This is a genomic window from Kitasatospora sp. NPDC056181, assembly GCF_042266225.1.
In the GTDB taxonomy this organism is placed as follows: Bacteria; Actinomycetota; Actinomycetes; order Streptomycetales; family Streptomycetaceae; genus Kitasatospora.
This window is the reverse complement of the sequence record NZ_JBHJUK010000062.1, coordinates 1-48,067: the sequence shown is the minus strand read 5'-3', so window position 1 is coordinate 48,067 and position 48,067 is coordinate 1. Positions and strand designations below refer to the sequence as shown.

Annotated in this window: 51 protein-coding genes and 1 tRNA gene; 17 read left to right on the top strand and 35 right to left on the bottom strand. The window is 71.7% G+C overall.

The window, feature by feature from the left end; all coding sequences use genetic code 11:
* Nucleotides 1-93 precede the first annotated feature (93 nt).
* Nucleotides 94-795 (bottom strand): DUF461 domain-containing protein, encoded by a 702-nt coding sequence (locus ACFC1F_RS23290; RefSeq protein WP_376160909.1) that lies wholly within the window; start codon nt 793-795, stop codon nt 94-96.
* Nucleotides 796-1,208: 413 nt separating this feature from the next.
* Between ACFC1F_RS23290 and ACFC1F_RS23285 the strand changes: the two genes are divergently transcribed.
* From ACFC1F_RS23285 to ACFC1F_RS23255, 7 genes are all read left to right on the top strand, one after another.
* A complete protein-coding gene (locus ACFC1F_RS23285; RefSeq protein WP_030244332.1) occupies nt 1,209-1,691 on the top strand; it encodes a CarD family transcriptional regulator in 483 nt (160 codons plus the stop codon).
* A gap of 304 nt (nt 1,692-1,995) precedes the next feature.
* Nucleotides 1,996-2,745, top strand: a complete 750-nt coding sequence (gene ispD / locus ACFC1F_RS23280) for a 2-C-methyl-D-erythritol 4-phosphate cytidylyltransferase (protein ID WP_376160915.1) — start codon at nt 1,996-1,998, stop codon at nt 2,743-2,745.
* Nucleotides 2,735-3,235, top strand: coding sequence for a 2-C-methyl-D-erythritol 2,4-cyclodiphosphate synthase (gene ispF / locus ACFC1F_RS23275; RefSeq protein WP_209413689.1), 501 nt, complete (start codon nt 2,735-2,737; stop codon nt 3,233-3,235). The genes ispD and ispF overlap by 11 nt, the downstream gene beginning before the upstream one ends.
* A gap of 212 nt (nt 3,236-3,447) precedes the next feature.
* Complete coding sequence (locus ACFC1F_RS23270) at nt 3,448-3,843, top strand: PPOX class F420-dependent oxidoreductase (RefSeq protein ID WP_376160907.1); 396 nt, start codon at nt 3,448-3,450, stop codon at nt 3,841-3,843.
* A gap of 128 nt (nt 3,844-3,971) precedes the next feature.
* A complete protein-coding gene (cysS, locus tag ACFC1F_RS23265) occupies nt 3,972-5,366 on the top strand; it encodes a cysteine--tRNA ligase (RefSeq protein WP_376160905.1) in 1,395 nt (464 codons plus the stop codon).
* A 135-nt stretch (nt 5,367-5,501) separates the two neighbouring features.
* Nucleotides 5,502-6,497 (top strand): 23S rRNA (guanosine(2251)-2'-O)-methyltransferase RlmB, encoded by a 996-nt coding sequence (gene rlmB, locus ACFC1F_RS23260; protein WP_209413686.1) that lies wholly within the window; start codon nt 5,502-5,504, stop codon nt 6,495-6,497.
* A 279-nt stretch (nt 6,498-6,776) separates the two neighbouring features.
* Nucleotides 6,777-8,396, top strand: coding sequence for a DoxX family membrane protein (locus tag ACFC1F_RS23255; RefSeq protein WP_376160903.1), 1,620 nt, complete (start codon nt 6,777-6,779; stop codon nt 8,394-8,396).
* Nucleotides 8,397-8,712: 316 nt separating this feature from the next.
* Here the strand turns inward: ACFC1F_RS23255 and ACFC1F_RS23250 are convergent, their stop codons facing one another.
* From ACFC1F_RS23250 to ACFC1F_RS23240, 3 genes are all read right to left on the bottom strand, one after another.
* Nucleotides 8,713-9,489 (bottom strand): nucleotidyltransferase family protein, encoded by a 777-nt coding sequence (locus ACFC1F_RS23250; RefSeq protein WP_209413684.1) that lies wholly within the window; start codon nt 9,487-9,489, stop codon nt 8,713-8,715.
* Between the two features lie 48 nt (nt 9,490-9,537).
* Nucleotides 9,538-9,978: a hypothetical protein gene (locus ACFC1F_RS23245; RefSeq protein ID WP_376160901.1), complete on the bottom strand. Its 441-nt coding sequence runs from the start codon at nt 9,976-9,978 to the stop codon at nt 9,538-9,540.
* A 219-nt stretch (nt 9,979-10,197) separates the two neighbouring features.
* The gene (locus ACFC1F_RS23240) at nt 10,198-11,289 is read right to left on the bottom strand and encodes an ABC transporter ATP-binding protein (RefSeq protein ID WP_209413682.1); all 1,092 of its coding nucleotides are present in this window, start codon (nt 11,287-11,289) and stop codon (nt 10,198-10,200) included.
* Nucleotides 11,290-11,581: 292 nt separating this feature from the next.
* On the opposite strand from ACFC1F_RS23240, the gene ACFC1F_RS23235 reads away from it, so the two are divergent.
* A tRNA-Thr gene (locus tag ACFC1F_RS23235) sits at nt 11,582-11,655 on the top strand.
* Between the two features lie 421 nt (nt 11,656-12,076).
* Here the strand turns inward: ACFC1F_RS23235 and ACFC1F_RS23230 are convergent.
* The 16 genes from ACFC1F_RS23230 to ACFC1F_RS23155 form a co-directional block, all read right to left on the bottom strand.
* Nucleotides 12,077-12,547, bottom strand: coding sequence for a hypothetical protein (locus ACFC1F_RS23230; RefSeq protein ID WP_376160899.1), 471 nt, complete (start codon nt 12,545-12,547; stop codon nt 12,077-12,079).
* Nucleotides 12,548-13,337: 790 nt separating this feature from the next.
* Nucleotides 13,338-14,489 (bottom strand): tyrosine recombinase XerC, encoded by a 1,152-nt coding sequence (xerC, locus tag ACFC1F_RS23225; protein WP_376160897.1) that lies wholly within the window; start codon nt 14,487-14,489, stop codon nt 13,338-13,340.
* Complete coding sequence (locus tag ACFC1F_RS23220; protein WP_376160895.1) at nt 14,489-14,677, bottom strand: helix-turn-helix domain-containing protein; 189 nt, start codon at nt 14,675-14,677, stop codon at nt 14,489-14,491. The genes xerC and ACFC1F_RS23220 overlap by 1 nt, the downstream gene beginning before the upstream one ends.
* A gap of 333 nt (nt 14,678-15,010) precedes the next feature.
* Complete coding sequence (locus tag ACFC1F_RS23215; RefSeq protein WP_376160893.1) at nt 15,011-16,972, bottom strand: DUF3987 domain-containing protein; 1,962 nt, start codon at nt 16,970-16,972, stop codon at nt 15,011-15,013.
* Between the two features lie 96 nt (nt 16,973-17,068).
* Entirely contained in the window at nt 17,069-17,428 is a 360-nt protein-coding gene (locus ACFC1F_RS23210) for a hypothetical protein (RefSeq protein WP_376160891.1), read from the bottom strand.
* Nucleotides 17,425-18,120 (bottom strand): DNA methylase, encoded by a 696-nt coding sequence (locus ACFC1F_RS23205; RefSeq protein WP_376160889.1) that lies wholly within the window; start codon nt 18,118-18,120, stop codon nt 17,425-17,427. The genes ACFC1F_RS23210 and ACFC1F_RS23205 overlap by 4 nt, the downstream gene beginning before the upstream one ends.
* A gap of 93 nt (nt 18,121-18,213) precedes the next feature.
* Nucleotides 18,214-18,420: a hypothetical protein gene (locus tag ACFC1F_RS23200; RefSeq protein ID WP_376160887.1), complete on the bottom strand. Its 207-nt coding sequence runs from the start codon at nt 18,418-18,420 to the stop codon at nt 18,214-18,216.
* A 15-nt stretch (nt 18,421-18,435) separates the two neighbouring features.
* Nucleotides 18,436-18,714, bottom strand: coding sequence for a hypothetical protein (locus tag ACFC1F_RS23195; RefSeq protein WP_376160885.1), 279 nt, complete (start codon nt 18,712-18,714; stop codon nt 18,436-18,438).
* Nucleotides 18,711-18,926 (bottom strand): hypothetical protein, encoded by a 216-nt coding sequence (locus ACFC1F_RS23190; RefSeq protein ID WP_376160884.1) that lies wholly within the window; start codon nt 18,924-18,926, stop codon nt 18,711-18,713. Before ACFC1F_RS23190 ends, ACFC1F_RS23195 begins: the two co-directional genes overlap by 4 nt.
* Nucleotides 18,927-19,155: 229 nt before the next feature.
* Nucleotides 19,156-21,312 (bottom strand): FtsK/SpoIIIE domain-containing protein, encoded by a 2,157-nt coding sequence (locus ACFC1F_RS23185; RefSeq protein WP_376160913.1) that lies wholly within the window; start codon nt 21,310-21,312, stop codon nt 19,156-19,158.
* Nucleotides 21,313-21,470: 158 nt separating this feature from the next.
* Complete coding sequence (locus ACFC1F_RS23180; protein WP_376160882.1) at nt 21,471-21,668, bottom strand: hypothetical protein; 198 nt, start codon at nt 21,666-21,668, stop codon at nt 21,471-21,473.
* Nucleotides 21,669-21,712: 44 nt separating this feature from the next.
* Nucleotides 21,713-21,898 carry a hypothetical protein gene (locus tag ACFC1F_RS23175; RefSeq protein ID WP_376160880.1) on the bottom strand — a complete coding sequence of 62 codons (186 nt, stop codon included), beginning with the start codon at nt 21,896-21,898 and terminating at the stop codon, nt 21,713-21,715.
* Nucleotides 21,899-21,922: 24 nt separating this feature from the next.
* Nucleotides 21,923-22,390 carry a hypothetical protein gene (locus ACFC1F_RS23170; protein WP_376160878.1) on the bottom strand — a complete coding sequence of 156 codons (468 nt, stop codon included), beginning with the start codon at nt 22,388-22,390 and terminating at the stop codon, nt 21,923-21,925.
* A 55-nt stretch (nt 22,391-22,445) separates the two neighbouring features.
* On the bottom strand, nt 22,446-22,754 hold the full coding sequence (locus tag ACFC1F_RS23165; protein ID WP_376160876.1) for a hypothetical protein: 309 nt from the start codon (nt 22,752-22,754) through the stop codon (nt 22,446-22,448).
* Nucleotides 22,751-23,707, bottom strand: coding sequence for a DUF2637 domain-containing protein (locus ACFC1F_RS23160; protein ID WP_376160875.1), 957 nt, complete (start codon nt 23,705-23,707; stop codon nt 22,751-22,753). The genes ACFC1F_RS23165 and ACFC1F_RS23160 overlap by 4 nt, the downstream gene beginning before the upstream one ends.
* Entirely contained in the window at nt 23,704-23,988 is a 285-nt protein-coding gene (locus ACFC1F_RS23155) for a hypothetical protein (RefSeq protein ID WP_376160873.1), read from the bottom strand. Before ACFC1F_RS23155 ends, ACFC1F_RS23160 begins: the two co-directional genes overlap by 4 nt.
* Before the next feature lie 450 nt (nt 23,989-24,438).
* Between ACFC1F_RS23155 and ACFC1F_RS23150 the strand changes: the two genes are divergently transcribed.
* A complete protein-coding gene (locus ACFC1F_RS23150; RefSeq protein WP_376160871.1) occupies nt 24,439-25,194 on the top strand; it encodes a GntR family transcriptional regulator in 756 nt (251 codons plus the stop codon).
* A complete protein-coding gene (locus tag ACFC1F_RS23145; RefSeq protein WP_376160869.1) occupies nt 25,187-25,735 on the top strand; it encodes a GNAT family N-acetyltransferase in 549 nt (182 codons plus the stop codon). Before ACFC1F_RS23150 ends, ACFC1F_RS23145 begins: the two co-directional genes overlap by 8 nt.
* A gap of 441 nt (nt 25,736-26,176) precedes the next feature.
* On the opposite strand, the gene ACFC1F_RS23140 is transcribed toward ACFC1F_RS23145, so the two are convergent.
* From ACFC1F_RS23140 to ACFC1F_RS23080, 13 genes are all read right to left on the bottom strand, one after another.
* Nucleotides 26,177-27,337: a tyrosine-type recombinase/integrase gene (locus tag ACFC1F_RS23140; protein WP_376160867.1), complete on the bottom strand. Its 1,161-nt coding sequence runs from the start codon at nt 27,335-27,337 to the stop codon at nt 26,177-26,179.
* Entirely contained in the window at nt 27,337-27,546 is a 210-nt protein-coding gene (locus ACFC1F_RS23135) for an excisionase family DNA-binding protein (RefSeq protein WP_376160911.1), read from the bottom strand. The genes ACFC1F_RS23140 and ACFC1F_RS23135 overlap by 1 nt, the downstream gene beginning before the upstream one ends.
* 582 nt (nt 27,547-28,128) lie before the next feature.
* On the bottom strand, nt 28,129-29,604 hold the full coding sequence (locus tag ACFC1F_RS23130; RefSeq protein WP_376160865.1) for an ATP-binding protein: 1,476 nt from the start codon (nt 29,602-29,604) through the stop codon (nt 28,129-28,131).
* A 2-nt stretch (nt 29,605-29,606) separates the two neighbouring features.
* Nucleotides 29,607-30,461 carry a bifunctional DNA primase/polymerase gene (locus tag ACFC1F_RS23125; protein ID WP_376160863.1) on the bottom strand — a complete coding sequence of 285 codons (855 nt, stop codon included), beginning with the start codon at nt 30,459-30,461 and terminating at the stop codon, nt 29,607-29,609.
* 233 nt (nt 30,462-30,694) lie between these two features.
* Entirely contained in the window at nt 30,695-31,459 is a 765-nt protein-coding gene (locus ACFC1F_RS23120; protein WP_376160861.1) for a DNA methylase, read from the bottom strand.
* Nucleotides 31,460-31,473: 14 nt separating this feature from the next.
* Nucleotides 31,474-31,908 (bottom strand): hypothetical protein, encoded by a 435-nt coding sequence (locus ACFC1F_RS23115; protein WP_376160859.1) that lies wholly within the window; start codon nt 31,906-31,908, stop codon nt 31,474-31,476.
* A gap of 125 nt (nt 31,909-32,033) precedes the next feature.
* On the bottom strand, nt 32,034-34,079 hold the full coding sequence (gene traB / locus ACFC1F_RS23110; RefSeq protein WP_376160857.1) for a plasmid transfer protein TraB: 2,046 nt from the start codon (nt 34,077-34,079) through the stop codon (nt 32,034-32,036).
* A 13-nt stretch (nt 34,080-34,092) separates the two neighbouring features.
* Entirely contained in the window at nt 34,093-34,656 is a 564-nt protein-coding gene (gene traA, locus ACFC1F_RS23105) for a plasmid transfer protein TraA (protein ID WP_376160855.1), read from the bottom strand.
* 14 nt (nt 34,657-34,670) lie between these two features.
* The gene (locus ACFC1F_RS23100; RefSeq protein WP_376160853.1) at nt 34,671-35,051 is read right to left on the bottom strand and encodes an RRQRL motif-containing zinc-binding protein; all 381 of its coding nucleotides are present in this window, start codon (nt 35,049-35,051) and stop codon (nt 34,671-34,673) included.
* A 2-nt stretch (nt 35,052-35,053) separates the two neighbouring features.
* Complete coding sequence (locus tag ACFC1F_RS23095; protein ID WP_376160851.1) at nt 35,054-35,368, bottom strand: hypothetical protein; 315 nt, start codon at nt 35,366-35,368, stop codon at nt 35,054-35,056.
* A 17-nt stretch (nt 35,369-35,385) separates the two neighbouring features.
* On the bottom strand, nt 35,386-36,885 hold the full coding sequence (locus ACFC1F_RS23090) for a DUF2637 domain-containing protein (protein WP_376160849.1): 1,500 nt from the start codon (nt 36,883-36,885) through the stop codon (nt 35,386-35,388).
* A gap of 80 nt (nt 36,886-36,965) precedes the next feature.
* Nucleotides 36,966-37,337: a WhiB family transcriptional regulator gene (locus ACFC1F_RS23085; protein ID WP_376160847.1), complete on the bottom strand. Its 372-nt coding sequence runs from the start codon at nt 37,335-37,337 to the stop codon at nt 36,966-36,968.
* Nucleotides 37,334-37,582 (bottom strand): hypothetical protein, encoded by a 249-nt coding sequence (locus ACFC1F_RS23080; RefSeq protein ID WP_376160845.1) that lies wholly within the window; start codon nt 37,580-37,582, stop codon nt 37,334-37,336. The genes ACFC1F_RS23085 and ACFC1F_RS23080 overlap by 4 nt, the downstream gene beginning before the upstream one ends.
* Nucleotides 37,583-38,473: 891 nt before the next feature.
* On the opposite strand from ACFC1F_RS23080, the gene ACFC1F_RS23075 reads away from it, so the two are divergent.
* The 3 genes from ACFC1F_RS23075 to ACFC1F_RS23065 all read left to right on the top strand — a co-directional run bounded on the left by ACFC1F_RS23075 (nt 38,474) and on the right by ACFC1F_RS23065 (nt 40,998).
* Nucleotides 38,474-39,322, top strand: a complete 849-nt coding sequence (locus ACFC1F_RS23075; protein WP_376160843.1) for a GntR family transcriptional regulator — start codon at nt 38,474-38,476, stop codon at nt 39,320-39,322.
* 38 nt (nt 39,323-39,360) lie between these two features.
* Nucleotides 39,361-40,005, top strand: a complete 645-nt coding sequence (locus tag ACFC1F_RS23070; protein WP_376160841.1) for an HAD family hydrolase — start codon at nt 39,361-39,363, stop codon at nt 40,003-40,005.
* A 267-nt stretch (nt 40,006-40,272) separates the two neighbouring features.
* Entirely contained in the window at nt 40,273-40,998 is a 726-nt protein-coding gene (locus tag ACFC1F_RS23065) for a hypothetical protein (RefSeq protein ID WP_376160839.1), read from the top strand.
* Between the two features lie 497 nt (nt 40,999-41,495).
* Here ACFC1F_RS23065 and ACFC1F_RS23060 read toward each other — a convergent pair whose 3' ends face one another.
* A complete protein-coding gene (locus ACFC1F_RS23060) occupies nt 41,496-42,329 on the bottom strand; it encodes a hypothetical protein (RefSeq protein ID WP_376160837.1) in 834 nt (277 codons plus the stop codon).
* Nucleotides 42,330-42,537: 208 nt separating this feature from the next.
* Between ACFC1F_RS23060 and ACFC1F_RS23055 the strand changes: the two genes are divergently transcribed.
* The 3 genes from ACFC1F_RS23055 to ACFC1F_RS23045 all read left to right on the top strand — a co-directional run bounded on the left by ACFC1F_RS23055 (nt 42,538) and on the right by ACFC1F_RS23045 (nt 44,974).
* Nucleotides 42,538-43,845, top strand: coding sequence for an MFS transporter (locus ACFC1F_RS23055; RefSeq protein ID WP_376160835.1), 1,308 nt, complete (start codon nt 42,538-42,540; stop codon nt 43,843-43,845).
* Between the two features lie 128 nt (nt 43,846-43,973).
* The gene (locus ACFC1F_RS23050; RefSeq protein ID WP_209413668.1) at nt 43,974-44,207 is read left to right on the top strand and encodes a hypothetical protein; all 234 of its coding nucleotides are present in this window, start codon (nt 43,974-43,976) and stop codon (nt 44,205-44,207) included.
* A 236-nt stretch (nt 44,208-44,443) separates the two neighbouring features.
* On the top strand, nt 44,444-44,974 hold the full coding sequence (locus ACFC1F_RS23045) for a methylated-DNA--[protein]-cysteine S-methyltransferase (RefSeq protein ID WP_376160833.1): 531 nt from the start codon (nt 44,444-44,446) through the stop codon (nt 44,972-44,974).
* 73 nt (nt 44,975-45,047) lie between these two features.
* Here the strand turns inward: ACFC1F_RS23045 and ACFC1F_RS23040 are convergent, their stop codons facing one another.
* Nucleotides 45,048-46,127: an ATP-grasp domain-containing protein gene (locus ACFC1F_RS23040; protein ID WP_376160831.1), complete on the bottom strand. Its 1,080-nt coding sequence runs from the start codon at nt 46,125-46,127 to the stop codon at nt 45,048-45,050.
* Nucleotides 46,128-46,554: 427 nt separating this feature from the next.
* Here ACFC1F_RS23040 and ACFC1F_RS23035 point away from each other — a divergent pair, with 427 nt between their 5' ends.
* Nucleotides 46,555-47,979, top strand: a complete 1,425-nt coding sequence (locus tag ACFC1F_RS23035; RefSeq protein WP_376160829.1) for a family 2B encapsulin nanocompartment shell protein — start codon at nt 46,555-46,557, stop codon at nt 47,977-47,979.
* Nucleotides 47,980-48,067 lie beyond the last annotated feature (88 nt).

The window sequence follows — 48,067 nt, the reverse complement described above, 5'->3', positions numbered from 1 at the left end:
TTCAGATGTGTATATGACACTGGGTCGGCGTTCCGCGTTGCCGGCCCCGGACCGACGCGGGCAACGGAGGCCGGTCGGTCCTGGGGCCGCGGGTCAGTGGGTCGCGGCGGCCGTGGTGGCGGCGCCGGTCGGCACGGCACCCGGGACGGCCGCACCGGTGGCGGGAGCGGTGGCGGGTGCGGTCGCGGGAGCCGTGGCCCCGGCGGGAGCGGTGGCGGGGGCGGTGGCCCCAGCGGGGGCGGACGGCGCGACGGCGGGCTTGGACGGGACGGCCGCCGGGCTGGCGGTCGGGCCCCACCCCTTGTACAGGCCCTTGTCCGGGCTCACGGCAGCCTCGGTCTCGACCTTCTCGCCGCTCTTGAAGCCGAACGTGGTGGGCGCGTAGCCGCCGACGACCACGGAGACGGAGGCGACCTTGGCGACCGGGTTGCCCTCGCCGCCGAGCAGCACGGCGCCGCCGGCCGGGATGACGATGGAGCCCACCGGGGCGCCCTTGTCGTCGGCGAAGGTGGCGGCGCTGGTACCCACGGAGACGGACTGCAGCTCGACCGGGGTGGTCCCGGAGTTGCTGACGTTCACCGACACGTTGGCGGGGCCGGTGTACTCGCCCGAGGCCTCGCCCTGGGTGACGACGACGATGTTGTTCAGCCGGATGTTGGTGCCCAGCGTCGCCTGGGCGTTGTCGGGCTTGATCTCCAGGGTGTCCGGTGTGTTGCCGGCCGCGCAGGACGACAGCGAGGCGATGGCGAGGGCGGCGATGGCGGCGATGCTGCCGACTCGAAGGCTGCGGCTCACGGCGGCGGCTTCTCCTAGGTCACGTGGCGGTTGGTCGGTCTCAGATTATCGACCTTGCTTATGCGCTTCTCACGGGGTGGTCCCCGTGTCGCCCCCGAAGCTGTCCCGGGCGCCCGGACGGCGGCACGTCGCCGTGTGCAGGTCAAAGCTTGACCAAGATCGGATCACGATCCGGAAACGGCCCGATAAACGGTGAAAACCCAAGATCCAATCACGGTTTCAGGAGTGTTGCCGCAGGTTTCGGCGGGCGCCGGAACCGCCTCCGACCTGCGGGAAGCCTTCGTCGAACACCGGTCGCAGCACGTCATGGGGGTGGTTGTCAAGCCCCGAGACCGGCCCTGACCTGCGAAAACGCCCTTCGGGTGCGCCGAAAAGCGTGTTATTCTGGAAAGCCACGGAAGGGGTCCTGTCACATGACGTTCAAGGTTGGCGACACGGTGGTCTACCCCCATCACGGGGCCGCGCTGATCGAGGCCATCGAAATTCGCCAGATCAAAGGTGTGGACAAGACCTACCTGGTGCTCAAGGTGCAGCAGGGAGACCTGACGCTCCGCGTGCCCGCCGAGAACGCGGAGTTCGTCGGCGTGCGCGATGTAGTCGGCCAGGAGGGTCTGGACCGGGTCTTCGAGGTGCTCCGCGCACCGTACACCGAAGAGCCGACCAACTGGTCCCGTCGCTACAAGGCGAACCTGGAGAAGCTCGCCTCGGGTGACGTTATCAAGGTCGCCGAGGTTGTGCGCGATCTCTGGCGTCGCGAGCGCGAGCGCGGTCTGTCGGCCGGCGAGAAGCGGATGCTCGCCAAGGCTCGCCAGATTCTCGTCAGCGAACTCGCGCTGGCCGAAAACACCAACGAGGACAAGGCGGAGACGCTGCTCGACGAGGTGCTCGCCTCGTAGTGCAGTCGGGCTTCCGCCCACCGCTCACAGCGCCCGGTGCCGGCGCGCCGCTCCCAGGACGACCCGTCCTGGAGTGGTGCAGTGGCACTTCGGGCGCTGAGGCGTGTCCGGACGACGCCCCTTCGCCCGAGCCGGCTGGTCCCGGGATGCCTGACCGTTTCTGCGTGTACTGCCTCTGCGCGTTCCGCGGTACGTGGTCGGCGGGCGGGGACCATGGTGCTTTCGGAAGGGGCCCCGGACGCCCGTCGTGCACGGGGTCGTCGTGCACGCCATGGCCATACCCACTTCGCCGAAGGAGTGAAACCTGAACGCCACAGCAGCAGTCGCAGCAGCAGTGGTGCCCGCCGCAGGACGCGGTGAGCGGCTGGGGCCCGGAGCCCCCAAGGCCCTGCGGGAACTGGGCGGGGTGCCGCTCCTGGTGCACGCCGTCCGGGCGCTCGCCCGCAGCCGGGCGGTCGGCCTGGTCGTGGTCGCCGCGCCGGCCGACGGCGTGGCCGAGGTGGTCGGCCTGCTCGACAGCCACGGCCTGGACGGCAAGGACGTCCGGGTGGTGGCGGGCGGGGCGACCCGCCAGGAGTCCGTCCGGCTCGGCCTCGCCGCCATCCCCTCCGACGTGGAGATCGTCCTGGTGCACGACGCGGCCCGGCCGCTCGTCCCGGTCGAGGTGGTGGACGCGGTCGCGGCCGCCGTCCGGGCCGGGGCCGAGGCCGTGGTGCCCGCCGTGCCGCTGGCCGACACCGTCAAGCGGGTCGAGCCGAACCCCGGCCTGCCCGAGCCCGTGCTCGACACGCCCGACCGGGCCACCCTGCGGGCGGTCCAGACGCCGCAGGGCTTCCGCCGGGAGACGCTGGCCGAGGTGCACGCCAGGGCGCTGGCCGAGGAGGCCCGGGGCGGTCTGCCGCCGGTCACCGACGACGCCGGCCTGGTGGAGCGCTTCGGCGGCCGGGTGGTGGTGGTGCCCGGCCACGAGGAGGCGTTCAAGGTGACCCGTCCGCTGGACCTCGTGCTCGCCGAGGCCGTACTCGCCCGCCGGAGGGCCTCCGATGGCTACTGATCCGTCCGCACCGCTGCTGCCCCGGGTGGGCGTCGGCACCGACGTGCACGCCTTCGAGGCCGGCCGCCCGCTCTGGGTGGCCGGGCTGGAGTGGCCGGGCGCCGAGTACGGCCTGGCCGGGCACTCGGACGCCGACGTGGCCGCGCACGCCTCCTGCGACGCGCTGTTCTCGGCCGCCGGGATCGGCGACCTGGGTGCGCACTTCGGCACCGACCGGCCCGAGTGGTCGGGCGCGTCCGGGGTGACGCTGCTCAAGGAGGCGGCCCGCCTGGTGCGCGAGGCCGGCTACGAGATCGGCAACGTCTCGGTCCAGGTGATCGGGGTCCGGCCGAAGATCGGCAAGCGCCGGGACGAGGCCCAGGCCGCGCTCTCGGCGGCGGTCGGCGCGCCGGTCTCGGTCTCCGGGACCACCACCGACGGACTCGGCCTCACCGGCCGCGCCGAGGGCCTGGCGGCGATCGCCACGGCGCTGGTGTACGAGCGGCGCTGAACAGCCGGGGCGCACGCGGTGAGCGGCCCCGGCCGGAGCGTCCGGCCGGGGGCCGCCGTCGGTCGGCGTTGCTGCACCGGGGTGGGGCCGTCCGGGAATACCCGGGGACTGACGAGTGTTCAGGACCGTTCGCCGGGGCCGGAGTCGCTACCGTTCGGTGCGGGCCTCCTCGGCAGGCCCCCCGTACGCCGCTTGACGAGAAGAGGTCCCCGATGGCCGCACACCTCTCCGACCGGGCCAAGGCCCTGATCGACGGCAAGAGCTTCGCCGTAGTGTCCACCCTCCAGCCCGACGGCAGCCCCCAGTCCTCCGTGGTCTGGGTCAAGCGCGACGGCGAGGACATCCTGTTCTCCACCGTCGAGGGCCGCCGCAAGCACCTCAACCTGGTGAAGGACCCGCGGATCTCCCTGGTGGTCAACCCGCCGGAGAGTCCTTACACCTACGTGGAGGTGCGCGGGGAGGTCACGCTCACCCGCGAGGGCGGCCGGGAGCTGATCGACGAGCTGGCGGACAAGTACCGCGGCGAGAAGGTCTACAACTACGACGGCCCGGACGACGTGCGGGTGGTCGTCCGGATCACCCCGCGCAAGGTGGTCGGCAACCTCTGACCGAACGGCCGGCGGCCCGGTGAGGAGTGGGTGTCTCCGCCGGGCCGCGGAGAAGAAACGGTGCATCCGCGGTATTGACATTCGAGAATGTCGCGGGGCACCCCCTCGTGCCCACTACGCTTGACGCTGTGAGCATTCGACTGTACGACACCAGCACCCGCCAGGTACGCGACTTCGTCCCGCTTGTACCGGGTTGTGTCTCGATCTACCTGTGCGGCGCTACCGTCCAGTCGGCGCCTCATATCGGGCACATCCGGTCCGGCCTCAACTTCGACATCATGCAGCGGTGGTTCGCCTACCGCGGCTACCAGGTGACCTTCGCCCGGAACGTCACCGACATCGACGACAAGGTCATCGCCAAGGAGCGCGAGTTCGGCACGCCCTGGTGGCAGATCGCCTACGCCAACGAGCGCGCCTTCAACGACGGCTACGCGGCGCTCGGCTGCCTGCCGCCGACCGTCGAGCCGCGGGCGACGGGGCACATCCCCGAGATGATCGAGATGATGCAGACGCTCATCGCCCGGGGCCACGCCTACGCGGTGGACGGGAACGTCTACTTCGACGTGAAGTCCTACCCCGGCTACCTGGAGCTCTCCAACCAGAAGCTGGAGAACCTCCGCCAGCCCGAGGGCGACGGCGAGACCGGCAAGCGCGACCAGCGCGACTTCGCCATGTGGAAGGCGGTCAAGCCGGGCGAGCCGAGCTGGGACACCCCGTGGGGCCCCGGCCGTCCGGGCTGGCACCTGGAGTGCTCCGCGATGGCGCACAAGTACCTCGGCCGGGCCTTCGACGTCCACGGCGGCGGGATCGACCTGATCTTCCCGCACCACGAGAACGAGATCGCCCAGTCCAAGGCGTACGGCGACGACTTCGCCAGCTTCTGGGTGCACAACGCCTGGGTCACCATGAGCGGCGAGAAGATGAGCAAGTCGCTCGGCAACTCGGTGCTGGTCTCGGAGATGGTCGAGCGGTGGCGTCCGATCGTGCTCCGCTACTACCTGGGCGCCCCGCACTACCGCTCGACCATCGAGTACAGCGAGGAGTCGCTGCGCGAGGCCGAGGCCGGCTTCGGCCGGATCGAGGGCTTCGTCCAGCGCGTGGTCGAGCGCTTCGGCAAGGTCGACGCGGCACCCGAGGTCCCCCCGGCCTTCGCCGAGGCGATGGACGACGACCTGGGCGTCCCGCAGGCGCTGGCCATCGTGCACACCGCCGTCCGCCAGGGCAACAGCGCCCTCACCGCGGACGACAAGGAGAGCGCGGTGGCGAGTCTGGCCGAGGTCCGTGCGATGCTCGGAGTGTTGGGTCTCGACCCGCTCGACCCGCACTGGGCCGGGGCGGAGCGCGGCGAGGACCTCCACGGCGTGGTCGACTCGCTGGTCCGGATGGTGCTGGAGCAGCGGCAGGCGGCCCGGGCCCGCAAGGACTTCGCCACCGCGGACGCCATCCGCGACCAGCTCGGCGTGGCCGGGCTGGCCATCGAGGACACCCCGTCCGGCCCGCGCTGGACGATCAACAGCCAGTAACCCCATCTGACGATCGGGGTGAGGGTGGGCCGCACCGGACCGGTGCGGCCCTCCCGCATGACGTAGCGCATGTCGTCGGCCGGCTCCGGTTCCCACCGGGCGGCCGGGCATGCCGGACAGACAGGAAGTACAGCCATGGCCGGCAACAGTGCACGCAGGAACCGCCGCAACCCCGGATCGAAGAAGGGTGCGAGTGTCGGTACCGGCGGTCACAGCCGGAAGGCGCTCCAGGGCAAGGGCCCGACCCCGCCCGGCGAGGAGCGCAAGGGCCACCCGAAGCAGCGCCAGGCCAACGCCGCGCTCAAGCGCGAGCGGGACGCCAAGGCCCGGGCCGGCATGCGCCGGGCCGGTGCCGGCGGCCGCGGCGGCCGGGGCGGTGCCGGTTCCGCCGAGCTGGTCTTCGGCCGTAACTCGGTGGTCGAGGCCCTGCAGGGCGGTGTCCCGGCCAACGCGCTGTACGTCATGCAGTTCATCGACACCGACGACCGGGTGCGCGACGCCTTCCAGGCCGCCAACGACCGCGGCATCCCGCTGATGGAGGCCCCGCGGCCGCAGCTGGACCAGATGACCGGCAACATGAACCACCAGGGCCTGGTGCTCCAGGTCCCGCCGTACGAGTACGCGCACCCGGAGGACCTGCTGGGCTTCGCCGCGGACGCCGGCGAGGACGCGCTCATCATGGCGCTGGACGGCGTCACCGACTCGCGCAACCTGGGTGCCGTGGTCCGCTCCGCCGCCGCCTTCGGCGCGCACGGCGTGGTCATCCCCGAGCGCCGGGCGGCCGGCATGACCGCCGGTGCCTGGAAGACCTCCTCGGGTGCGGCGGCGCGGCTGCCCGTGGCCCGTGCCACCAACATGACCCGGGCGCTGGAGGCCTACCAGAAGGCCGGCGTGATGGTCGTCGGCCTGGCCGCCGACGGCGAGGCCGAGATCGGCGACCTGGAGGCGCTGACCGGCCCCGTGGTGATCGTCGCGGGCAGCGAGGGCAAGGGCCTGTCCCGGCTCGTCTCGGAGACCTGTGACATCCGGGTGCGGATCCCGATGCCGGGTGCCACCGAGTCGCTGAACGCCGGCGTCGCCGCGGGCATCGTCCTGTACGAGGCCGCGCGCCTGCGCAGCAAGGTCGGCTGAGCGGGGCCCTCCGCACAGCACGGACGAGGCGCGCGGCGCAGGCGGTCTTCCGAATTGGCCGTAGCGCGTCCGCAATCCTGGTGAAAGCGATCGGGCCCGACCGGGCCCGATCGCTTTTTTCATGATCACTTCAAGTAGGCGCCGGACATCCACCCGGGAGAGTGTCCTAACCGGGCGTCACCCGGTTAGACGGGTGTGGACACCAGAACACCTCGGCGCCCCCTCCTGGGCGGCGGCAGCACCGGGATAGACGCGGGCCCCGGCCTCAACACCGTCAAGGTGCCTTCCGACCCCGCGCGCCTCAGCAGCACCCAGGCGAGCTTCCGGCTCCGGCTCGGCACCCCGGTGGCGCCGCTGATCGACCCCCCGGCCGGACTGCTGTCCACCGGGGCGGCGTTCGGCGACCCCTACGCCAGCCAGGGCCTGATCCGCCGTCCGCTGGTCACCCCGCAGGTCGTGGTTCCCGCCTCCGCCGTACCGGCGTTCGCCGGGGCCGGCGGCGTCGGCGCGCCGCGCCGCAAGGGCAGGGTCACCGCCGTCACCTGGACCGGGCAGGCGCCCCCCGGGGACCTCGCGGCCACCCGGCTACTGGAGGCCGTCCGGCTCACCGGCGTGCCCGCGCCGGCCGGGGTCGGCGGGCGCGGCACGGCCGACGACGACACCCAGGTGATCCCGCCGTACGCGGGCGCCCGGACGGTGCCGCGCCAGCCGCGCGCGGGCGGCGGGAGCGCGACCGGGGCCGGCGTCGGCCCGGTCGGCGCGCCGCAGGGCTGGACGCCCAGCGGCGAGCTGCCCGAGGTCTCCGCGGCGTCCGCCGAGGGCCGGCAGCCCTGGTACCCCGGCCGCCGGGTCGACCTCGGCCTGGTGCTCCTGCCGCTGCGCGCCGTGCTGGGCTCGCTGTCGGTCTACGCCGGGTTCAGCAAGCTCTGCGACCCGGTGTACTTCGACGGCGGCGATCGCGGCTCCATGATGCGCTGGCTCTCCTCGCTGCACCCGTGGAGGGTCGCCGATCCGCTGCTCTCCTTCGCCATGGCCCACCCGGTGGGCTCGGGCCTGGTGGTCTCGTTCACCGAGATCGTGGTGGGCGTGCTGACCCTCCTCGGCCTCTGGCAGCGGCTCGCGGCCGGAGCGGCGATGCTGCTCTCCGCGGCCCTGCTCTTCACCGTCAGCTGGCGGGCCGTGCCGGTCTACGACACGCCGGACCTGATCTTCCTGGCGGCCTGGAGCCCGCTGCTGATCGCCGGAGCGCCGTACGCCTCGCTGGACGGACGGCTCAACCTGGAAGCCTGGCGCCGGTACGGTTCCGGTGCGCCGGCGGCCCTGCGCCGCCGGGTGCTGCGACGGGGTTCCGTGGTCACCGCGGTGGTGGTCGGCCTGACCCTGCTGCTCGGGTCGATGCTGGGCGCGGCGGTCCGTACCGGCGGCCGTCCGCACCCCGCGCCGTCCCGGCCGGCCACCGACTACGGCACGCCGGTCTGGCCGAGCGGAGGGCCGTCCGTGGCCCCCGGCGGGCAGGGCTCGTCCACCTCGCCCTCGCCCGCCCCCTCCCGGCCCGCCTCGCCGACGCCGAGTGCGTCCGCGCCGTCCTCCTCGGCCCCGGCACCGTCCTCGTCGAAGGCCGGGACGGCCACCCCGAGCGGCAAGGCGCGGTCGACCAAGCCGGAGACCGGCGGCACGGGCTCGGCCTCGTCGGCGGCCCCGTCGGCCTCGTCCCCGGCCGGATCGTCCCCCGCCCAGCGCAGCACCCCGGCGCCGGGCGGCTCGGGGGCGGCGCCCAAGCCGAGCCAGAGCACCGGCTCCGGCTCGGGGCTGCTGGGCGGGGTGCTGGGCAGCGGGCCGCTGGCCGAGCTGTCCGGCGGCGGCCGGAGCACGCGGCCGGGGTCGCCGACGTCCACCTGACGGGCGGTCGGGGTCGGCGGCGCGGCGGGTCCGACGGGCTGTCGGGTTGTCGGGCTCGCAGGGCTCGCCGGGCGCGTGTGGTTCGTCGGGCGTGTGCGGTTCGTGCGGCTCGTACGGCTCGCCGGAAACTGATCGGCCGGGTGCTCCGTGGGGGAGCACCCGGCCGATTGCCGTGTCGTGGCCGACCGTTGCGGGCCGTTCCGTTCCCGGGCCGCTGCGGGGCCCGGCGGGCGCCGTGGGCGGTGCAGGGCGGCGCTCAGGGCGGTGTCGGGCGCCGTGGGGTGTCGCTCAGGGCGCGGGGCGCCGTGGGGACCGGCTACCGGGGCGTGCGGCCGGCTCCGGAGGCGAGCTCCTTGGCGGCCTCGGTGAGGTCCTTCGCGGTGTCGATGGCGCGCCAGTAGACGCCCTGCGGCAGCTGGTAGCCGGCCAGCCGCTTGCCGCGGGCCAGCTGCGGGAACGTCGTCCGCTCGTGGTCGCCGACGTCCGGCAGCAGTTCGGTGAACTCCGGGGCGAACACGTACAGGCCCGCGTTGATGAGGAAGGGGGAGGGCGGGGCCTCGATGAAGTCCAGCACGTTGCCGAACTGGTCGGTCTCCACGGCGCCCCACGGAATCCGCGGCCGGGCCAGCGCCAGTGTCGCGACGGCACCCCGCTCGTGGTGGAAGGCGGCCATGTCGCGCAGGCTGAACCTGGTCCAGATGTCGCCGTTGGTGGCGTACCAGGGCTCGTCCGGCCGGGGGAGCGCCTTCGCCGCGTACTTGAGCCCGCCGCCGCGCCCGAGCGGTTCGGCCTCGACGACGGTGCGGACCCGCAGCGGCAGGTCGGCCTTGTCGAGCCACTCCTCCAGCACGTCGGCGAGGTGCCCGCAGGAGATCACCACGTCGGTGACGCCCTCGGAGGCGAGCCAGGCCAACTGATGGCCCAGGATCGGCGTACCCGTCCCCGGGATCTCGACGAGCGGCTTCGGGCGGTCGTCCGTGTAGGGCCGCAGCCGCGAGCCCTGGCCGCCGGCCAGGATGACGGCCTGGGTGACGACGGCCTGCTGGGGATTGGGGGGCTGCGGAGCCTGCGGGGGCGTGGTGTCAGCGGTCATGCCTGCACAATAGGCGTGCGCCGCCGGTCACCCGCAGTGGTGGTGACGTCAGCCGGTGATTCCCGAGGCGAACGAGCCGTCACAGACCGGGCGGGCGAAGGAACGGGCGCGCTGGACGTCCCCCTGGTACTTGCGCACCGCCGCCTTGCCCAGCTCGGTGGCGAGCGTGCTGCAGTACGGCGTCAGCGCCGGCTGCTCGCGCATCGAGCGCTCCAGCAGGTCCAGTGCGGTACCCGGGTTGTGCGCGCGCAGGTCGTCCAGCAGGGCGACGCGCAGTGCGTCCTGCGGTGCGAGCCCCTCCGGCGCCTTGCCGGTGGAGGCCCGCCCGATGCCGACGCCGTCCCCGCTGGACGCCGCCACGACCTGCTGGTCCAGGCCCGTCGGCGGAGCCCACGGCACCCTGGTCACGGCGAGGGTGCCGGTGGTCACCAGGACCACGGGCAGGGTGAGGGCGATGGTCTGGCCGATGCGGCGAACTAGCTGCTTCACGCTCAGGAGAGTAGCGCCGGGTACGCGCCGGATCGCCCTCCGTTACACCATCGAGTGACACCGTGTCCCGGTTCGTCCCTTCACCGTGTTGACGAAGGCGCGTCGGGCCCGTGGACCGGCGGCGGAACCGCGACGGAGCCCCGCCGGACCGTGTGGTCCGACGGGGCTCCGTCCTGCGCCCTTCCCCGCCGGCGGATCGTCTGCCCGGCGGGTGGTGACTCAGTTGCTCAGGCGGGCACCGGTGCTGGTGGAGAACACGTGGGTCTCGTTGGCGATCGGCACGACGTGGATGGTCTCGCCGCGCGCCGGGATCTGGCGGCCGTGGACGCGGACGACCAGGTCCTTGTCCTCGCCGCCGATCTTGGTGGTGCCGTACACGAAGCCGTCCGAGCCGAGCTCCTCGACCACGTTCACGGTGACCGCGACGCCCTCGATGCCGCCGCCCGGGACGATCTCGAAGTGCTCCGGGCGGATGCCGACGGTCACGGTCTTGTCGGTGCCGGCGCCGGACAGGTCCTCGCGGGAGATGTTGACGACCGAGCCGCCGAACTTCACGCCGCCGTCGACCAGCGGCACCTCGACCAGGTTCATCGCGGGCGAGCCGATGAAGCCGGCCACGAAGAGGTTGGCGGGCTTGTCGTACATGTTGCGCGGGGTGTCGACCTGCTGGAGCAGGCCGTCCTTCAGCACCGCGACCCGGTCGCCCATGGTGAGCGCCTCGGTCTGGTCGTGGGTGACGTACACGGTGGTGATGCCCAGGCGGCGCTGGAGGCCGGCGATCTGGGTACGGGTCGAGACGCGGAGCTTGGCGTCCAGGTTCGACAGCGGCTCGTCCATCAGGAAGACCTGCGGCTCGCGGACGATCGCGCGGCCCATCGCGACACGCTGGCGCTGACCGCCGGAGAGCGCCTTCGGCTTGCGGTCCAGCAGCGCGGTGAGGTCGAGGATCTTCCCGGCCTCCTCGACCTTGGCGCGGATCTCCGCCTTGTTGACGCCGGCGATCTTGAGCGCGAAGCCCATGTTCTCCGCGACGGTCATGTGCGGGTACAGCGCGTAGTTCTGGAACACCATCGCGATGTCCCGGTCCTTCGGCGGCAGGTGCGTCACGTCGCGGTCGCCGATGCGGATCGCGCCGCTGTTGACGTCCTCCAGGCCGGCCAGCATGCGAAGGCTGGTCGACTTGCCGCAGCCCGAGGGGCCGACCAGGACGAGGAACTCCCCGTCCGCGATGTCCAGGTCCAGCGCGTCCACGGAGGGCTTGTCGGCCCCGGGGTAGACACGGGTCGCCTTGTCGTACGTCACAGAAGCCATGGCTGTGCTCTCCTTCACCGGCAGGAACGTGCCGGACGATCCGAGTAAAGGGTGGATGTCGTGCCGCCGCCCCGCCCACTGGTCTGAACCACCGAGCGCACCGGCTCCCGGTGACGCTACCTGGGCCCCCGCTGCTTGTCAGCCCCCGGCCATCCCGTTTTCGGCATCGGTTCCATCACACCCGCCCACCCCACCCGGCCCCGGCCGTCCCCCGGATATGCCAGCACCGCCCCACCCCCGCCCGGTAGACTTCCCCCGGTGCCGCCGTGACCACGTCGCGGACGGTCACCATGCCTCCTTAGCTCAGCTGGCCAGAGCACCGCTCTTGTAAAGCGGGGGTCGTCGGTTCGAACCCGACAGGGGGCTCGCCTAAACGAGCAGGTCAACGGCCTGCCGAATGCGAAAGGCTCCGGACCGGGGACGGTCCGGAGCCTTTCGACATCTCAAAATGACATCAGCGGGCAGGGCGTCGGCGCTTCAACAGCCGCGACCGCCGCTCCCTCGTCTCTCGCAGACGCGCTTCGACCGATTAAGCACGTTCCCGCCTTTGACTGCCCGGTCTGCTCGCTCTTCGCCAGGCTCTCCGTCCCGGAAGTCGCGTGGCGACTTCGCGAGGGTCTGCGTCATCTAGTGGGCAGGTCCCGACCGGGCCGAGGATGAGAGCGATCCTCTGGCCCTGCTCCGGCTGGTCTCCCATGCCCGCCCCGACCTCGTGGAGGGCATGGGTACCGCGCTGGCCGCTGCTGGCGCAGTGATGATCGTAGATCCGAACTGGATTTTGCTACTCCTAGCAGACCAGCACCAATGCGGCTTGCCAGCCATCATCGATCGGCCACCTCTCGCCACCAAAGCGCGTCATCAAGTGCTCCGCCCTTAGATTGACGATCCTCGGAATGTTCTTGATCACGTCGATGATAAGCTGTGCCGATGCTTGCGAGTCTACTTCCATCCATGCAGGACTGACCGCATAGTTGTAAGTAATGAGCGACATCGGCGAATCGGGGGCAGTGTGGAGGGTTAGCGCCCCAAACGCTGTGCCCCTATTGATTTCACCCACCTCTGCAACCAATTGTTGGCTATACGGAAGATTGGTGGCCACTCCGGAGGTGAACTTAAGTTGGTCATCTGTCAAGATGGCTAAAAGTCCAACGTCGGAAATTACCGCCGAGCACGCAAATCCGGGAGTCCAGTTTTGCCACTGGCCTGGATATGCATATTCGAATCCCTGGTGAACGAATTCCTCTAGTGCCGCATTCATGGAAGCAAGCCCCCTGGTGTTGCGTTCATATAGTGCCGCGGTCGCGGGCTTTGGCCACCTGCCGTGCTCTCATTTCTTTCATTGCAGGATGATCTTTCCGCAGCGCTCGCACGGGTCGTTGTAGCCCTTGCGCACCCATGACTGTCGGTGACAGTGGGGGCACGTTACCTTGATGTTCTCGGGCATTGGTGCCTCCTGGCCTCGGCTAATGGCGGAGTATTTTAAGGGTAATGCCTCTGGTCGCTGCAAGAGGCTTTCTTGCGTCATCGTCCAGCCTCTTTCCCTGTAGGGCTGGCAGGCTGAGTGAAGGTAGGCTCCTTTTGCGTGAATGAATTCCCGTGGGGTGTAGAGATGGGTTCGAGGGTCGGCCCTTCTGGCACCTTCAGTCTCCGCCTGAATGCTCGGCACGTCCACCCCTGCTCGAATCACTCTGACTCGCCCTCACGTGGAGCTAGGAATTCATTCATTCACGTGGAGTAGCCGGGTCGGTCGACTGTGGCGACTGTGAGAGCTTTCCGCATATCGGACGTAACCTTCTGCCAGCAGTGGAGGCCTGCGGGCTGCTCGCAGGATGAAGTGCGTCAGGATCGCCAAGTGGAATTTGACGACCTGGGTACCCCCTAAGACCTCACCTGAGCAGGGGAAGCTGTGCTGACCCCGATCTGGAGAGAAGGGTCGTCAGTTCGAACCCGACAGGGGGCTCCGTTTCCGCCCCAGGTCAGACGGTCGGAGAACGCAGGATGCCCCGGGCCATGGTCGGCCCGGGGCGTCCTGACATCGCCAGGTGAAATCAGTCGCTCTTGCGGCGGCGCTTCAGTAGCCGGTCCATGTGGCTCATCGCCTCCCGCTGCTTCTCCTGCACCACGTGCGTGTAGATCTCCATCGTGACCGCGATCTGGCTGTGTCCGAGGATGGCCATCAGGTCCCGGGGCGCCACGCCGGCGGCGGACAGGAGCGTCGCGCATCCGTGCCGGGTGTCGTGCAGCCGGATCGCGGGCAGGGCCTCGGCCGCCGTCACCCGGGCGAACGACCGGGTGAGGTTGCGGGGCTCGATCGGCTGGCCGGTCCCCGTGGTGAAGACGTAGCCGGACTCGTGCCAGTCCTGCCCGGCCTCCACACGTCGCCGGCGCTGCTCGGCCTGCCGCAGCCGCTGCCAGCGGAGCGGGGCGACGCACATCATCGGCAGCGGGATGACCCGCATGCGGCGCGACTTCGGGCTGTCCTGGTACAGCACGCCGTCCACGCGCTGGAGTTGGTGCCGCACGGTCAGGGCGCGGTTCTCCAGGTCGACGTCGGACCAGTGCAGCCCGAGGATCTCCCCGCGCCGCAGCCCGAGCGCCACGGCCAGGACGAATGCGGCGTACATCGGGTCGCGCCGGGCCCCCTCCAGGAAGAGCAGCGTGTCGTCGAGGTTCCAGGGCTTGGTCACGCGGTACTCCACTCGGGGGGCCTGTACGAGCTTGGCGACGTTGCGGGTGATCAGTTCGTCCCGCACGGCGGCGGAGAGGGCTGTGCGGAGCACCAGGTGGGACTCCTTGGCGGTGGCCGCCGACACCTTCTTGGTTACGGTGCTGATGAGCCGTCGGACGTCGGCCGTGCCGAGCTTCTCCAGGCTTTTGGAGCCGAGCGCCGGCACCAGGTGGAGCCGGACGTGCATCTCGTACTTGTCGTAGGTCGTCCGCTTGCGCTGGGGCTTGATGAAGTGCTCCAGCCAGTACGGCAGCCACTCGGCGAGCTTGGCCGACCGGGTGGGCGTCGGGACGCCCTGCCGGTCGCGCAGGACGAGTTCCTGGCGTTTCTCGTCGCACTCCGTCCAGGTCTTGCCATAGACGTACTTGCGGGCGCGGGTGCCGTCGGGCTGGGGGACGTAGACGGCCGCCTGGTATCGGCCGTCCTTGCGCTTGGTCACCGTGCCGGCGCCGTTCGGGTTGCGCTTCGCCATCAGGCGGCCTCCTCCATCTTGGTGCGGACGTAGTCGTGCAGGGCGGTGACGGGGATGCGGCGGGAGCTGCCTTCCTTGAAGCTGGCGAGCTTCTTGGTGCGGATCAGGTCGTAGACCTTGCTGCGGCTCATGCGCAGGGCCTCCATGACCTCCGGGACTTCCAGTACGACGGGCGGGATCGTGGCCATGCGTGCTCCCTGGGCGGTGGCGGGGGCGGGGTGCCGCCGCAGAAACCGCAGAATCCGCAGAATTCGGGGCTCATGGCCGCTGAGCTGCGGTGATGGCGGTTTCGGGCAGCGGTTGGTGATCTCCGCAGAATTCCGCAGAAACTCCGCAGAATTCAGGCTGGGCGGACCCGCCCCAGAGCCGGTGGCGGACCCTGGGGCGGGCGCGGGCGGGTGCCCGTGATTTGTGCGTACTTTCTGCGGTTTTCTGCGGTAGTGGATCTTGCGGGCGTTGCCGCAGGTCAGGGCCGATGTCGGGCTTTTCTGCGGTTTCTGCGGTTTCTGCGGCGGGGTTGGCTACTCGTCGCCGGACAGGGCCGGGTGGATCTCGTAGCGGGGGGAGGGCTTGCGGCCCCGGCCGCGTGGGCGGGGCGGGGCCGCTTCGAGGCGGATGAAGCCGTGTTCCTCCAGCAGCACGAGCGCGGGGTCCAGGTCGGCGGCGGTGGGGAAGTCGCCCCGGGAGAGCTTGGTGAACAGGTCCCGGCGGCTGACGGTGCGCCAGCGGTTGTCCCGGCAGACGTCCAGGACGCTGGCGGCGCGGGTGACGGTGGAATCGGCGCCCATGGCCTCGAACACCGACAGGGCGTGGGCGGTGAAGTAGTCGCCCAGCTCGACGGCGGCGGCCATGGTGGCCTCGGTGACGGGCTTGATGTGGCCGTCGGTGAGGTGGGCGGCCAGGTGCAGCAGTCCGGCGATGCGGGCGACGGTGCCGGCGAGCTTGCCCGCCCACTTGGCGACGTGGCCGAGAGTCCCGCCCCGGGCTGCGAGCTGCGGCTCCAGACGTTCCTGGAAGGCGATCAGGAGGGCGTCGGCGCCGGGGGTGAGCTGGAGGACGGCCGGGTCGGTCCAGTCCGCCAGCGCGAGCGTGAGGGAGGTGATGTTGCGCTCGTACGCCTCGGACACGGCCGGTGGGACGGGGTCGGTGATGATGCGCCGGGTGCCGACCATGGAGACCGGGAGGCAGTACAGGAAGCGGGCGAGCAGGCCGCGCCCGTCGAAGCCACGAACCTTGGCGATGTCCTCCAGCACGCTGGGCTGCACGGCCAAGCCCATGGTCAGAGCGGGAGCCTCGATGAACTCCTGTCGGCTGCGGCGGTCCACCCGCAGCCGGTCCCCGGCGTGGCCCTTGAGGAAGACCTCCAGGTTGGGGGTGCCGGAGTAGCGGCCGGCGATGATGTCGAAGATGCCGCCCTCGGCCGACATCACGGACAGGCGGCCGCCCTGCTCGGCGAGCAGGGTGGTGATGGCCTCCGGGGTGGCGTCGTCGACCAGCAGGCGCGGGTGCGGCGGCACGGTGATGTTCTCGGCGGTCTGGGCCAGGCCGATCGCTTCGGCGACGAGCTGGTCCTTCTCCGGGCCGTCGGCCTTGGCGGCCTTCATGGCGGCCGTCTCGGCCACTTCGCGGGCGAGTCGGGCGGTCAGCTCGGCTTCCACGATGCGTCCCGATGCGGCGGCCTCCAGGGCCTTTTCCGCGTCGTAGAGGGGGCCGGTCATTGCGGAGAAGACGGCGGACTTGCGGTTGGCCGGGGGCAGGGCGACGACGGTGAACAGGTTCACCGGCTCGCGCCAGCGTCCCCGGATCTGGACCACGGCCCGGCCGCCGGCGGCGGTGGCGAGTACGGCCAGGGCCAGGGTGCCCGCCATGTCGGGCGGGGTCTGGGACTCCTCGGCGACTCCGGCAACGAAGTCCCGCAGCCACCCGGGCAGGGCGTGCAGGGGGAAGTCGGGCAGGTGCCGCACGGCGGTGAGCGGCACCGGGTCGGGCCAGGCCATCGGCTCCGGCTCGGCCGGGACGGCGAGGGCCGCGCGCAGTACGTCTGCGTCGGTGCCGGGCTCGTTGGCGGCCTGGACCAGGCGGGTACCGGCCTCGATCAGCCGGCGGCGCTTGGCCATCTCCCGGACGATGGCCCCGTAGTACTCGGCGTTCGCGGCGGTCGGAACCGCGTTCACCAGGGTGTGGATGTAACCGGGCCCGCCGACCCGGGTGAGGTCGCCGGAGCGGCGCAGGGCGTCGGTGAGGGTGATCGGGTCCGCGTTCTCGCCGAGATCCTGGATGGCGCGGTGGATCGTCTCGTGGGCGGGCCGGTAGTAGTCGGCCACGTCCATGACGGCGGTGACGTCGCCGAGGGCGGCGGGGTTGAGCAGCAGGGCGCCCAGGACGGCCTGCTCGGCCGCCATGTCGTGGGGCGGGGCGCTTGGGGCGGTGCCGTGCAGGGGCCGGACGTTGTCGTAGGACTCGAACTCGGGGTCCATGGTCATGCGGTGCGGTTCTCCCTTGTGTGTGGCGAGCAGGGGAAACCGGAGCGGCCGGGCTGTCCTTGGCCGGGAGTGCCGGCCGCTCCGGGCGGTGCTGGTTCAGGAGCCGAACAGGGCGTCCGGCTCGGCGGCCGGGGCGGTGGCCTGCTGGGTCCTGCGGGCCGCGTTGCGGGTGGCGTCGTGGCAGCGCTCGCACCACGCGGCCAGGGCACGCTTGGGCAGGGCGGCGATTCGGTGTGGGGGCAGCAGCAGATCGGCCGGTTCGGCGGGTGCGGCGAGCAGGCGGACGCGGCCCCCGCCGTGGTGCTGCTGGTAGCCGTCGTGGACGCGGTCGCATCGGCCGCCGTCCTTGGCGTGGGACTTGCCGCAGGTGCCCCGGCACTGGCAGCGGCCGGCGGCGGCCGCCATGACGGCCTGCCACAGATCGGCGCCCGCCAGGGGCGGCACGCGCCCACTCACGCGGGCACCTTCTCGTCCGCGAGCAACGCGGCCGCGTGGCGGCCGATCAGCTCCGTGTACGCGGGCGGGATGGCCTCGGCCAACTCCCGGCGGTCCGTGGTCCAGTGGATGCCCATGGCGTCCTGCCACTCGGCGACGGTGCCCTTGCCGCCGCCGTTGCCGTACACCTGGAAGTAGTGGCCCTCGAACTTCCGGCCGTGGCGGTAGCCGGCGGTGCGGCCCCGGTGGGGGACGTGCGGCGGCTGGAGCATGAACCAGCCGCCCAACTCGAAGTTGCGGTGTCGGATCACCCGCAGCCCGAACTGTTCGCCGCACAGCGTCAGATCGACGCGCATACGCCGGGAGGCCCGCCCCGGCGGCTGCTCGATCACGTAGGGCCTGCCCACGGCCTCCAGGGCGGCCCGGGTGGGCTCCAGCAGGTCCGCGTACCGGTCGCGCTTCGCCTGGTTGGTGCCGGCGGTCAGGGTGCAGTCGTACTGACAGGGCGGGCTGGTGTGGATGAGGTCGTACTCGTGGCCGTGGGCCCGGATGTAGGCGACGGCGTCGCCCTGCACGAAGCGGTGCGGGTAGTTCGGCTGGTCGGCGATGTCGACGCCGGTGACCTCGAACCCGGCGGCGGCGTAGCCGGTTCCGGCGCCTCCCGCGCAACAGAACGCGTCGAGGACTTTGAGCGGCGGGGTGGAGAGGGTCATGCTGGTGGTTCTCCTCGTCTCGTTGTGGCGAGCAGGGGAAACCGGAGCGGCCGGGCTGTCCTTGGCCGGGAGTGCCGGCCGCTCCGGGCGGACTCAGTCCTCCTCGGGCGCGCCGTACTTGGCGTCCCAGCGGTCGAACGCGTCCTGCTGGATGCGGTCGGCCTTGTTCTCCAGCCGCTTGGTGGACTTACCGCGGCTCTCGGCGCGGACGATGCGCACGCCGAGCATGAACAGGCGGGCGGCGTCGCCGAGGTTGTCGGCGCCCATCTGGCGCGGGTCGAGGTAGGTGCGCTTGGTCATGCGAGTTCTCCTGGTTCAGGCGGCCCGGCGCTCGGCGCCGGGGAAGGGCAGGACGGTGGCGAGGCGGGCGGGCTGTCCGTCGGCGAGGGCGGGGGCGCCCTCGCCGCCGTCGGGCGGGGCCGCGCTGTCGGTGGCGGCCCGGGCGGCGCGTTCGGCGGCGGACTCCGCCAGCACGCGCTGGACGGCGGCGGAGTCGGTCTTGGCGCCGCGCTGGGAGATGAGGACGGGGACGGCGAGGGCGAGGCCGGGGCCGAACAGGACGGCGGCGGTGATGGCGTCGGTGGTGGTGCTCACGCGGCGTCTCCTCGGGTGGCGTGGGCGAGCAGGTCGATGAGGTCGGTGCCGAGCAGGGCCGTGCGCTGCTCGATGGCGGTCCAGGACTCGGGGTCGATGTGCATGAGCGCGGCCAGGGCGGCGGCCGGCCGGTGGTCGGCGGCGGCGGTGAGGGCGTCGCGCAGGTGGACGGCGGCGAGCGGCCGGATCACGGCCGGGGCGGGTGCGGTCACGGGATGGCTCTCCCTTCACTAGTGGTTGCGGAGAGTGATGGCGGGTGGGCAGGGAGGGAGGCGGGCCCCGGGCCGGGAGGCCGGTTTCCGGGGCCCTGGCAGGACGGTGCGGGATACCTCCCTGCCTCCCTGGCTCGCCCATCTGGGCTGATCAGGGGCAGGGTGGGGGTTCAGGGAGGCGGGGAGGGAGAACTCCCTGCCTCCCTTCCGGCTCCCTCCGGCGTTTCGGTTACGCTCCGGCGTCTTCGGCGCGGAGCTGGAGGGCGGATTCGACCTTGGAGCGGGAGACGACCATCTGCCCGTCGGACTTGTAGGGGGCGGCGCCGGCCGGGTCCAGGACGGCCTTGAGGTCGCTGAAGGTCCACTCCCGGTACTCGCCCGGGTTGCGGGCGGAGAGCCGGGCCAGCACCTCCTGAGTACGCATCCGCTTCTCGGCGCCGAGCACGAAGGCGACGTCGGCGAGCGGGTCGACCGTCTCCGGCCGCTCGACCGCGCTGAGGGTGGTGACGCCGGAGCGGCGGGCCTTGGCGCGCTCGGCGACGTCGCCGGCGTCCTCACCCGAAATGAAGTGCGTGCGAATCGTGGTGGACGACTGTCCGGGGGCGAGCTTGACGCCGTCGCCGGCGACCACCACGACGCCCTTGTCGAGGCCCTGGCGGAGCTTGTGCGGGGCGGCGCCGCCGTTGACGGCCTTGTCGCCGAGCGCCATGCGGGCCTGTTCCTCGGTGCCGAGCACGAGCGAGGCCCGGATGTGGGCGCCCTCGCGCACGAGCTTGGGCAGGTTCTGGTCGGTGGGGTCCTGGGTGCCCTGCCACAGCACGACGTTCACGGCCCGGCCCTGGTTGTGGATCTTCCGGGCGGCCATGAAGTAGCGGGACGTGGCCTTCACCCCGCCGTAGGGGCGCCTGTCGTCGCCGACCGCGGGGCACATGAACGCGACCTGCGCTTCGTCGACCAGCAGCACGATGGGGTGGAAGCGCGGGTCGTTGCGGGCCATCTCCCGGGTCACGCCGTCGGTCGCGCCGGACTGCTCCAGCAGCTCGATGCGGCGTTCCATCTCGGCGACGCCCTGCTCCAGCATCTCGGTCGCGTCGATGACGTGCTGGTCGGTGGGGCCCTGGATGAGGACGGTGGCCAGGCCGTCGAACATGCGCCAGTCGCCCACACCCTTCAGGTCGGCGATGCGGAACTCCACCGAGACGTCCGTGGCCAGCCACAGGGCCAGGGCCCGCAGGCTCGCGGTTTTGCCCTGGTTGGACAGGCCGGTGATCAGCAGGTGCCGCTGGAGCAGGGCGAGGGCGGCGGCGTCGCCGCGCAGGTCCTGGCCCCACGGGGCCTGGCCGTTGTAGAGGTCGGCGGTCGTATCGGGGTCGGTGACCAGCGGGGACGGACCGATCGGCTCGTCCAGCGCCCCGCTGTCGGCGATCCACAACCGGACGGTGCGGGCGGCCAGGGGGATGGTGATGAACACCTCGTGCTCGTGCCGGGACAGGTTCTCGGCGAGCTTGCGGCGGCGCTTCTGGACTTCCTCCGTCGACACCCCCGACGGCAGGGTGACGTCGACCTCGACGCCGCACCCGGCGATGCGGATCGGGCCGAGCATCCCGGCGCCGGCGTCGCCCATCTCCCGGATCGCACTCCGGAGCGGGCCGATGCCGAGGTCCCGCAGCGCGGTCACCACCACCGAGGGGGTGATCGGCGCCCCGGCGTCGTCCCGGGCGGCGCCCGGGAGGGTCCAGGCGGGGGCGGCCTGGCGGTGGCGGCCGAGCGCCCACAGAGACAGCAGGCCCAGCCACGGGCCGAGCACGGTGAGCGGGCCCCACAGGATGGCGATGAACACTGCGACCCACCGGATCAGCTCGATCGCGGTCATGGTCGGCGCCACCAACTGTGCGATGTCCTTCTCGGCGATGGCCAGGACCACGCCCAGCAGGATCAGCGCCCCCTCGGCCGTGCCGACGGCGAACGCGGCCGACTTCGCCAACTGCTGAGGGGCCTTCAGCAGGTCCATGCGGCGCTGGTGTCGGGCCGCGCGGAAGGCGGCGGCGCGGACCTCCCACTCCATGGCCACCTCGTGCTGGCCGGCGGCCTCAGCGGTGCGCATCATCCGCTCGTAGCGGGCCAGGGTGCGGCCGTCCCACGCCCGGCGGGCGGCGATGCGCGCCCCGGAGACGACGTAGGCGCCGTGGCGGACCACCAGACGGAAGGCGGTGCGGGTCCGGTCGTCGGTGAGCACGACGTGGACGGATCGGCCCCCGCGCACCCACGCCGGCGGCCGGGCCGGGCCGGGCAGCGGGTTGGGCAGGACGACACCCTCGACCGGAACGGGCGGCGGGGCCGGGTCGGCGGCGGTGGTGCGGGCGGCGCGGGCCTTGTCCAGGTCCACCACCACGCCCCCGCCGGGGCCGGGATCGGTGCTGCGGTCGGTGCTGTGCGGCTGGTTCACTGGGTGTTCCTTCCTCACTGCGGCTGTGGTGCGGAAAGGGGCCCGGGACGGCCGCCTGGCCGGCAAGCTGTCGGCCGTCCCGGGTGCAGAGCGAGTGGTCAGCGGCCCGTGGGCCGCAGCTCGTGGGTGTGGCACAGGACGGGGCCGATCAGCAGGCCGATCCGGTGGACGGTCCACCGCCCGTCGGTGAGCGGGCCCGGGGGCGCCTCGTCGACGATCCGGCCGGTCCGCCCGACGGCCCGGGGGTCGTCCTCGCAGGAGACGATCAGCACTTCGTCCCCACCGTTGAACGCCATGGCGATCTCCTTCCGGTCAGTTGCCGAGGACAGCGACGAGGGGGTCAGGAGCGGCGCAGGGAGCGGCAGGTGGCGCCGTGGCGCTCGGCCTGTTCGGCGGCCCGCTGGCGGGTCATGGGGTAGCTGGTGGCGTTGCAGCCGTCGCACTTCCAGTGGGAGGTGGTCAGGCCGGTGATGACGCGGACGATGCCCTTGACGGGGTAGCGGTGCACGGGCGGGCGCTGGTACATGGCGGGTTCTCCCTGGTGGTGGTTTCAGGCGGAGGCGATGAGGGCGGCGCAGGTCTCGAAGGCGTGGTGCCAGGCCTGGTCGAGGGCGTAGGCGCCGTTCATGCCGTGGTCGGCGAGGCGGACGAAGTTGCCCTTGCCGGTGGCGTCGGCCAGGCGGCGCAGGGGCTCGCGGCGGTCGGCGACGTAGTGGGTGGCGGCGGACAGGGCGAGCGCGGCGGCGACCGGTCCCGGGCGGAGCCGGACGCCGAGCAGGCGGCTACCGGCGATGAGCGCGGCCGCCTGGGCGGCGGTGTAGGCGGCGACGTGGGCGGCGCAAGCCTGGCGGCCGGCCGCGCTGCGCTGCCCCTCGTTGTGGTCGTGCTGGCCCTTGGTGGCGGCCTGGTGGTCGGTCTGGACCCAGTGGTCCGCCACGTCCGCCGACGCCCGCAGCAGGGCATAGACGGCGGCGAACCGGGCGGCGCGGACGCTGTTCACGAAGACTCCAAAGGTCATGTGATGCAGAGGAGTTGTGCCAGTCGACCGGTGATCGACACGGCCAAGGCGGAGATCAGTCAGCGAGGGCGATGACGAACAGCTCCACCGGCACGCCGTCGTACTCGCCGACGGCACGCAGCCACGCGCCGTGGCGGCAGCGGTTGTAGTCGGTCCAGGACGGGGCGAGGTCGAGGGCGGCGCGCCAGTGCTCGAACCGGGTGATCGAGTCGCGGATGATCAGGCACACGCCCCAGTCCGGCTCTCCGCTGTCGCTCTCGTAGTCGCACAGCTCGAACTCGTCGGGCTGCATGTCCCCGTGCTCGGCGAGCAGCGTCAGCAGCACGTACGCGGCGTCGTCCCGGGTGGCGATCTGGGTGGTCACGATGCCTTCTCCTCGCTGGAGTTGACGGTCTCTGTGGTCGCTTCACCAGTGACCGGGGCGGGGTCGGGAACGGCGTGCAGCGCGGGCCGCTCCGCCTCGGCCGGCTCAACCGGGACGGCGCGTTCGGCCTTGAGCAGGTGGCGCAGGGCCCGGGCCCGGTCGGCCGACGTGCGGAGCTCGGTCCGGATGCGGTCGGCGGTCAGATCGGCGTCCGGCCAGTCGGCCGTGACCGACCGGGCCTCGGCGAGCAGCTCGTCCGCCGTGCGCTTCGGTCGGGTCGTGCGGGCCGCCGCCGGGACGGTGCCGGTCGTCCGACGGGGCCGCGCCGGCGGTGTCGCGGTCGGCTTCCGGGTCGGCTCGACCGGCGCAGGGTCGGCGGGCGCTTCGGTCGGCTCGGCGGGCGGAGTGGTCGGGGCCGGGGCAGGCGCGGGGTCGGCCGACTCGTACAGCGGCCAGTCCGGCTCGGCGGTCACGGGTTCGGGCAGGTCAGACCCCGACCGATTTGATGTGGTCTGGTTTTTTTCTGCCGGTTCGGGCTTGTGGTGCAGGACCTTTGCCACCAGGTCCGACCCGAAGTAGATCGACCCGACCGGAAGCGACGACGCGAGCAGGACCAGCGCCCAATGGGCGGGCGCCCAGTCGGCCAGCCGCATCCGACCGCCGGTGTGCAGAGTCGGCACCAGGCCGTGCACGTAGTTGAGGACCAGCGAGGCGGCGGTGTAGCCGACCAGGACCCGCAGGGCGAACCGTCGGTCGTCCCCGATGAGGACGAGTACGGCGATCAGGGCGAGGGCCATCAGGCCGTCGACCACCAGCGGGTAGACGGTCGAGGCGGTCGGGTCGGCCCCGATCGCCGACGCCACGTCCTTCAATGCGTTCCAGGAGACGCGGAACGCCATGCCGACGACGGCCAGCAGGGCCGCCACCATCCAGAACTTCCCGGCCCGGGTCACGCGGCCAGCTCCGGCCAGGGCCGGCGGCAGGCGGCCTGGCGGTGCAGCGGCACCGGCGCGGACCGCAGCAGCTCGGCGGCCACCGCCGCCGACTCCGGGTCCGTCTCGTACAGCTCGGCCAGCACCTCCCGGGCCACGTCGGTCCGGGCCGCGTACTCGGTGGCGCTCTCGCCGGCCACGCCACCGAACAGCGCGTCGAACGGCGCGTTGTCGATGCCGAGCGCCAGCTCAGCGAACTCCCGGGCCGAAACGGCCCGTTGACCTGCAACAATCGACTTCACGGGTTCACCTCTTGGTAGATGGGTGTGAGCCCACGAGGGCCGCCACGCTTTCCTTGGCCGGGGGCGTGGCGGCCCGACTCATGCGGGCCCAGCTGCTCGTGGTGCACGAGTAGCCATGACCCCCGACCCGCCACATGCGGCACGGATCGGGGACCAAAGTCACTCGTTTTCGATCAGCACTCTGTTGAGTTCTCAAGGAACGGCACTTCCTTCGGGGGGCTGTCACCCCACCCCTCCGGGCGTATATGTCCAGCTCAGGGCAGCCCAAAGAAGGCCCCCAGGACTGAACCGGCCTCATCGTCCAGATTGTTCGGACAATGCCGCCGAGAGAGATGCTGACACCGACTCAGGGCGAGCGTCAACCCCATCGTTCGCATTGACTGGACAATGGACTCGGCAGAGCGGTTTCATAGACCCATGGCAGCAACGACCCGAGCTGGGCGACCCCCGATGTACCAGCAGATCGCCGACGCCCTCAGGGAGCAGATCGCCACTGGCGCCGTCGGCGTCGGCGACCGCTTGCCGACCGAAGCTGAGCTGAGCGAGAAGTACGGCGCTGGGCGGGGCACCGTGCGGCAGGCTCTTCAGACCCTGGTCAACGAGGGTCTAGTGGTGCCTGCCCGGCCCCGTGGCTACTTCGTCCGCGAGCGCCGACCCATGGTCTTCCGGCCGCAGGAGGAGTTTCGGGCACGGCCGTACTCCGAAGAGATGGACGCCTTTGTCACCGAGCACTCGGCAGACGGACGCGAGCCGCACCAAAGCATCGACGTGACCATCGTGGAGCCGCCGGCGGACATCGCCAAGCGCCTGAACCTGGAACCCGGCCAACTGGCGGCGGTACGTCGGCGCATCCGGTCGCTCGACGGGGAGCCGTTCAACCTGAACGACACCTACTTCCCGCTAAGCATCGTGCAGGACTCGGAGATCATCCGGCCGGCGGACATAGTACGCGGCGCCAACCAGGTTCTCAGCGAAATGGGCTATCGACAGGTTCGTGCAATCGATGAGCTGTACGTTCGGATGCCGACCCCAGAGGAGTCCAAGCGGCTGCAACTGGGGGCGGGCACGCCTGTGGCTCAGCATGTCCGCACCGGGTACGCAGAAAACGGCTGCCCGGTCCGCGTGGCCGTGTCCATCCTGCCTGGCGACCGGCACGTGATCACCTACGAGCAGGAGCGCGACCCAGAGGATGCCGACAATGCCTGAGCTTGAGATTCGACCTGCCAGCAGAGACCAGCTCGGGGAGGTCGAAGCGCTGCTCACCGGAGCAAGCGAATGGCTGGCATCGCGCGGGATTGATCAGTGGCAGTTCCCTCCACGTCGCGACCGGCTGGTCAGCGCCATGGACAGGGGAGAATGCTTCCTCGCCTGCCTTGACGGGGTGCCCGTGGCCACCTTCACCGTGGATGACCAGGCAGACCCGGAGTTCTGGGAGGCATCCGATGCACCGGAGGATGCCCTCTATGTTCACCGCATGGCGGTGGCGCGGGAGGTTGCCGGGCGCGGCCTTGGGGGCAACCTCCTGGACTGGGCGAGCGACCGCGCCGCGGCCAAGGGAAAGCCGTTCCTGCGCCTCGATGCATGGAAGACCAACCCAGGGCTACAGAGCTACTACCTTGGCCAGGGGTTCCGCCTGGTGCGGGTGGTCGACCTGCCGCACAGGCCGTCGGGAGCGCTCTTCGAGCGGGCAGTGGCCGGCATGGAGGGTGGGCACAAGGTGACTGGTCTCGCAGGTGCCCGCAACTGACGGTGCTCGGGAGCCCGAGACATGGGGGCTTTCCACCCCTCCACCGTTCGGCTAGCTGCAGCCCAGCCGCTGACGGCCCGCGCTGAGCCCGCCCCCTGGCGGGGTCGGGCCCCGTCATCGTCACTGCCTACGCGTGGAACCGCTGACATCACTTCTCGACATCAACACATGCGCACGGCAGCGAACTGGCACGTCTCGATGAGCACTTCATTCCAGGCCTTCGGATCAACACGTGCTGGTCCCGGATGGTTGTGTTCGAGCTTGTAAAGCGGGGGTCGTCGGTTCGAACCCGACAGGGGGCTCAGCCTCAGCGCAATGCAAAACGCCCCGAACCGGGATCCGGTTCGGGGCGTTTTTGCTGGTGAAGTCCACGTAGAGTCCACATCCCCCGGTGGGGGTGGCGGCCTCGGGATCTTGCCGGGTGGCGGGAGGGCGGGCCGGCTACTCGGGCCGTGCCCCACCCGTGCCCGATGCCTCCGGAGGCTCGCCCTTGGCGAGCGCCTGGCGGACCGCCTCACCCATGCGGTCGGCGATGGCCCGGTCGCGGTCGCTGGTCATGTGCTGGTAGATCAACGCGGCCCGGGTGGTGCTGTGGCCCATCCTGGTCATCAGCTCCCGGGTGCTGGCCCCGTTCTGCGACGCGAGGGTGTTGCCCGTGTGCCGAACGTCGTGGAAGTGGATGTCCGGGGACACGCCGGCCTTCGCCTTGGCCGCCGTCCAGTCGTCCCGGAAGTTGCTCCGGCGCAGGTGGCCGCCGCGGGGGCCGACGAAGAACAGGCCGTCCTGCCCCTTGGCCGCGTGGCGCTCAAGGTGGTGCTCCAGGTCCGGGACGATCAGGTCGGGGAATGCGACCGGGCGGAAGCCGGCGCGGCTCTTCGGGGCCTTGACGAACAGCGTGCCGTTGCTCAGCTCGGCCTGGTTCCGGCGGACCCACAGAATGCGCGCTTCCACGTCCACGTCCCGGCGGCGGAGCGCGGCCAGCTCCCCGAAACGGAGGGTCGTGAAGGCCGTCAGGAGAACCAGTGCACGCCACTGCGGCTGGATGGCACCGGCGACGGCGAACACCTCTTTGACCGTCAGCACGGGACGTTCCGGTACGTCGTAGGTGTCGGCCCCGTCGATCCGGCAGGGGTTGCGCTTGACCACCTCGTCATCCACGGCGGTGTTCATGATGGATCGCAGCAGGACGTACGCCTTGACCACGGTCGGTTCGCCAACACCCGACTCCAGCAGATGTGTTCGCCAGGATCGCACCCGCGGGGCCGCAATCTCCGAGACGAAGCGCTCACCAAAGGTCGGCTGGATGTGCAGCCGGAGCACGCCCTCGTACCGCTCCCGCGTGGTCTCCTCCAGCTTGCGGTCCTTGAGCCAGCGCTCGGCGTACTCGCCGAACGTCACCTTTCCAGCGTCGGGGTCGGACCACACGTCGCGGCTGATGTCGGCCTCAAGCTGGCTGAGCCTGATCTCGGCATCGGTCTTGGTGGCGTAGGTCTTCTCGTCCGGCCGGCGCTGGCCGGTCACCGGGTCGTAGTAGCGGACCTGCCAGCGGCCGGAGGGCAGTTGGCGGACGGAGCCGAAGCGGCGGCGGTTGTTCTTGGGCATCAGGCAGCACTCCTGTGGTTGGCGCGGCGTGCGCCGATCGGCTGCACGGTGTTGGCGGCGATGAACTCGGCGATGGCGGACTCCGGGATGCGGACGTGGCGGCCGACCTTGACGAAGGTGATCCGGCGTTCCTCGATCAGGCGGCGGGGGAAGCGCTCGCCACTGGTGTTCCAGGTGCCCAGAAGCTCGGCGACCTCACGGACGTTCAGTAGTCGCTCTGGCGCGGCTGATCGGGTCTGTGGGCGGTCAGTGGTGGTGCCGGCGGATAGGCGGCGCTTGGAAGTGGCGGTGGTCACTGCGGCTTCTCCTTGGTGGAGCGGGCGGGGTGACGGTCTGGGCGGTCCGCGTGGTGGTGGGCGGGCCGGGGTGTGGTCGCGGGGGGAGAGCGGCTCGGCGGGGTTGGCGGTGAGGTGGGTGAGTGCGCGCGGTTGTCCGAGGTGCGGATTTCTGCGTCATTGCGTCATCAGCGTCATTTAGGCCTCTGACCTGGGGTTTTGCGTGACGCAGCGGCGGGGGGCTGCGTCATGGGTGCGTCATGGGCTGCGTCATCGCATGACGCAGATGACGAAGGATGACGCAGCGGCCGTCGTCTGCGTCATGGCTGTCGCCGCAGGTCGGGGGCCGTTTTCCGGCCCGTATGACGCACATGACGCAGCGTCTTCCTACTTAGGAAAAAAGAGGGGCTGGCTGTTGTAGTAGGCGGCCCCTCGTAGAGCGAACAGCCGACAAGCAAGAGGAGCACCCGGTGCCGGCGGCGGGTGCTCCTCTTGCTTGTCCGGCGGCGGTGCGGATCAGATCAGCGGCTGCTGCTCATGCGGGGGTGCGGTGGCCGGGCGGGCCATTTCGAGGTAGCGGCCCTCGCTGGTTCGGCCCGTGTCGATGAGGACACCGCGGGCCGCAAGGGTCGGCTGGAGACGCTTGAGCCGGTCGGAGAGGACTTTGCCAGTGGTCGGCCAGCCCTTGGGCAGGGAACGGAGGTCGTCGCCGCTGAAGAGGCGGCTGAGGCAGTGCAGCCACTCGGTGGAGGTCATGCGCTGCGCCTCGCCCGGGGCGATGGTCTCGGCGTGCTTGAGGACGGTCTGCGCGAGGAGGTCGCCCTCGATCACGTCGTCGTTCAGGTCGTCCAGGCTGGCCCGGTAGGCGGTCAGCGCCCCGAGGCCGGTCGCCGCGTCGAGCTGCGCGCACAGGTGGGCGAAGTCCGCCATGCGCAGGTCGGTGGGGGTCTCCGCCTCGGCCGCGCGGACCTTGACCGTGAGGTCGAGCAGGGACCCGAGGACGACGGGCAGCACGTCCGCGTACTCCGCCCACAGTTCCGCCTCGGTACGTCGCACGCGGGGCCGCTCCAGGCGGAGCGGCAGGAGGCGTTCGGCGAGGTCGGGCCGGATGACGCCGACGTCGATGCCGGTCAGGAGCAGGGGCCGGCGGTAGCTGGCGCGGTGCACGTCGCCGTCGGTGAACAGGGCGCGCTTGACGCTCTCGGCTCCGGTCACGATGCAGCACATGGCGTCGGACAGGTCCGGGGTCATGTGGGAGAGGTTGTCCAGGGCGGTGACCCACCCGGCCGCCACGGCAGCGATCAGGTTCTCCTCGTCCTTTGGTGCCCTGCGCAGGTCACCGCTCATGCCCTCGATGATCCGCACGAGCATCCGGCCGCCGGTGGACTTGCCTGCACCCTGCGGACCGGTGAGGAACGGCGCCGGGACGGGGACGGACGGCCCGAGGCACCCGATCAGCCACGCGATGGCCAGGCACTCGGCCTGGGCGTTGGCGAAGTTGCACAGCCTCAGCAGGAGGTCGATCCCCTTGCCGTCGGTGTCCTTGGCCGGCAGCGGCAGCTCACCGGTGAGCTGAGTGCGTCGCCAGCACACCTCACGCGGGTCCGGGGTGGCGATGTCCCAGCCGGTGGGGTGGATGCGCACGGACAGGCCGTCGCTGCGGCCGAGGTCGAGCCAGGTGGCCCCGTCGAACCCGGGGGCCACGCGGATGTGAACGGGCTGCACGTCCTCGGACAGGGCGAGCGCTTCGATCAGGTCCAGCGCCTCCTTGAGGGCGGTCCCGTTGAACACACCGACCCCGTCCTTGAACAGGCCGACCATGAGTTCCTGGCGGTGGCTTCCCGTCGTGCCCTGCGAGCGGATCGGACGGGCCACCGGGTGCCCGGTCCGCTGCGCGTACACGGTCCCGTCGGCGGTACGGAAGTACCGGAAGTGCATCTGCGCGTAGTCGGCGATGATCGCGCGCGCGGGGTTCTTCTCGTCCTCGGCCACGGCTACATCCCCAGCCGGGTCAGGGCGTTGGCCCACGCGTCGGCGCAGTGCCGCGGCGACTCGCCCTTGGCCTGCGCGGCGGTGAACAGCCGCGCGGTGTGCGCCTCGGTCAGGCACCCGCACCGCCCGTGCGTCGCCAGCACCGCGAGGAACGCCCCGAACACGGTGGCGTGCACCGCGCCGGCGGCCGCGGTGATGCGCTGCTCCGCCATGGCGATGCCGCGCTCCAGGAAGGTCGGGGTGCGGTGGGGGCACGTCCCGCCCCCGGCCGGTGCGGGCACCGTGACGGCCGCCGGCCGGACCGGGGCGGGCTCCCGCACGACCAGGTCGCGGACCACGTCCGGCAGGACGGCCATGGTGCCGGTGCCGGGACCGAGCCACCGGGCGTACTGCATGGACGACTTGATGTCCACGTCGGGCCGCACCGCGTTCCGAGAGGGCATGACGCCCCGGTAGAGCCAGTGCTCGCCCCGGGTGGTGGCGACCGTCCGGGTGGCGGGCAGGGTGGCGTGCGCCCACGCGATGGCTTCCGCGTTGTCGAGGTCCACGACGGTGATGCCCGCGCCGCCGGGGTGGTAGGCCACCGCGGCTGCCTCCCGCCACGCCCATGCCCACGCCTGGGAGGTGATGACGTTCGGGTCGGTGGTGGCGGCGGCCCAGCCGTGGCACGGCTTCGGGCAGGTGCAGGGGCCCGGGGTCTTCATGTTCGGCCGGCCGCCGCACGCGTTTCCGGCGCAGTTCCGGCAGTTGCCGAACGTCTTCTTCCCGGCGCGCAGCGGCAGCACGGGCACGCCGGAGGCCGCCAGGAAGAGCGCGGCGGTCAGGCGTTCTCCCCGGATCTCAGTCGCATGGGTCATGCTGGGTGTCTCCAGTTCTCTGTGATGGTGCTGGATAGGCGGCGGCCCCGGTTCTTGCCGGAAGGGGGCCGCCGCTGTCGTCTGCTGCGTTCCCGGCGCAGACCTTGTGCGCGGGCCTGCGCTGGTCGTCGCGGAGCGGGGTGGGTGGGCCGCACCAGCGGCAGGGCAGGGTGCGGGTGCGGTCGTAGTGGGAGGCGTCGCGCCAGTCGAGGTGGGCGGCCACAGCGCCGGTCCTAGGCGGCGAGCGTGGCGGGCCCGGCGGCGAGCCGGGCGGCGGCCTGGTGGCCGATGAGTCGGGTGTAGGCGGGTGGGATGGCTTCGGCGAGCTCGCGGCGGACGTCGGTCCAGTGGATGCCCATGGCGTCCTGCCACTGCGGGACGCTGCCCTTGCCGCCGCCGTTGCCGTAGACCTGGAAGTAGCGGCCCTGCTGCTCGGTGACCAGTCGTCCGTGGCGGTAGCCGATGGTCAGGCCGCGGTGCGGGACGTGGGCGGGCCGGTCGAGGGTGAGGCCGCCACCGGCCTCGAAGTTGCGGTGCCTGAGCACCCGCAGGCCGAACATCTCCCCGCACAGCGTCAGGTCGACGCGCATGCGCTTGGAGGCGCGACCGGGGGGCTGCTCGATCACGTACGGCCGCCCCGTGGACTCCAGCGCGGTGCGGGTCGGCTCCAACAGGTCCGGGTAGCGGTCCCGTTTGGCGGCGTTGGTGCCGGCGGTGAGGGTGCAGTCGAACTGGCAGGGCGGCCCGGCCGAGATGAGATCGAACCGGTGGCCGTGGGCGGTGATGGCCTCGACGGCGTCGGCGCGCAGGAACGCGAAGGGGTAGCGGGGTTGGTCGAGGACGTCGACGCCGACGACGTCGAATCCGGCGAGGTGGAAGCCCATGCCGGTGCCGCCGATGTTGCAGTAGGCGTCCAGCACGGTCATGCCGTTCCACGGCCGCCGCGGCAGCACGGCGGCGGCCGGGCGGGCACCGAGCGCGAGAGCGAGTTCGGTCACCGGGTTCCTCCTGGTCAGCGGTTGCGGTTGGTCATGTTGACGCTCACGTTCACGGCGCCCTGCCCACCCCGGCCCCCGCCCCCGCCGGTGGTCTTGAGGAGCCAGACGACGGCGAGGCCGGCGGCCACGAAGCCGAGCGCGGTGGTGGCGGCGGCGAGGGCCTGGGCGAGGAAGCCGATCCCGATGCCGGCGCCGCCGATCCCGATGCCGCCGGCGACCAGGCGGGCGGGCCACGGGTCCCGGGCCCCGACGGCGGGCAGGTGCTGCGGGAGCGGGGCGGGGGCGTAGAGCACGGGGGCGGCGTGCTGGGCGGGCACCGGCAGCGCCGCGGCCGGGTGGTAGAGGGCGGGCGGGGCGGCGAGCGGGGCCGGGGTGGCGTAGTAGGGGGTGCCGTCCGGGGTGTAGAGCACCGGGGCGGCGGGCGGCTGAGGGCTGGCGAAGTGGTCCACGTGCTTCTCCCGTCAGGGGCGTGCGCGGTGGGTGTCAGGGCGGGGTGTCAGAGGGCGTCAGAGGCCGTCTGACACCCCGTCTGCCTAGGGGAATGGGTGTCAGGGGGTGTCAGGTGTCAGGGGTGTCAGACCATGGCCGGGGACGGCGTGATCCGGTACCGGCCCTTCTGCGCGGCGGGGACCAACCGGCCGTCCTCGACGAGGCGGCGGAACTCCCCGGAGACCCACGGGCGGGAGCGGCCGAACCGGGCGGCCTGCTCCATGACGTCCTTGGGGCCGATCACCATCACCCCGTCCTGTTCGAAGGCGGCCACGATGGCGTCCATGGCGGCGCGGGCCTGGTCGGGGGTGAAGTCCGGGGCGGCCGACCCGGGGCCGAAGACCGTGTCGGCGAGGGTGTCCGGGACCGGGGGCAGTTCGGCCTGCGGGTCCAGACCCTCGTCCTCCGGGTCCACCCGCCGCTCCGCCCCGCTGTCGTCCTCGTCCACGTACACGCTGTCCTCGTCCTCGTCGTCGCTGCTGTTCCGGGCGTGGCGGTCGGCGTAGGCGCGGCCGACGGCGGCGGTGGCGGCCTTCGCGGTGACGGGGTCGACCTTGGCGCCGTTGCGCTTCGCCCACGCAGCGAGCTGTTCCATGACGCGGGCGGCCTGGCCGGTGAAGCGCCAGGTGCGGCCGGGCGCGCTGTAGCGCTGTTCCTCAACGCCGGGGGTGACGAGGTAGCAGTAGCCGGGGCGGCGGTTGCCCCAGGCGCCCGGGTGCGCGCCGGCGTCGAGGACCGGGCCGGGCAGGGCCATGCCCTCGTCGCGGGCGTCCAGACCGAAGGCCAGCGCGCTGGGCAGGCTCGCGCGGGTGCTGGTGGAGATCTGGTCGTGGCTGGGGCGCTGGAGGCTGATGACCAGGGCGATGCCGGCGGAGCGGGCTTCCTGGGCGGCGCCGGTGAACGCGTCCTCGCCCATGAAGCGCAGGGTGTTCGCGGCCTCCTCGAACCAGGCGACGAGGAACGGCATGCCCTCGCAGCCGCAGGCGCGGCCCTTCTGGCACGAGTGCCTACGGTCGCTCTGCTGCTCGGCGGCGGCCGGCGTCCACTGGCGGTAGCCGTGGGCGCCGAGCCACCGGGTGCGGGCGGGGATGACGGCCTGCAGGGCGGTGACCATGGTCTCGGTCTCGGCCCCGCCCTCCACGGCCCAGTCCAAACCGGGCCGCAGCGGGCCGAAGTCCTGGAACGCCTTCGGGTCGGACAGCCACACGATGACGTCGCGGCGGCCCATGATCTCGGTGAGGACGTTCAGCGCGCCGTCGCCCTTGCCGGAGCCGGACACGCCGAAGATCCCCAGGTGGGTGGAGTTGCGGCCGGCCTGCGGGTCGCCGGGCAGCCACAGTTGCAGCGCGGAGCCGTCGTCGTAGCGGCCGATGACCAGCGGCTCGGCGATCGAGCCGCCGACGTTGGTCGGCATCTCCCACTCGACCACGTCCGCGAGCATGTCCCGCGGGACGACCACCAGGTCGCCCCGGCGGGCGGAGCCGGGATCGGGCAGGTACCGCACCGCGGTGGGTGCGACGTCCAGCGCGGAAGCCAGGTTCGGCAGCGCCTTCGCGACGTCGTCGTTGGTCAGCTCCCCGGCGGGCAGGACCAGGGCGGCGGTGACCCGGTTCGGCTCCACCTCCGCCTTCCTGATCCTGGTCCCGGCGAGCTTCACCTTCTCCAGCAGCGAGCCGTCCGTGTCGGCGGCGACCTGGACGGCGTCGGGGTTACGGCGCATCACCTGCCGCACGTTCCACGACAGCGCGAGGACGCTGCCGCCGAGCCAGAACGTGCCGAAGGTGACGCTGTTCCACCCGGCCAGCGCCACCCCGGTGAACCACCCGCTCCCGGCGGCGACGGTGACCGCCGAGTGCAGGCGCCGCTGCATGGACGTCGTCTTGCCCACCCACGCGGTCGCCCCGGTGAGCGCGACCGACCCGAGGGTCAGACCGACCGCGTACCCGGTGGAGCCGTGCGCCGGCACCCACGCCAGCGTCCCGGCCACACCCGTGGTGCCGGTCAGGATCCACGGCGGGGTGTAGGGCTTGGCCCGGTGCGCGATCCACGCGGCGATGCCCTTGCCGGTGCTGGCGCCTTCCAGGTTCTCCCGGTGCTGAGCCTCCGGGTCGACGGTGTCCTTCTTCGCCATGGGTGTGCTCCTCTCAGAACTGGAACGGGCGCCGCTGCTGCGGGGCGGGGCGGGGGGTCATGACGTCGGCGTACTCGCGCTGGAAGGCGGCCCACGCGGCGGCCGCGTCCTTCGCCGCGTCGGTCAGGGCGTCGGCGGCCTTGGCGAGCTTCTTCGCGACGGCGCGGGCCCGCATCTTCTGCTGGAAGACGTGGTCACCCGCCGCGCCGGGGGCCTGCTCCAGCGCGGCCTTGAGGATCTCGGCCGCGACCTCCACCTCGATCGCGGAGTACGAGGCGAACGCCCGCAGCGCCTCGCAGTAGGAGCGCACGTCGGCGGCCGAGTAGAACGCGGGCTCCGGCAGGGCCAGGGCCGAGGTGCGGTTCACCCCGGTGCCGGGGTTCGCGGCCGCGCCCGTCTGCGGGGCGCCGCCCCCGCCGCCGGCAGTGGTGTTCTTGTTGACGTTGATGTTGAGCCCGGGGGAGAACGTCGCCCCGGCCCCGAAGCCGTTGCGGGTGGCGCCGCCCGCGGCGGGACCGTTGGGGGTGGCGCCGTTGGTGCCCCGGGTCTGCCGGGGCGGGGTGTTCGCGGTGGTCATGGTGGTGTCCTCTCTCAGGCGGCGAGCGGCATGCGGTCGGCGCAGGGCAGGCAGGTGCCGAGGTGGGCGGGCAGGACGTAGCCGGCGTCCGTGCCGCAGGTCGAGCAGGTGCGGCGGGCCTGGTTGGCCTTGGCGAGGGCGGCGGCCCTCGCGTCGGTCATCGGGCGGACGGGCTTGGCGAGGGTGAGGCGGTAGAGGTAGGCGGCCCGCACACCGGTGGTGGTGCGGCGGGAGCGCCAGAGGATCTGTCCGGCGACGGGCTGACCGCCGGGGCGCAGGCCGCGGGCGCGGAGCTGTCGGCGGGTGAGCAGGCCGGCCGGGGCCATCCGCCACGGGTAGGTGGGGGTGCCGCCGTGCCGGTCGCCGGCCGGGTCCCAGAAGCAGGGTCGGCCCACGGCTACTCCCCGGGGGTGTCGGCGACGGCGAACAGGTCCACCGGCACGCCCTGGTACTCGCCGGCGGCGCGCAGGCACGCGCCGTGGCGGCAGGCGCTGTAGCCGGTCCGGGACGGGTCGAGGTCGAGCACGGCGCGCCAGTGCTCGAAGCGGGTGAGCGAGTCGTGGATGACCAGGCACACGCCCCAGTCCAGGTCTCCGGTGTCGGTCTCGTACTCGCACAGCTCGAACTTGTCGGGCTGCATGTCGCCGTGCGCGGCGAGCAGCGTGAGCAGCACGTGGGCGGCGTCGTCCCGCGTGGTGAGCTGGGTGTCCATGGCGGATTCCTTCCTGGTCAGGCCGCGACGGCCTGCGGGTAGCCGGAGGCGATCAGCTCGGCGGCGTCGGCGCGGCGCTGGGAGGCGGTGGCGATGGAGACGTCGAGGGTCTCGGCGATGGTCTTGAGTTCGACGGCCTCGGGGTTGCCGTCGCCGTCGGCGAGGATCATGCGGGCGACCCGGCGGGTGGCGCGGGCGGCCGGGGTCAGCTTCGCCGCGTCCTCGGCTTCAACCGCGCGCAGCTCCGTTTCAGCGGCACGGGCCCGTGCTTCAAGCGCGCGCAGCAGGGAGGCCCCGGAGGCTTCCTCGTCCTCGATCCGGGCGCGCTCGGCGGTGGCCGCAGCCTGGCCGGCTTCGGCCGCGCGGCGGCGCGCTTCAGCGGCGCCCTCCTCGGTTTCAGCCGCAGCCTTGGCCGTTTCAGCGGCGCGCAGACGGGCGCCCTGGGTGGCCTCTTCGTCCTCGGCCCGGGAGCGCTCGGCGGTGGCGGCCAGGCGCTCCGTTTCAGCGGTGCGGAGCCGCGTTTCAGCGGCAGCGCGTTCCATTTCAGCGGCGGCCTGGTCGGTTTCGGCGGCGTGCTGGCGGGCGTCGGCGGCCTGCTGCTCGGCCGCTGCGGCCTTCAGGTCGTCCTCGGCCTGGTCGAGCCGTTCGGCGACCTCGGCTTCGCGGCCGGCGGCCAGGGTTCGGGCGTGGGCGTGGGCCTTGGCGGTCGCGGTCTCGGCGCCGACGTCGTACCCGGCGGCCTCCACCCGGCCCGCCGTGCGGAGCGCGGAGATCTGGGCATCGGCGGCGCGGGCCTCGGCACGGGCCGTGACCTCGGCCTCGAACGCAGCCGTGCGCTCGACCCGGAGCCGGGTCCGTTCCTCGGCCTCCAGGGGCAGGGCGAGGGCCTCGTCCACGCTCAGCCCGAAGCGCTCCATGGTGAGCGGAAGCCGCTGGTCAGCGGGGGCCTTGTGCCAGTCGCCGCCGTGCTCGCGCTCCAGCATCACCCGGTAGACGAGACGCTCGCGCTCCAGCTCGACCGCCCTCGGGTAGGAGGGGATGCCGTTCAGGCGCATCCGTCGGTACATCCGCCAGGACGGCAGCGGGGCGAGCAGCCAGCGGTGCAGCGGCACCCCGTCCGACTGGTGGCCGGCCTCGATCCGGGTGATCCGGATGACCAGGCGCCGCCCGGCCTCTACCGCTGCGACGAACATCACCGGGATGACCGCGTGCATCGCCGTCCCGGTCGGGTCCTTGAGCAGCGGCCCGGCGGACGCGGCGTTGAAGTAGATCGTGGCGGCGGTGAAACCGTGGGCCAGAAGCCTGAGCACCGGCCACGGCGTGAGCTTGCGGATCAGGTGCAGGTCCAGGGCGAGCAGGGCCACGATGCCGGCGTCGACACCGACCGGGAACGCGTAGCTGAAGTCCCCGAAGTGGTGCTTGAAACCGAGGTCCCGCAGTGCGGAGTAGGAGCCGGAGAAGCCGATCCCGGCGAGCACCGCACCGCCGACCGCGGCCAGGACGGTGAGGCCCAGCATCAGCCTCTCTGGGGCGCCGGCCCGCGTGGTTGAAGCGGAAGCGGCCGGGGTCGAAACGCCCGTAGGTGCGCTCATGGTCGTCATCGGGCACCCCCGGCGGCCTTCGCGCGGGCCTTGCGGCGCCGCTCGCGGATCGTGTGGCGCTCGGCGGCGTTCAGGCTGCCGAAGACGCCGTGCTTCTCGCCCCGCTCCAGCGCCAGCTCCAGGCACATCAGCCGGACCGGGCAGCCGGCGCAGATCATCCGGGCACGGCGCTCGGCCCACTCGGCGGCGGCCGGACCCATCTCGTCCGGGTCGGGGTAGAACATGTTGGTGTCGAGCCCGGCGCAGGCGGCACCGTGCAGGTCACCAGCCGGGTCCGGCGTGTACTCGGAGAGCACGGTGGCCGCCGGGCGGGCGGCCCGGTGCGGGGCGGTGGTGCCGGCGAGGCGCAGGGTGTGACGGGCGGTCATGCGGCGGCCCGCCAGGTCTGCACCCGGCGGCGCTCGGCCGTGTGCATCAGCGCGGAGGCGAAGCCGGCCGCCGGGCCGTCCAGGTCCCGCAGGATGTCCCGCGCGGCGTCGAGCCGGGCCCGCCGCTCGTCCGCGGTCTCGTCCTCGGTGCCGGTGAAGAGCTCGGCGTCGAAGCCGAAGCCGAAGGCGAGTTCTGCGAACTCGGCCGGTGTCATGGCCTCCTGGCCTGCGACAATCAGTCTCATGGATTCACCTCGTCCAGTCAGGGGTGGGCCCGCAGGGCCGCCGCGCGATCCTTGGCCGGGAGCGCGGCGGCCCGTCGCATACGGGCCAAGCCACTCGTCGAATCACGAGCAGCCGCGGAACCCGGCGCGCAACCGCCGCTGTGAGGCGGTCGGCGCGCGCCGGGAACCGTGATCGCTGGTGAGCGACCGGAAACGGTGGGCCCCGCCCACTGTCAGCGGCGGGGCGGGAGATGGATCTGGGCCGTGCACATAGCCGGCTCCTCAGGTCAAAGCCCCTAGCAGGGCTAGTCATTGGGGTTGCCCGTCCTACGGGCGTCAGGTCTTTACGGGCCTGGTCCGGTGCCTCTCTCTGCTCAGCACCAGCAGGGCGGCGCACTCCCGGATCGGGATGTGCTGCGTGGCTCGCTGCCGCCGGCGACGTCACCCGGTCGCCACGGGGGCGGTCTTGACCCGCCACGTGCGTTGGGACTCCGCTGGTCCACTCGGCTCGCCATCCAGCCGTACGTAATCGGTCTGGTCAGCGTCCGTCCGGCCCAACACCCCCGAAGGGATGGCATGCCACGCGTAGGGGGAGGGCACGTGTCGCGGTGGTTCAACTCCCCGGCCTGCCTGAGCAGCCTAGGTGCCTGCCGCGATCGCCGCTCTCGCGTCGGTCCCGCACGATCAATATGAAGTCGGCACCCTCGCGGCGACGACGTTCTCAAGGGTCAAGCGCTGCCTTTGGGTCCCCCCTCCGGGCGCACTTCTCCAGCTCAGAGCAGCCCAAAGAAGGCCCTCCGTGTCGCTACCGCTTCTCTCGGTTGCGACACTCACAACATAGAGAACCTGCCTAGGCAGGTCAAGAGAGTTGGGTTTCTCGCGTCTGTTGGGCACCTGCCCTAGCATTGGCCTATGGCCCTAGACCCGGATGACTCTCGCCCCCCGTATCAGCAGGTCAGCAGCTCTCTGCGGGCCTCGATCCTCACGAAGAAGCCTGGCTTCGAGACCGGCGACAAACTTCCCTCCGGCCCTGAGCTGGCCAAGCATTTCGGCGTGGCGCGCGGCACGGTGGACAAGGCTCTCGACCTACTCCGCACCGAGGGGCTGATCGTGACCCGTCAGGGAAGCGGCTCCTTCGTGCGGGAGCGCACCTCGCGGCCGGTCGGGCTCCGGCCCCACCTTGAGGCGGCCTTCGAGCAGCAGCAGGTGACTCTCGACTTCGCTGGCTTCTCCAGCGAGACGCTGCACAATGCGCTGCAGGAGCCGCTCGACAAGGTCCGCTCCGGCCGGCTGACCCCGGAGTCCATCACCGTTCGGTTGCTGCTGCCGGACACTACGGAGCCGATGGCTGTGCCTGTGCTTGTCGACGGACTCAAGGACGAGGTGGCGCTCCGCGAGCGGGCCCGGAACATCGCGCTGACCAACGCTGGCGGCATCGCTCACTCCGTCGAGGTCCTGGCAGAGCTGGGGCTGGTTCAGTCGGCGAGCGTCCAGGTCAAGGTCCACCGGGCATCGAGCCTGTTCAAGCTGTACATCCTGAACCGGGCAGAGGCCTTCTTCGGTTTCTATCCATTGCGCGAGCGGACCATCCCGGTCGACGGTGAAGACCACACCTTCTTTGACGTGACCGGCAAGGACACCACCCTGTTCCACCATGCTGCCGGGCCGGATGACGCATCGCTCGGTTCGCAGTATGTTCAGCAGGCTCAAATGTGGTTCGACAGCGTGTGGACCACCATTGCCTATGAGCGTCAGCCATGAGTGCGGCCCCCCAGACGCTCACGGACGTGCTCCGGCCTGTGAAGCACGTGCTGCTCGACTTCGACGGCCCGGTGTGCTCTGTGTTCGCGGGGCTGCCGGCCCCGGAGGTGGCGGACCGGCTCCGCCGGGGCCTGCTCGCCTCTGGCGGACTGGCCCCCGCCGGGGCCGAGCGTGAGGTCGACCCGCTTGCACTCCTCCGCCTGATCTCGGATACCCGACCCGAGCTCACCGCTAGTGCAGATGGAGCTCTGGCAGAGTTGGAGACCGAGGCCGTGCGTGTCGGCCAGCCCAACGCGGGTGGCGAATCCGTTCTGCGTGCCTGTGCCCGCTCGGGCCGCTCCGTGTCGGTGGTCAGCAACAACGCGGGCGTCGCCATCGAGACTTACCTAGCCGACCGCGGCCTGAGCGCCTACGTGAGCGGAGTTTTCGGCCGCGTCCCGGGCAACCCGTCGTCGATGAAGCCGAACCCGCGCCTCCTTCTCGACGCAATGGAAGCTGCGGGCAGCCCGCCAGAGGACTGTATCTTCATCGGCGATGCGGCACGGGACGTTGAGGCCGGACACGCCGCCGGTGTCTGCACCATTGGCTACGCCAACAAGCCCGGAAAGGAAACCAAGTTGGAGGCTGCCGGCGCCATCGTGGTTGTGGAATCGATGCGGATCATTGCAGCTGCTCTTCGCTGAGATGGCGCTGCCCGTAGGCCCGGCCTGTGACGCTTTTGGCCCAATCAGGTGTCGAAGCGCCTCCGATCCATGAACAGGCAACAGGGCCGGACGGGCACCTGTTGTGTATGCCAATGCCACCGCCGATGACCATGAGTGCTTGTGGGACTTCGAGCATGCAGAGTCCTTGTCCTCACGCTGCGTGAAGAAGTGCGATGCGATCCCAGTGGAGGAAGAATGAGAGGAGGAGATGGCACGCTAAGGCTCAAGTGAATTGGGGTGTCTGGAATGATGTTATCCCAGTCGGGCCCGGGCTGGGCGCAGCTCGTGATGAGTAGTCCACTTATTGCTGCGGCGATCGCTGGGATCTTTGCGATATGCATAGCGATTAGCGTCACTGAAGCAAAGGCCACTAAGCGTCTGGCAGACGCTGCAAGCATTCGAACTGACAAAGAGCGGGAGGACCGCCAAAGGGCCAAGCTGATGTTGCGGCACCAGCTCGTTGATGAGGCGGTCGCGGCCGTATCGGTATGGTACATGTGCTTGCCGTACAAGAATGCCCGCACGGGTCGGCTTGCTGAGCTCGTGGAAGTGGATGGCTTCACGCAAATACATGAGCAATACATGAAGTCGCGAAGCTTGGGTCATGCGCTAGCGGTCAAGCTTGACGCGTACTACGCCTCAGAAGATCTGCATAGAAATTGGCATGCGGTAATGGATCTAGTCTCCGTGCGTTATCACGACGCTATTGGGAGCCTGACTCTGCAATTGCGGCAGAAGAATGCAGACGGCGAGCATAGTGGGCTAACGGTAGGCGAGTTGGGCGATGGCGCATTGGTTTCTCGTCGCTTTCTTGAAGCTTTGGCGGATGTGATGGCCGAGATAGTCGGCGGAGATATCTCGCCTGACGGTCATGTGCGTCAGGTGGCCGGTCCAAGGTCGGTGGCCCAATTGGAGGGGGGCGGGGTGGGCGCCCCCGATGGGGACAGATCTCGTCACGATATGCCTGCGTAGCCTGGCCGCCAGGAGCTTGTCGTCAGGCGATCTTTCTTTCTGCTGAGGCTGGGAGGAATTGCGCCCCCTTTTCATATGGCTGGTGCCTAATGAGCCAGCCCGCGTGCACCATCAAGGCAGAGAGCACCCATGTCCAGTGCGGCATGGCGGGGGTCTGCTGTCGCCTCGGCGGCTCGGCTGCCATTGCCTTGAGATGAACAGGGGGCCGACTGAACCGGGCCTGGCGGTAGGCACCTCGGCCGTGCCCTAGCCGTGCCCGATCGGAGGGGGAACACCGGGGACTGGAGGGTGATCTCGGTGGTGGACTGCCCGAGACCGTGGCGTGACAGCGGCGCAGGTCACACGGCTCCCCCACGCCAATCCTTGTAAAGCGGGGGTCGTCGGTTCGAACCCGACAGGGGGCTCCAGCAGCGAACGCCCCGGACCAGTGCGGTCCGGGGCGTTCGTCGTTCCCGGGCTGGCGCGGGCCGTTCCGCCGGGGGCTCTGCGCGCCCGGGTCAGTGGGGCCGGGGGGCCTGGGCGCCTGTGCCGGACCGGAGTTGGCGCAGGGTCCAGGTGGTGGTGGGGGGTTCGGTGAGGTGGGCAGTGTGGGTGGTGAAGAGTTCGGCGGCGCGGCGGTAGGAGAGGCGGGCGCGGCCGGTGTGGGGGCAGCGGTCGGCGGCGGGGGTGGTCGCGGGGGCGCGACGGTCGGTGAGGAAGAGCGGGCCGGTGGTGCGGCCGGCGAGGAGCAGGGGGAGCAGGCGGGCGGTCCCGGCCTGCCAGCGGAGGGGCGGGGCGGACGGGAGGGTGCGGCGGCGGGGGAGGTCGAGGTCGTCGGCGTCGAGGGCGAGGACGGTCTCGATGGCGGCGCCGCTCTCGTGCAGCAGGTGCCAGAGGACCTGTTCGCGGAGTGGGGCCCGGAGGGCGAAGAGGGCGCGCAGCTGGTCGGCGGTGAGCGGGGCGGGGCCGTCGGCGGTGGCGGGGAGGGGGTGCGGGCGCAGGTCGGTGGTGGGGTCGGTGCGGATCCAGCCGTGGGTGCGCCACCAGGTCACGGCGGCGCGCAGGATGGAGAGTTCGCGGTTGAGCGTGCGCGGGTCGTTGCCGGCGGCGCGGTGGGTGGCGGCGGCCCGGAGGCGGGCGGGGGCGTCCGGGTGGTCGAGCAGGGCGAGGGGGAGGACGGGCGGCCGGGCGCGGCGGCGTCCGGGGCCGGTGGGGGCGGGGCGGTTGGCGAGCGCCCAGGCCCAGGTGTCGAGGGCGATCCGGTAGATGCGGCGGGAGGCGGCGCCGAGGCCGGCGGCGGCCAGGTAGCGCTCGACGGCGACGGCGTACTCGACGGGCTGGGGGCTCTCCACGGGAACGGTTCTTCTTTCCGCAGTAAACGACATCTGGGGGAGGGGTTCAAGAGTAGCCAGTTGCTGCAGTAAACAGCAGTCTGAAGTGCTGAATTGGGGGTATTTACTGCGGCAGGACCAGTCCGTCGAAGAATTGATGCGGAAAGGCTCAACTTTTCCTCCGGAAACCCTTGTTCGCGGCTCTACGGCGGGGGCAGACTTGCCGCCCATGGCAGTGGACACGGAGCAGGTCCCGTCGCGCAGGCAGCGGTCGGGCGGGCGTCTCGCAGTGCTGGGCGAGCGCGATTTCAGGTGGTTCTTCGTCGGGTACGCGACGTCGTTGTTCGGCTCCTCGATGGCGCCGGTGGCGGTCGCCTTCGCGGTGCTCGACGGCGGCGGGGGCGGGACCGACCTGGGGTGGGTGATGGCGGCCCGGATCCTGCCGATCGTGCTGGTGATGCTGGTCGGCGGAGTGGTCGCCGACCGGCTCGGCAGCCGGCGGGTGATGCTGGTGGCGGACGTGCTCCGCTGCGGGGTGCAGGGGGTGTTCGCGGCGGCGCTGGCGGCGGGGCACGCGCCGGTCTGGGTGATGGTCGGGCTGGTCGCGCTCTGGGGGCTCGGCGAGGGCGTGTTCCTGCCGGCACTCGGGGCGCTGGTGCCTGCACTGGTCGCCCGCAAGGAGCGTCTTCCGGACGCCAACGCCCTGCTGGGGCTGGCTCGTTCGGTGTCCACGGTGGCCGGCCCGGCCACGGCGGGCGTGGTGGTGGCGGCGTACGGCCCGGCGGCGGTGCTGCTGGTCGACGCGGTCACGTACGGCGTCGGCGCGCTGGCGCTGGCCCGGCTCGGGGTGGCCGCACCGGAGGAGCCGGGGGAGCCGGAGTCGATGCTGGCGGACCTGCGCGAGGGGTGGTCGGAGTTCCGCTCCCGGCCGTGGCTCTGGATCACCACGGTCCAGATGGCGTTCTTCAACCTGCTGGTCTGGGCGCCCTTCCTGGTGCTCGGCCCGCTGACCGCGCAGCGGGCGCTCGGCGGCGCGCGCGGGTGGGGCCTGGTGATGGGCGTGTACGGGGCCGGCGCGGTGCTGGGCGGCCTGCTGATGCTGGGCCGCAGGCCGGTGCGGCCGCTCGCGGTGGCCACGGCGGCGACCCTCGGCTGGGCGCTCCCCTCGGCGGCCCTCGCGGCGGGTCTGTCACTGCTCTGGACGGCGGCTGCGGCGCTGGTGGCCGGGGTCGGCTCGGCGGTCTGCGGGGCGCTGTACAACTCCACGATGCAGCGTTGGGTGCCGGCCGACGTCCTCGCCAGGGTCACCGCGTTCGGCGGGCTCGGCGCGTTCGTGCTCGGGCCGCTCGGCCTGGCGGCGGCCGGCCCGTTGGCGGACCGGGTGGGTACGGCGTCCGTGCTCGGGTTCGGCGCGCTGTGGCAACTGGCCGCGGGCGTCGTCGTGTTGGCGGTTCCGGCGGTGAGCCGGCGGCGGTGGGACGAACCCGCGGAGCCCGGCGCCGAGGGCGGGCGCCCCGGCCGGGCGGGCAGGGGGTGACACGTCCCGGCGCAGCGCCGGACGCTGCGCGGAACGCCCGCCCGGTCACCCGGGGTGAGCGGGCGCGCAGGGCGGCCCGGGCGGTCGTACGGTGGAGGGAGTACGGGGGCGAACGGAGGAGGTAGGCCATGCCCGGTTCTGTCACCATCAGCCACCACGAGTCGGCGGTCGCCCTGGATCACGCGGACGCCGCGCGGCTCGCCACGGTGCTGGAGGAGCTCGCGTACCTGCTGGATATCCCCGGTCCGAACCGGATCAACGACGCGCAGCTCGGCGCCCTCTGCGAGGGCCGGTCGCCGGACCGGGCCGAGCTGTCGCACTGGTCGCGCGGGATCGCCGCGGAGCTGAAGGGACGGCTCTAGCCGCGGCCGTGCCGGACCGGCCGGAGTCGTACGATGGCGCGCGGGGCGTGTGGTCCTCGCGCGCCTTCCGGGTGCCGGTGCGACCGGCGGAGGAGGGTGGGGGCCCGCGCGTGCCGCATTCCGAGGTGCATTCCGAGTCGCAGTCCGGGCCGCAGTCACGGCGGGTGTCAGGCCCGCAGCCGGGGTCGAGGACAGGCCCGCAGCTGGGGGCGAGGACAGGCCCGCAGCCGGGCCCGATGTCCTGGCTGACCGTGGAGACGCCGTTGCCGAGCGGGCCCATGCACATCGCGGTGACGCCGCTGGGCGTGGCGGCCGCGGGGTACCTGGGGCACGCGGGCGGCGAACTGCCCCACTGCACGGACGAGTCGAAGATCGCCGCCGTCACCGACCGGATCGGCGCCTACCTGGCTGGCCGCAGCCGGGAGTTGGGCCTGCCGATCGACTGGAGCCTGAGCGTCGGGCCGCACCGCGCGGTGTTGCAGACGCTCTGGCGCGACGTGCCGTTCGGGCGGACCATCACGTACGGCGAACTGGCCGCCCGCAGCGGGGTGTTCGAGTCCGTGACGGAGCCGGGGCTGGCGGCCCGGACGGTCGGCCAGATGATGGCCGCCAACCCCGTCGCGCTGCTGGTGCCGTGCCACCGGGTGGTGGCGGCGGACGGGATCGGCGGATTCGGCGGCGGCCGGGTCGGGATCGACGTGAAGCGCTGGCTGCTCACCCTGGAGGGCGTGTTGGAGCCGACGCTGGACTGGAACGGGCCCCTCTGACCGGCGGCCCGGTCCGTGGTGACCGCCGACCGGGCCGCCGGAGCGGGTCCGCCCGGCCGGGCGGACGCGCCGCTCAGTGCACCAGTTCCACCGGGGTGAGGCCGCGGCCGAACGGGGACTGCCGCGGCAGGACCGGCCGGACGCCCGCGACCAGCGTGTAGTCGATGCCGGCGAGCTCCCCGGCGCGGTCGGTGTCGGGCCGCTCGCCGAGCGCCAACTGCACCGCGTTCCAGGGCAGGTTGAGGCCGCACAGGCGCAGCTGGTGCAGGCCGCCCGAGGGCCGGGTGTTGACGTCGATGACCACCGGCTCCCCGGCCAGGTGGCGGAACTGCACGTTGGAGAGGAAGGCCATCCGGGTGGACTCGACCACCCGGCGGGCGGGTTCCAGGTACTGCGGGGCGGTGGTGAAGCTGCGGCGGCGCCGGTGCTTGCTGCGGCCGACGGCGGCGAGCAGGGTGCCGTCGCGGTCGGCGAGGCAGTCCACCGAGACCTCGGGGCCGTCCAGGTAGGGCATCACCAGCAGGTCGGCGGGCCCGGCCGGGCCCTCGGGCGCGGCGGCCTCCAGCGCGGCGACCACCTGGTCGACCTGGACCCGGCTGTCCCAGCCGGCCAGCCGGTGGAGGCCGAAGGGCTCGCGGGTGAGCACCCGGAACCCCTCGCCGCCGGCGCCCGAGGAGGGCTTGAGGCAGGGGGTGAGCCCGGCGGCCTCGATCAGCTCGACGGCGGCGATCAGGTCGGCGGCGGTGCGGACCTGCCACCACGGCGGGGTGGGCAGTCCGGCGGCGGCGATCGCCGCGTAGCCGTCCGCCTTGCTGTCGAAGGCCGCGACGGCGGTGGCGGGTGGGCAGACCAGGGCGGTGCCCACCGCTTCGAACTCCTGCTGGTGCAGGGATATCGCGAGCTGGTGGAGGCGGGGCAGGAAGACGTCGACGGAGTGCCGGGCGCAGTAGTCGAGGGCGTAGCCGACGTAGGCGTCGGGGGTGAGGTCGCCCGGCTCCAGGGTCGCGTGGTCGGCGGCGGCGAGCACGGGGGAGTCGGGGTCGACGTGGGTCGCGTGGACCTCGATCGGCCGCGGGGCCTCGCGCAGCTGTTCGATGAAGAACACGTTCTCGGCGTAGGTGCGGTTGAGCCAGACACGTACGGGGGCGCTCATGACGGCCTCCCAGGGCAGGGGTGAACGAGGGGAGGGCATCCGGTCCGGCCACACTCGTCAACTGGCCCCGTGGCCCTTTGAGGTGGCACCTTAGCGGCCGCCCGCACCGGGGTGGACGGGGGGTCGGCCGGGGCGGTCGGGGCGGGGGCCGGGCCCGGGGCGGAGGCGCGGGGCGGCTGTCGGTGCGCGGTCGGGGGCCGGCCCGGCGGACGGCCGGGCGAGTGGCGGGGTGTGCGGCCGGGCGGCGGCCGGGGCGGGGCATTGTCGAATGTTCGAATAATGGTCGAACTTCTATCGATCAGGTGATCCAGTCGTCCTATTTGTTCGGCTATTCCGACCACTCGAAAGAGTGATTGCGGAGCCCGCCGAATAGGCCCACCATGATTGTTGCAAGGCGACACTTCACCGGGTATTCGAGGGGCTCCCCATGTCGACCGAAACCAACGTCGGTATTCCTGCGCCGGGCGGCGAGTCGCCCGCCCAGCAGCAGAGTCTCGGCACGGCGGGCGCGAGGAACCTCGCGACGACCACCAAGTCCGCGCCGCAGATGCAGGGCATCAGCCCGCGCTGGCTGCTCAGGATGCTGCCGTGGGTCGAGGTGTCCGGCGGCACCTACCGGGTCAACCGTCGCCTGCGGTACGCGGTCGGCCGCGGCCGGGTGGGCTTCGTGAAGACGGGCTCCGAGGTGCGGATCGTCCCGCCGACGCTGCGCGAGGTGCCGGTGCTGCGCGGTTTCGAGGACGACGCCGTCCTGGAGGAGCTGGCCGGGCGCTTCGTCCAACGCGAGTTCTCCGCCGGTGAGGTGCTGGTCGCCGCCGGGGCGCCGATCGACGAGGTCTTCATCATTGCGCACGGCAAGCTCGATCGGCTGGGATCCGGAAAGTACGGCGACGAGACGGTCGTCGGCACCCTTGCCGACGGCGACCACCTGGGCGACGAGGCGCTCCGTCAGGAGGACGGCGCCTGGCCGTACACGGTGAGGGCCGCCACCGCCGGTACCGTCCTGGCGATCTCGTGGCCCTCGTTCCAGGAGCTCGCGGACCGCTCCGAGGCGCTCCAGCTCCAGATCATGGACTACCTGGCCGGCTTCGAGCAGGCGCAGAACAAGCACGGCGAGGCGGCGATCGGCCTCTCCGCCGGCCACCGGGGCGAGTACGAGCTGCCCGGCGCCTTCGTGGACTACGAGCTGAAGCCCCGCGAGTACGAGCTCAGCGTCGCGCAGACGGTGCTCAAGGTGCACAGTCGGGTCGCCGACCTCTACAACCAGCCGATGAACCAGACCGAGCACCAGCTCCGGCTGACCATCGAGGCGCTGCGCGAGCGCCAGGAGGACGAGCTCGTCAACAACCCCGAGTTCGGGCTGCTGCAGAACGCCGAGTACGACCAGCGGATCCAGACCCACTCCGGCCCGCCCACCCCGGACGACATGGACGAGCTGCTGAGCCGCCGCCGCTCCACCAAGATGTTCCTCGCCCACCCCCGGGCGATCGCGGCCTTCGGCCGGGAGTGCAGCCGCCGCGGCCTCTACCCGGACACCGTCGAGGTCCAGGGGCGGCAGGTCTTCGGCTGGCGGGGGGTGCCGGTCTTCCCGTGCAACAAGATCCCGATCGTCGGCGGTAACACCAGCTCGATCATCGCGCTGCGCACCGGGGAGGACAATCAGGGCGTCATCGGGCTGCACCAGACCGGAATTCCCGATGAATACCAGCCGGGCCTCTCGGTCCGGTTCATGGGAATCAGCGAGAAGGCCATCATTTCCTATCTCGTCAGCGCCTACTACTCCGCCGCCATTCTGGTGCCCGACGCGGTCGGCGTCCTGGAGAACGTCGACGTCGCGCACCACCACGACTGATCGGGCCGGTCGGAACCGCGCCGCCCGGCCGGGGGGGGCCCCCGCCCCCCGCGGGGGGCGCCCCCCCCCCCCGCGGGGGGCCCCCCCC

Bases quoted from the DNA above. Each gene is read 5' to 3' on its own strand.
- ACFC1F_RS23230 (WP_376160899.1), bottom strand. From the start codon at position 12,547: ATGAATGCGGCACTAGAGGAATTCGTTCACCAGGGATTCGAATATGCA.
- ACFC1F_RS23065 (WP_376160839.1), top strand. From the start codon at position 40,273: ATGATGTTATCCCAGTCGGGCCCGGGCTGGGCGCAGCTCGTGATGAGT.
- xerC (WP_376160897.1), bottom strand. From the start codon at position 14,489: ATGGCGAAGCGCAACCCGAACGGCGCCGGCACGGTGACCAAGCGCAAG.
- ACFC1F_RS23090 (WP_376160849.1), bottom strand. From the start codon at position 36,885: ATGCTGGGCCTCACCGTCCTGGCCGCGGTCGGCGGTGCGGTGCTCGCC.
- ACFC1F_RS23220 (WP_376160895.1), bottom strand. From the start codon at position 14,677: ATGGCCACGATCCCGCCCGTCGTACTGGAAGTCCCGGAGGTCATGGAG.
- ACFC1F_RS23085 (WP_376160847.1), bottom strand. From the start codon at position 37,337: ATGACCGCCCGTCACACCCTGCGCCTCGCCGGCACCACCGCCCCGCAC.
- ACFC1F_RS23075 (WP_376160843.1), top strand. From the start codon at position 38,474: ATGGCCCTAGACCCGGATGACTCTCGCCCCCCGTATCAGCAGGTCAGC.
- ACFC1F_RS23080 (WP_376160845.1), bottom strand. From the start codon at position 37,582: ATGAGACTGATTGTCGCAGGCCAGGAGGCCATGACACCGGCCGAGTTC.
- ACFC1F_RS23170 (WP_376160878.1), bottom strand. From the start codon at position 22,390: ATGACCTTTGGAGTCTTCGTGAACAGCGTCCGCGCCGCCCGGTTCGCC.
- ACFC1F_RS23285 (WP_030244332.1), top strand. From the start codon at position 1,209: ATGACGTTCAAGGTTGGCGACACGGTGGTCTACCCCCATCACGGGGCC.
- ACFC1F_RS23140 (WP_376160867.1), bottom strand. From the start codon at position 27,337: ATGCCCAAGAACAACCGCCGCCGCTTCGGCTCCGTCCGCCAACTGCCC.
- traB (WP_376160857.1), bottom strand. From the start codon at position 34,079: ATGGCGAAGAAGGACACCGTCGACCCGGAGGCTCAGCACCGGGAGAAC.
- ACFC1F_RS23095 (WP_376160851.1), bottom strand. From the start codon at position 35,368: ATGGACACCCAGCTCACCACGCGGGACGACGCCGCCCACGTGCTGCTC.
- ACFC1F_RS23045 (WP_376160833.1), top strand. From the start codon at position 44,444: ATGTCCTGGCTGACCGTGGAGACGCCGTTGCCGAGCGGGCCCATGCAC.
- ispF (WP_209413689.1), top strand. From the start codon at position 2,735: ATGGCTACTGATCCGTCCGCACCGCTGCTGCCCCGGGTGGGCGTCGGC.
- ACFC1F_RS23240 (WP_209413682.1), bottom strand. From the start codon at position 11,289: ATGGCTTCTGTGACGTACGACAAGGCGACCCGTGTCTACCCCGGGGCC.
- ACFC1F_RS23040 (WP_376160831.1), bottom strand. From the start codon at position 46,127: ATGAGCGCCCCCGTACGTGTCTGGCTCAACCGCACCTACGCCGAGAAC.
- ACFC1F_RS23145 (WP_376160869.1), top strand. From the start codon at position 25,187: ATGCCTGAGCTTGAGATTCGACCTGCCAGCAGAGACCAGCTCGGGGAG.
- ACFC1F_RS23215 (WP_376160893.1), bottom strand. From the start codon at position 16,972: ATGACCATGGACCCCGAGTTCGAGTCCTACGACAACGTCCGGCCCCTG.
- ACFC1F_RS23180 (WP_376160882.1), bottom strand. From the start codon at position 21,668: ATGGCGTTCAACGGTGGGGACGAAGTGCTGATCGTCTCCTGCGAGGAC.
- ACFC1F_RS23200 (WP_376160887.1), bottom strand. From the start codon at position 18,420: ATGACCAAGCGCACCTACCTCGACCCGCGCCAGATGGGCGCCGACAAC.
- ACFC1F_RS23050 (WP_209413668.1), top strand. From the start codon at position 43,974: ATGCCCGGTTCTGTCACCATCAGCCACCACGAGTCGGCGGTCGCCCTG.
- ACFC1F_RS23205 (WP_376160889.1), bottom strand. From the start codon at position 18,120: ATGACCCTCTCCACCCCGCCGCTCAAAGTCCTCGACGCGTTCTGTTGC.
- ACFC1F_RS23035 (WP_376160829.1), top strand. From the start codon at position 46,555: ATGTCGACCGAAACCAACGTCGGTATTCCTGCGCCGGGCGGCGAGTCG.
- ACFC1F_RS23055 (WP_376160835.1), top strand. From the start codon at position 42,538: ATGGCAGTGGACACGGAGCAGGTCCCGTCGCGCAGGCAGCGGTCGGGC.
- ACFC1F_RS23250 (WP_209413684.1), bottom strand. From the start codon at position 9,489: ATGACCGCTGACACCACGCCCCCGCAGGCTCCGCAGCCCCCCAATCCC.
- ACFC1F_RS23125 (WP_376160863.1), bottom strand. From the start codon at position 30,461: ATGACCCATGCGACTGAGATCCGGGGAGAACGCCTGACCGCCGCGCTC.
- ACFC1F_RS23150 (WP_376160871.1), top strand. From the start codon at position 24,439: ATGTACCAGCAGATCGCCGACGCCCTCAGGGAGCAGATCGCCACTGGC.
- ACFC1F_RS23175 (WP_376160880.1), bottom strand. From the start codon at position 21,898: ATGTACCAGCGCCCGCCCGTGCACCGCTACCCCGTCAAGGGCATCGTC.
- ACFC1F_RS23270 (WP_376160907.1), top strand. From the start codon at position 3,448: ATGGCCGCACACCTCTCCGACCGGGCCAAGGCCCTGATCGACGGCAAG.
- traA (WP_376160855.1), bottom strand. From the start codon at position 34,656: ATGACCACCGCGAACACCCCGCCCCGGCAGACCCGGGGCACCAACGGC.
- rlmB (WP_209413686.1), top strand. From the start codon at position 5,502: ATGGCCGGCAACAGTGCACGCAGGAACCGCCGCAACCCCGGATCGAAG.